This is a genomic window from Litchfieldia stipae (assembly GCF_014837155.1).
GTDB lineage: Bacteria > Bacillota > Bacilli > Bacillales > Bacillaceae_L > Litchfieldia.
On record NZ_JACYHA010000002.1, the window covers coordinates 288,358 to 346,028 of the forward strand.

Sequence of the window (57,671 nt, forward strand, 5' to 3'; positions counted from 1 at the left end):
TCTAAAAACGAAGTATATCCCCCACTATTTGTCGTATCTCCAATTCCCTCAGTTAAGGAATCTCCAATAGCAAGTATTTCTAAGTCTTTTGGAAAAAACGAAGGTGGTACACTATCCTTTTTTAACAAAAGTACGTTATGATAAACATTTCGTTCATAATTATTTGAAGTTTGTACAGAGCAAGCTGTTAATAAAACCATCAATGTAAAAAAAATCATCAAGCGTTTCAATTATTCTTCACCTACCATTCTAACAATCTTTTATTAAAATATGTCATTATTGCTTATAGTATTATAATATAACTAACTAGTAGAATCATATCTACTATTTACTCGTTACAAAAGAAAAAGACGCTTATTTAAGCGCCCTTCATGGTTAGATAGCATTTATATACACTGGGTTAGTCTGCTCAAGCCCATGAATTTGATGAATGGTAATCTCGGGATAACACCCAACTCTTATATTAACTCCTGTTTGACCCAAACCTTCACTAATATAAAACGGTTTTCCATCATGATAATGTAATCCTTTGATCATATTTAATCTTGCAAGTTTTCCCATTTTAACAAGATGGTAAGGCTTTGGCCAATGAATTTGTCCACCGTGAAAATGTCCTGATAACAAATAATCAAAGTGGTAGTTCTTCATATCTAAAACGACATTAGGATCATGTGATAATACAAGGTTATAGCCTTGTTCTAACCCTTTATAGGAAAATTCAGGATTACTCCTTTTTGTACTTGCATCATCAATCCCTATAATATTTAAAATAGAGCTCCCAATTGTAAGTTTTACATGTTCATTTTTCAAAGTAACACATGAATGATCTTCTAATGTTTTTTTCAAAGCTTCAAAATTTTCTCCCTTTAATACATAATCATGATTACCAAATACCGCAAAAATCCCATGAGTCGGTTTTAATTTGTTTAATACCTCTAGATAAGGAACAAGCTTAGGGATGCTTCTTTTTCGATCCAAAAAATCACCAGTTAAAGCAATTAAGTCAATTTTTTCATTTTGTAACAGATGGTAGAGCTTATTTGGAGAGATCGATATATTTTCAAGATGTAAATCTGATAGATGGAGAATATTTAAGGTCAATAGATTTGAATCAACCGATTTATTACCTATATTAACTCTATTTATTTTAACATTTTTCGTATTTTTATTAGCTAAATAAATAAAATATGAAATCATAAATACAACCAAAAGAATAACAGAAGTATACAATGTATCTCCTCCTCTACTACAATTATAATGAGTTAGAGGAGGAAAGACAGTGGTAATGGATGGATAATCTCATCCTTATTCCTTCGTATACCTTGTTATTAAGGCTTCCTTCGTCATGATAAGATATTTGGGAGGTCTGTTTAATGTATTCTTGGTCAATTGATTGACTGATAGTAAATACATTGGAATAAATACAAGACGTTTCATCAAAGCATACCATTTATTTCTCAGAGAGAACGTTTCAAACCCTAGTCTTTCACAACCTTTGTTGAGCGTGGTTATGCCAACAATTCCTTTAATTTCCTTCTCACGAGGATGCTTAGATAAATAATCTGCTAAATATGGTAATCCTTCAAGTACTTTCTTATAAATAACTCTTGCCTTCCTCGTTTCACCATCTATCTTTACTATATCTTTTAATAACCTCACATTATGTAAATGAATTTTTATCATTAAATCATTTTTATGAATGATGGTACCATCAGATAATTCTAGTGGGAAACCTCTATATCTTGTAAGTCTTATTCGAAAGATTGGCTGATGATCATCATCAGTATGAATATATGTTAACCTTGTAAAGAAATAATATAAGGGATCAAGCACTGTCCAAATTGAAAAGAAATAAAGCCTCATTTTAACCAGCATCATTTGTTACCCCTTTACAAAAGAATCATTGTTATTTGAAGTATCTATAATTTGGGGAAAGATTATGAAAGGGAATTAAAGGTAGTTGCATAAAAATAGTTGGTTTGATGACAATATTGTTATTACCTCTTAAAGGAGACTATTCAAATGAAAAAGGTACTATTTATGCCTTTTTTACAAATCCCATCAGGTCATCACCAGGTTGCAGATGCTATTGCTGAAATTGTTTCAGGTATTGATTCATCTATCGATTGTGACAAGGTGGATATTTTATCATACAGTTACGGAAATATAGAGCAGCTTATCTCTACTATTTATTTAAAATGGATTCATACGCTCCCAAAAACATACCATTGGCTTTATCAGACATTAGTTTGTAAGGATATGTACAAAGACAAGAATTATAAACTTTATGAACTATTGTTTTTACCATTTGTGAAAAAGCTTATTAGAGAAAAGCAACCAGATATCATAGTTAGTTCTCATGCCTTGCCATCCTACATGCTTAATAAGTTAAAACAACTAGAAATAATAAATACACCTGTGATAAATGTCTACACAGACTTTTTTATTCACAGCTTTTGGGGTACAAAACATATCGATTATCATTTTGTAGGACACCCTTCACTCAAAAAGCAGTTAGTTGAAAAGGGAATTTCAGAAGAAAAAATATATGTAACTGGAATTCCTACTCACCCTTTTATAAAAAAAGAAGTAAAAAAACAATCAACCTTAAAAAACTGTTTGATTATGGGTGGGAGTTTAGGCGTTGGGATGATTGAACAGCTATTGCCAAAATTGAGGAATAGTAAGCATATTTCCTTTTATATTTTATGTGGCAAAAATAAAAAACTATACGATAAGGTACAAAAGCTCGCAGATCCAAATATTCACCCATATGGCTATATTTCTGACCGAAAAAAAATGAATGATATTTATGAAAAGGCAGATCTCGTTATTACAAAACCTGGAGGTATCACGATAAGCGAATGCTTAACAAAAGAAATCCCTACTTTAATCTATCATTCCCTACCTGGTCAGGAGAAAATTAATTTAAACGAGTTAAGTTCTAATCAATTAGTATTTCAATTTGAAGATTGGCAAGAGATGGAAAGCATTGAGGATGAGATTTTATCTTATTTGCAGGAAAAGGAGGTTACTAAAGTATTCGCAAAGAGCTTGAAGGAATATCAGTTGAGTTTAGACAATCGACCCTTAAAAAGTATTCTACATCAAATTATCTATTCATAAAGGACGGTGTATACTATGAACAAAGATAAAGACGATCTTACAAATAAACAAACTGAGATTGACCAAATGCTTGAGTGTGAAACGTATTTTGGCAAAGACTTCTTCTGGAATGAACTTGAAGCAATTGTTGTTGATGGTGTTGTCAATAGTGACGACTAAATTTAACAGCCTGAATAAACATGTATTCAGGCTGTTAAACATTCCTAATTATAAATCCTTTATTTTTTTGACCATTTCTTCATATGGGGTCTCTGATACACCACTATAGTCACCAGCTATATTCCCATTTTTATCAACAATATAGAATGCTGTACGATGTAGTACCTGATCTTGATTAGTTGGTTTTTGAACTAACGTCGCAAAATTATCTTTTGCGAATTCTTCAATTTCAGCCTGACTATAGCCAGTTAAGAAATGCCAATTGCTGAAATCTGCGTCAAATTTGTTGGCAAACTCCTTTAACACTTCTGGTGAATCTTCTTCAGGATCCACAGAAAACGAAACGATCTCTGCCTCAATTCCCTCATCAGCTAGCATTTGCTGTAATTTAGCCATATGAGCTGTCATTGGTGGACATACGGTCTCACAATTAGTGAAGATAAAATTAGCAACCCATACCTTACCATCTAATTGCTCAGTTCCGAATGCATTTCCATCTTGGTCAGTGAAGGTGAAATTCATCTTATTTTCTTGATTACAAGCTGTTAACAATACTATGCATAAAATTAAAATGTAAAAAAAACCTTTTTTCATTTCTACAACTCCTACTATGTACCTTTGTCTAAATAGTATCAGAAAATGTCTTTAATTAAAAGTATTTGACTAATATGTTTCTCTTATCTGAACATATCTTGTCTTTCCCCTTCATATAATGGACAAGAAGTGCATTGGAGGGATCATCATTGATTTCATATTATTTACGAGGTAGGCACAAAAAAAGAGGTCACCAAAAATGATGACCAAATCTTTACAAAATCTTACATTTATACTTATTGGAGCTGTCCTACAAGGAGTAGCTATGTCGATTTTTTTATTCCCTCATAATATTCCTTCTGGTGGAGCTGCTGGATTAGCTATTATATTAAATCATTGGTTTCATTTACCTTTAGGATTCTCTCTTTGGGTTGTTAATTTTGCCTTTTTAGTACTAGCTTTAAAATACTTTGGCTATACATGGACAATTAGAACGATGTTATCTGTAACCGTTACTTCAGTTACGGTTAGTATGATTACTTCAGGCTTGCATATCTATGACCGTATTTTTCTTGTTGATATGTTGGTAGGTAGTGCTTTATTTGGCATAGGTGTTGGATTACTTATTCGGAACGGGGCATCAAGTGGTGGAATGGTCATACCTGCGTTGATGATCGCAAATAAATACCAATGGCCACCGGGTAGAGTGATGCTGTGGATGAATTTCCTTATTTTCTTATTTACTGCGACAGTGATAGATTTGAAGATTGTTATTTATGCAATTATTTGTCAATCAATTTCAACAAACATCATCGACTTTATTTATCATCTTAAGATACCGACATTCACTGCTAATAACTATGGCTGGCGAAAAAAATAAGACCAGCTCGGGTTATTGTCATTTAATACAAAGTAACCCTTGATCTATTAAATAGTAAATAACCTTATCCACTGAATCTTGTAATGAAAGTTTATTTGTTTCAATCGTTAGTTCAGGTGCATCTGGTGCTTCATATGGGGATCCAATTCCTGTGAAATTAGGTATATCCCCTGTTCTTGCTTTTTTATAAAGACCTTTTGGATCTCTTGTTTCACATATTTCAAGTGGACATTTCACATAGATTTCAATAAATTCGCCTTCATCGAACATTTCTCTCACCGTTTTGCGATCTTCCCGAAACGGAGAGATAAATGCGGTAGTAACAATTTGGCCACTATCAACAAATAGTTTAGAAACCTCGCCGATTCGGCGTATATTTTCTTTTCGATCCGTATCATTGAACCCAAGACCTTTATTCAATCCATGTCTGATATTATCTCCATCAAGAATATAGCTTCTAACTCCTAGTTCGAATAACTTCATATCAATTGCATTTGCTAACGTAGATTTACCAGATCCAGACAACCCTGTGAACCAAAGGACACAGCTTCTATGATTATTTAATTGATGTCGATCTGCTTTTGTAATAGAAGATTTATGCCATATGATGTTGTTATCAGTTTTCATAAATTTCACCCTTTAAATCTTTGTATAAGTTTTTTGCAGACCTCTAATTAATACTTCAATAACCTCTGCTCGACTAAATTCTTTTGGAGGGATCTGACCATACTTTAGCATTTCTCTCACCTTTGTACCTGATAATATCACATGATCTTCTTTTTCATGCGGGCATGTTTTTGCCGATGCCATACTCTCACATTTCAAACAATAGAAGCTATGCTCGAAGAATAATGGTGTAATCCCAAGTTCTGATACTGAAAATAAATGAAAGATTTTTTGCGCATCATAGGTCCCGTAATAATTACCAACACCAGCATGGTCGCGCCCTACAATAAAATGAGTACACCCATAATTTTTGCGAACAATGGAGTGGAAAATGGCTTCACGAGGTCCAGCATATCTCATGGCAGCTGGAAAAACAGATAAAAACACACGATTTTTCGGATAATATTTGTTCAATAATACTTGATAACTTTCCATTCGAATGTCACTAGGAATATCATCTTTCTTTGTTTCACCAACAAGCGGGTTTAAAAATAACCCATCTACAGTTTCTAATGCTGTTTTCTGAATATATTCATGGGCACGATGAACCGGGTTTCTTGTTTGAAAGCCAACAATTGTTTTCCAGCCTAAACGTTGAAAGACTTCCCGCGTTTGCTTTGGATCTAAATAGAAATTCTCAAACTTCTCTTTCACTGGTCTCTTGATTAATGTGATGGGTCCAGCAAGATATACATTAGGTCTATCATATAATTTTTGAACCCCTGGATGTGCTTTGTCGGTCGTTTGGTAAACCTTGAAAGCTTCAATGTCTTTATTAGGGATATATTTCTCAGTTACTGTCATTGCGCCATAAATGATCTCATCCTTTACAAGATGAACTTCCTCACCAATCTCAATGTGTTTAGCTGCATCTTCATTGACTGGTAAAGTAATAGGAATGGACCAAATCTCACCTGTTGATAGTCTCATCTTGCTAACAACCGATTCATAATCTTTCTTCCCTAAGAAACCTGTTAATGGACTGTAAGCTCCTATAGCGATTAGTTCAAGGTCACTTAGTGCGATTTCATCTAATTGAATCTGTTGTATTCCTGCTTTCATTTTGTAGTTTTCATTGACTCTATTTATTAATAGTCCGCCATGCGGCTTACTTAGCGTCACTTCTATAACCTCCTACTATTCTATGCATTTATTTATCTAAGTGTAGTCCACATTCTGTCTTATCATGATTTGCCCATCTTCCCCCACGCAAATTATCGCCTATAACTGGTTGTGTACATGGAAGACAACCAATACTAGGATAATTATTGTCATGTAGCTCATTATATGGTAATTGATTTAACTGGATATATGTCCATACATCATCCCATGTCCAATCAATAAGAGGACAAATTTTAACCAATTTAAACTTCTCATCTTTATTAATAAATTTCAGATGCTTTCTTGCTGGAGATTGGTCACGACGCAATCCAGAAATCCATGCAATAGATTCTGTTAGCACCTCTTTTAAGGGCTCAACCTTCCTTAATTGGCAACATAAATTTGGATTTCTTTTCCACAAGTCATCACCATATTCATCTTTTTGTTCTAATAATGTAAGGTTTGGTTTTTTTAATTCAATATTTAATGTAGGATATTTTTCTTTTACTTTATCAATGAGTTTGTACGTTTCCTGAAAATGAAGTCCAGTATCAAGAAAGACGATTCTCGCATCTTTTTTAACCTTAGAGATTAAATCAATCAAGACTATACCTTCAGCTCCAAAGCTACATGCATAGACTAGCTCCCCATCATCATAGGTTGAATATGCCCACTTTAAGACTTGGAAATAATCTTTTACCTCGCAGTTTAATTGATCAATTTTTTCTTGTTCCCATGTATCAAATGAAATGGATTCATTTAACATTTAGCACACCCTCCTTTTTCGGATAAATGATTATTAAAAATTAACGATAAGAAGTTCATTATTTTTCACGACAACCTTATTCATTTCATTAATTGTTCCAAATTGATTGATTGAAATAAGTCCTCTCATCCAAGAACCATGACCGAACACGATTATCTTTGAATAATGTTTATATTCCTTAATGAAGGATAAGATTCTTTTTTCAAAATCAAGCAGAGATTCGCCCAATGTTAATTCTCTAGGTGAATTCATCCATACATCAGAATAATCATTAATCAGCCTTGATTTTGGAACACCTTCGTAATCGCCAAAATTCAACTCATCTAATAATGGCTCAACCTGAAATGACTCATACCCATAGCTTTTTGCTGTTTGTTGTGTTCGAATAAGTGAACTAGTTAAAACAATGTCAACAGGTAGTATATTTATCAATTTCTGCTTATTTACCTCAATGTCATGTTTAAATCCGTTTGTTATCGGAGAAATTGGGATATTTCTACTTCCTTGAAGTACACCCTTCTTATTCCATTCAGTTGGTAAATGCCTTATAGCGGCGATTTCCATTGTACATCCTCCAAATAAAAAGTTTCACTTCGGAGTCCACGTCTTTGTGCTTCCAAAACTAGTGTATCCACCAGCTTTACATTTCCTAAATTCACATTCGTTCCAAAAGAATTGATAAAGAACATTTGACTCTTCGGTGTCGGTGCTTCAAAAATCACTCTGTTGATATCTACATTTTTGATCATTTCTTTCACTAACTTATCCTTAATTTGCCCATTACTATCATAGATTCCAGATGTACCAGAATCTCTACCTTCAGTGATGACGTATTTACACCCAGCATCTAATAATAAGTTGATTTCTTCTTTCCATTCCGAAATAGAAAGATCCTTATCTGCATCCTTCGACCCTACTTCACCAAGGATATAGAAGTCATTTTTTAATTGCTTAACCAATGATACTCTGTCTTTAAGTGAAATATCTAATGTTCCATTCGATACCTCAATCCATTCAATACCAAGAGACTTTAAATAAGCTACATATTCCTTCATCTTTTTCTGATAAAAGCATTTCTCAAACAATGTTCCTCCAAAATATGGCTTAATATGATAGGCTTTGTACAAAGCAATTTTCTCTTCAATATTTGGAGTGACATAAGCACACCCTATACCTATCTTAGCAATATCAATATATTGATGATAATCATCTAATACGTGTTTTAATTGTCCTATTGGAGTTCCAAAATCTGCAACTGAAGTGATTCCATATAGGCGGTTCTTTAATGTTCTATTAGGTAAATCCAAAAAGTCCATCGTGATATACGCCTCCTCTTCTCTACAGTTGATATGTTATTCATCTATAGGAAAATGGTGTATATATTAAGCACTTACATTAAAATTAGACCAAATAACTCTGGATTGATTTGACAAATGGAGAAGATTTATAAGAGGTATAGACTGAACTGAAATACGGAATGATACAATTGTATTAAATATATGTATAAGGAGTTGCAAGTTACTTGTCCAGTAAAAAAAATACAGGAATGACAGTAGTAGCAATTGGCTCAATTCCTCTAATCCTTGTACTAGGTAACTCAATGCTAATCCCTGTATTACCAGAAATGCAAAAAGAACTTGGAATCAGTCAATTTCAAGTTAGCTTAGTAATTACTGTATTTTCCGTAGCAGCCGCCGTTTCAATTCCGATTCTTGGGTATTTATCTGACCGCTTTACCAGAAAGGCAATTATCATTCCTGCTCTTGTTCTATATGGAACTGGTGGATTATTAGCTGGACTTGCGGCATCATGGTTTACCAGTCCATTTCTTTGGATCATGATCGGAAGGGTAATGCAAGGTGTGGGTGCAGCAGGTACTGCCCCGATTGCAATGGCATTAACAGGTGATTTATATAAAGGTGGTCAACAAAGTAAAGTATTAGGACTTGTTGAAGCATCCAATGGATTTGGTAAAGTAATCTCACCTATTATAGGTTCATTACTGGCGTTATTATTTTGGTATGCTGCATTCTATGCATTTCCCCTCTTTTGCCTAGTTTCTATCCTCCTTACTCTGTTTTTTGTTAAGGAGAAGAAACAAAAAAAGGAACCACCTCCTTTTGGAAAATACTTCAAAGGATTGTTAACAGTATTTAAAAATGAAGGCCGCTGGCTTTTTACTGCATATTTGGCTGGAGCAACGTGCCTTTTTACATTGTTCGGAATTTTATTTTACCTCTCAGATGTTTTGGAACTACAATATAAAATTGATGGGATCCCTAAAGGCGCCATTCTAGCAATACCTCTATTGGTGATGACAACAACATCCTATATTACTGGTAGTAAAATCGGAAAAAATATGGCATTGATGAAGAAATTAATCATTATTGGTCTTGGTTTAATGACTATATCTTTCTCAACTTTAATGTTTTTTGAATCCCTTGTTCCTTTCATCTCAATTTTAGTAATCAGTAGTGTTGGAACAGGTTTGGTGCTACCTTGTATAAATAGTTTGATTACTGGTTCTGTCAGTTCATCTAAAAGAGGGTTTGTTACTTCTTTATATGGATCAGTTCGCTTTTTAGGTGTTGCAATTGGACCACCTATTTTTGGGTGGCTCATGGCATGGTCACGATCCGGTATGTTTTTGATTACAGCCTCACTCACTTTAGTTGTCGGATTATTATGTATTGCATTAATTCATGTGAAGAAGAAAAAACCGAATGAAACGGCAGACGATTCTTTATTTAATAAATTACAACTTACTTAATTATTCAAAGGAGGAACTTTCCGTTGCAAATCTTTTTATCACCAGAATTAATGACACAGGAGTATCAAATATTGAATGTTGTCAATCAAAATGAAAAAGCCATTGGCTATGTTACATTCTTAATCGATGAGAAAAAAATGTATGTGTATGGATTGTGTGAAGAAGAAGGAGTAAGTGAAGACTTTAAAGACCTTGTTAAACCGTATATTCAAGGGATGTCTAAAGCAAAGCCTGAATTAGATGTATATTCTTATATTTCAATTGGTGGAAAAAAGCTTGAACTTGGGGATTCAAATAAAGAAAACTAATCGAAATAAGAGCGATCCAATTGTGGAAAGCTCTTATTGCTTTTCAAACTCATTATTAATTTTGATCCCTAGTAGCATCTTCTGCATAATACATAAAACCAATTGCACCTGGTCCAGTATGAGTACTGATAACTGGAGTTGTGTATTCAATCGTTACGTCTTGAAAACCAGTGGTTTCAACAATCGATTCTTTAATCTTGACTGCTAACTCATGAGCTTCTGCATGAACTACACTAATCCTTTTCACAATTTTATCTTTTGTATCCTCTGAAAATTGTTTTGTTAAATAATTGATTATTTGTGATTGGCTTCTCACTTTCGCAGTAGGCGTATATACTCCATCAGCTAAGGAAGCAATTGGTTTAATATTTAAGAGTGAACCAATCATTGCTTTACCTTTTCCAATTCGTCCACCTTTTACTAAGTTTTCTAACGTATCCACAACTACGTATAGATAAGTATTTTTCCTAATATGTTCTATTTTCTCAACAATTTCTTCGCTTGAATAACCCTCTTCAGCCATTTTTGCAGCTTCAATTACTTGATAGCTTAAAGCTTTTGAGATGAATTTCGAATCAATAACAGTTACTTTTGTTGATGTAATCTGAGCTGCATTTTCGGCAGAGCTTACAGTACCGCTCATACCACTTGTCATATGAATCGAAATCACTTCGCTACCATCTTCTCCGAGTCGATCATATAATTCAACAAATTGACCTACAGCTGGTTGCGAGCTTTTTGGAAGTTCTTTTGAAGTCTTCATTTTTTCAATAAATTCTTTTGGTGAAATATCAACTCGGTCTAAATATGTCTTATCGTCAATTACTATTGAAAGAGGTACAATTTCTATATTATACGCTTTCGCAATCTCAATCGTTAAATCTGAAGTTGAATCGGTTACTATTTTCACTTTTTTCATTAAATCCACTTCCCTACAATAAGCCTTTTAATTTTTATTATACTATAAATAATCATTTATTAAACAACATGCCCCTGATTAAAGAAAAGACTTATCCAAACAATTGTTATTATATTTTCATTTCTAAATTGATCAATACATCTGTACCAATTTTAGATAAGAAAAAAGGTAACAATTTAGTCTGAATAAGTCTTAAATCAGTTATGCATTCTGCTTAAATAATATTATAACCCAAAAATAAATCAAAGTCGTCTAATTATATAGACATTCTAAGACATTTCCTCAAATTAAACTTAAATAAGTAAATTAAATAAATTACTTTCTTTATTTACTTCTGTATATGGAAATCCTTTTTTCAGCATACGTTGAATGAGTAAATCATAATCCTCACGCTTCTGAAGTTCAATACCCACTAAAGCAGGACCATTATCTTTGTTATTCTTCTTCGTATACTCGAACCTTGTTATATCATCTGTTGGCCCTAATACCTCATCGAGAAATTCTCTCAATGCACCTGCTCTTTGAGGAAAATTGACAATAAAATAATATTGAAGCCCTTCATACATCATGGAACGTTCTTTGATTTCCTGCATTCTACCTATATCATTATTACCACCACTCACAATGCATACGACAGTTTTCCCTCGAATCTGGTCTTTATAGAAATCTAATGCAGCAATGGATAAAGCACCTGCTGGTTCTGCAACAATCGCATTTTCATTATACAATTCTAAAATGGTCGTACATACTTTTCCCTCAGGGACTAACACGATATCGTCTAGGATGGTTTTACATATATCAAAGGTTCTTTCCCCAACAGTTTTAACAGCTGCACCATCAACAAATTTGTCAATATAGTCGAGACTAGTTAATTGACCGTTTGTAATTGAAGATTTCATACTTGCTGCACCAGCTGGTTCTACCCCAATAACATTCGTCCCAGGTGAAATGCTTTTCATATACGTGCTAACTCCTGAAATGAGTCCACCGCCCCCGATACTTGCAAAGACGAAATCAATCGGCTCCTCACAATCATTTAGTATTTCTACTGCAACAGTACCTTGGCCAGCTATCACATCATGATCATCAAATGGATGAATGAAGGAGCTTTGCTCTTGCTCACAACATCTTTGAGCTTCAATATATGAATCATCAAATGTATCCCCTACTAAGATAATCTCTACGTATTCCCGACCAAATAACGCTACTTGTGAGACTTTTTGTCTAGGGGTTGTAGATGGCATGAAAATTTTCCCTTTAATCTTCAGAGCTCTACATGAATATGCTACTCCTTGAGCATGGTTGCCAGCACTTGCACAAACAACCCCATTTACTAATTCTTCTTGAGGAATATTCTTAATCCGATTATATGCACCTCTAATTTTGAACGATCGAACAACTTGTAAGTCCTCCCGTTTTAATAATAAATTACATTCATATCTCTCTGACAATAATTCATTTCTTTGTAAAGGTGTGTGATATACAACGTCTTTTACGGTTTGGTTCGCTTTAATAATATCTTCAACTCTAACATTCAAAGACGTTTGTTTCACTTGTTGAGTCATAGGTCCACCCAAATCCTTTCAATATGTTTTTATGTATTACTGCATTACAGTTATATTTAATTTGTAAATTATAACATGAATTCCACTCTAATAAAGCAAATTTTCAAATATTTTTGATTTTCAAATACATTCACAAAAATGTAGATAAACAACAATTGATTTTAATTCACAGGAATATGTTATAATTAAAGCTTAATAACAAAAACTAGTTATAGATTTTTGATGATTTCTAAAGAAAGTATGTGATTTGATTGGCAAATACTCATGTTTTTACAAAAGGTGAAGAAATTGCAAATGCCATAACTCATGGAATTGGTGTTCTTCTTAGTGTTGCAGCGCTTGTTATCCTAATTGTTCATTCTTCGATCCATGGAACTGCATGGCATGTCGTCAGCTTTACATTATTTGGAGCAACCATGCTACTTCTTTACTTAAGTTCGACTCTTGTTCATGCTTTCCCTCCAGGAAAGGTTAAAGATTTATTCGAAATTTTTGATCACTCAGCTATCTATTTCTTTATTGCAGGAACATATACTCCGTTTTTGTTCATCGCAGTGAAAGGATGGTTAGGTTGGACACTCTTTGGTATCGTATGGGGCCTTGCAGTAGGAGGAACCGTATTTAAAACCTTTTTTGTCAAACGATTTCTACATGTGTCTACATTACTATATATCGTTTTGGGCTGGTTAATTGTCTTTGCATGGAGTACCTTAGTTGAAAATGTACATCCAACTGCAATGACCTTACTAGTGGTAGGTGGAGTATTATATACACTCGGTGCCGTATTTTATGTTTGGAGAGGTTTCAAATATCATCACGCCATTTGGCATCTGTTTGTCCTAGCCGCTTCAATTACACATTTCTTCTCAGTTTTATATCTCGTATAAAAAGAAGAACAGGGCAAAATAAAATGTACCCTATAGAGTAGACACTTTGAAAAAAGCCTACCTATAGGGTATTTTTTGTTTAGTGAATACCGATAATTGATGAACGAATTTACGTAGGAGCTCGGGCTCTCTTCGGGCGTTCATAATCAATATGCATAACCTAAAAATAGTCGTATCCTTATTTATTGCCTCTTTTTATACACACAGAAGTAGTAATCATAAGGATTCTTCTCATCCTTGACCCCTTTTTCCTTTGAATCAAGTTCCCAATCCTCGAAATGAATTTCTGGAAAATATGTATCTCCCTCAAATTCTTCATCAATTTCAGTCAAATACAACTTGTCGGCAAATGGTAGTATTCCTTTAAAAATTTCTGATCCACCTATGACAAATAACTCTTGATCAGCTGAATTTAATTGCAAAATTTCATCAATTGAATGAATGACTTTACATCCCTCAATTGAATAGGATTCGTCGCGTGTAATAACAATATTTTCACGTCCAGGCAATGGACGTCCAATCGATTCATAGGTCTTCCTCCCCATAACAATTGAATGACCCATCGTAACTTGTTTAAAATAAGCCAAATCAGCTGGCAAATGCCATGGTAGATCATTATCTTTTCCAATAAGTCGATTTTTATCGATTGCAACAAGTAATGAAATCATTGTTTATCATCTCCATTCTTTTTTGATAAAAGTAAATAAACTTTTACACAGAATCAACTGTTTATAATGATACCATAATACTTTGTATTGTTCTTTTTAAATGAAAGCAAAAACTTGTATTGAATTCATGTACATTCCTCTAATTATAATATAGCAACATAGTCATTGAAATTAACTGAATTCACTAAGCATTGCATTTGTAATATTCAATATCTTAAGTCTATCATAGGCCGCTTTTATTGAGTAGGTTAACGATATTTTCTTTAATGAAAAATGGAAAATTTATGATAGAATTGATTGAGATCTGATGCTTTTATACTAAGCAGATAAATTAACAGATTGGGAGGTAATATATTATTTTAATCAATATAATCGGTTTCTTTATGTTTATAATTACTAGCCTGTTAATTTTAGTTTTTATATTCAAATTAATCATTTTCTTTTTTAAAAAGAAACATTTCCCTAAGAAACTACTACTTGTTTCTTTGTTAAGCGTAATTATTTTACTCGGACTATCTGTATATAAAAATTACTTTTTTACATTTAACTCTATTGATAGATCATCGATCCAAATAGGCCCAGGGCCTGTATTGTCACCAACTGAAGCATATACAGCTAATGCATATTATGAGCCATATGGTGGTGCGGCTGGAGGAGTTAATGTTTGGGTTGAAATCACATATAATCATGAGGATAAGCCAGTTAAAACGGTTTATTATAGTGATGCAAAGACTAATTTTTCTATGAAATGGTTGGATGAAGAAACCATTTATATAGTAAATGACGAACCTAAGTATCCAACTTCAAATAGAAGTATTAAATTAGTCATTGGGAAAGAGATTTATCACGAAAATGGTTTGGCTTGTAAAAGTTTGTTAATGAAAGACGAATATGAGAATTGCTATCAAACTAAACTCTCTGATTGCACAATTCTTGTTAGTAATAATAGGTTAATATTATTATAAAAAACTGCACCTCCAATTGTTTGATATTAAAAACAATTAGGGTGCAGTTGATAACTTAGCGTTTTTGCTATTGTTAGAGTCTCAATTCATCTCATTAATTAAATTCTTACACTGCAACTGGTGCTTTGATGGTTGGATGTGGATCATACCCCTCAATCAAAATGTCTTCCATTTCAAAATCAAAAACGGAAGTTACTTCTTGATTTAATACCAAAGTAGGTAATGCCTTAGGTTCACGTGTTAATTGTTCCTTTACTTGATCAATGTGATTAGTATAAATATGAGCATCCCCAATAGTATGAATAAATTCACCTACTTTTAATCCACACTCATGCGCTATTAAATGAGTTAATAGTGAATAAGATGCTATATTGAAAGGAATTCCAAGAAAGATATCTCCGCTTCTTTGATATAACTGGCAGCTTAATTTTCCGTCTGCAACGTAAAATTGAAATAATGTATGACAAGGCGGAAGAGCCATCGAAGGAACGTCTTCTGGATTCCATGCCGAAACAAGTAATCTTCTCGAATCAGGATTGGTTTTGATGGTTTGAATTACATCCTTAAATTGGTCAATTGTTTCTCCTGTTGTCGTTCTCCAAGCTCTCCATTGTTTTCCGTACACATCGCCAAGTTCTCCATACTTAGCTGCAAATTCATCATTTTCCAAAATTCGCTGTTTAAATTTCTTCATTTCTTCTTGATAGATTTTGTTAAACTCGCCATCTTGTTGACTGCGTATTCCAAAATTGGTCATATCAGGTCCGTTATACTCATCACTTTCTACCCACTTCTTGAATGGCCACTCGTTCCATATATTATTATTATTTTGCAAAAGGTATCGGATATTTGAATCACCCTTCATTATCCATAGCAATTCACTTACAATCAGCCTGAAATTTACTTTTTTTGTTGTGAGTAACGGAAACTTCTCTAAGTCAAATCTCATTTGATGCCCGAATATTGAGAGTGTCCCAGTTCCAGTTCTATCCTTTTTCTTTACACCCTCATCTAACACCTTTCGGCATAAATCTAAATATTGATATTCTCCATGTTTCATATTTTTAACACTCCTCTTCCCACAATTGTACGATTGAATATGCATTTAGTGAAGAAAGTTAGTAATTCATTTTCATTAAAAAGGTAATATAATGACTCTTTGCTATTAACTCTTGACTAAGGTCACCTTAATAATTTCTTTTGTATAGATTTTAAATCCTCACATAATATCTATCTTAGCAGAGATTATTAGTTTTGTTCTACTCTAATAGTTTAATTAGCAATTTTTCTTCCTTAGGTCTTCCTTATTATTATTGTGTACTTTTATATATTTATATAATAAAAAAGCATTTTATTATTTAGGATTTTATGTGGATCCCTAAATTTAAGGAACATACACTTCCGTTCGGAGATGCTTCACATTCATTTCTTCTAATCTTAGGCTCTGTTAATTTCTATTGTTGATTTTTCATAAAGGCTGTTTTCGTATATATTGTTGCTTTTGATACCGCAGCCTGAATACACTCCGCGTCCTGTGGGAGCCTACTACTCTCAAGGGAGTCCCCCCCGTGTATTCAGTCTGCTAGAAATCGATTCTCAATTAATTCACCTCAAAAAACAACAAACTTTGAGAAAACAGCCTCCATAAAAATATATGAGGTGGTACCATTACCTTTTTTCAGCTATTCTTTTTAACTCTTTTGCACGATTCACAATGAAATTCCTCATATATTTTTCTAAAAATAAGCTATCAGCAAATAATCCAAGAATGCCAAAAGGAGATTTATAACAAAAGGTATCTTGCATAATCGTCCCTGAACCACTTTCTGTAAATTCGTGTGTATGATTAAATGAGTCGAAAGCTCCCTTTACCATAACATCTGTAAACTTATATGGTTTTTCCATATCTACAATCTTAGCAGTTAATTTTTGTTTAATTCCAAGATGTGTAGCTTCCCAAGTGACTGTATCACCCTTTTCCATCAGTCCAAATGTAATCCCATCAATCGCTCTTTCCTTTGTTTTACTTGTAGTTTCTATGTGTACATCTACATTCCTCGCAAGGTCAAAACAAACATTGATAGGTGCATTGATAAAAATATCGTGTTTAATTATAGGCATATGAATTTACCTTTCTTTTTTTAGGATTGAAATTAGATAAGCGTAAACTATCATTACTCTCCAAGCAACTTTTACAATCTTGTTTTCCTTAGCCAGGTTGAACCAATCACGCTTGGCCTATTTCATCCATGAATGTTTTTTGATTGTATGGACTTTCCACTACATTTCGCGATGTTTATATTCTGTGTTATGTCGTTGTCCTATTTGAGAGTACAGGAAATATGTCTGGTCAAGTTCAACAATTCCTTCAAAATGTTCAACTTTTATTTGATTAATGATTGATACCAACTAACGCCAGTTTGTTAAGTCTACCTAATCACAAATTTAATAAATATTTCACCTTGGTTCTTATAAAATTTTCATTAACCCATCATTCGTTACTTAACAATTGGGTTCAATTGTACATTTTATTCGAACTGTGACAATGAATAATTTCACCCATAATAGACAATCTAAAAAATGTTTAGGAGGTGAATTATATGACTAGTCAAGCTAATACTAATAAAAATCAGAAAAAGCAATCAATCATAAACCGCAATGACTCTGGATCAGATTATCATAAAGAACATGCGGGTAATGTTGAGGGATACGGTGAACCACATCCAATTACTAATGATAGGACTAAAGAGAATAATCAATAATTTTTTAAAGAGTGAATTACTGTTTAGTTCACTCTTTTATTACGCAATTTAGTTCAATTGCGCATTTTCCCTCGTTAAAATGAAGTGGTACCTGTAGTTAAGACACTTGAAAAAGAATGTTTTATATATAGGTATTTTTTTATATACTTGAATTTCATGATAAGGGGTTTGGGAACAAATATGAGTAAGATATCAACTGTAATTTTCTGTGCCTGAAAATTTGAAGGACCAGAATTTGTACAACCATTACAGTACGGTTAAACAAATAGTAAAGGCAATTTCCGCTAATGGTTACGATTGTCCCTATAGATAGTGATATAACGAAAGCATTTTCATAATTAAATCACTTTTCCTAATTTTAATTTTACCATAATATCTGAATTTTCGACCTTCTATCACCATAATTGCTTTCTAAAAGCAACAATCTTTCAGAAAACAGTCTTAGAAAATATTCAACTATCGTAACGGAGAAGAAGTAGAAAAGGAACACTATCGATGTATAGCCTTGATAGAGGATTATACTGTACGCAAATCTTCAGAATTAGTTAGTAATATTATTAACGTCATTTTTAAAATGGCGTTGTGAATGATTACTCTTTTTCAATTTCTACATGCTCAATTTGCTCTAAAACCCAAGGTTTATCACCTTCTTTTGTGTACGAAGAAAAATACTCTTTATCCTTCTCAATTAAGTGCCAAACCATCTCTTCTTGGACCACAACCTTAAACGCTTCTTCCTTACCTTGGTTGTTCGGGTCATATGCTTTAATCCAATATTCTTTATAATCGCTTGAATGACCTTTTTCCATAACAATCAACTGCGAAGTTGTCGATGTGAAAGGACCTCTATCACAAGATGCAAGCATTATTAAAACTATAATAATAAAACAATAAACCTTTTTCATCGAAATCAACCCCTTCTATTTAAATATATTATGAATATTCAATAATCCCATTAGCAAATAATACCATATCTATTTTTATAGTGGTACAATAAAAGCCAAGTAAAATTCACTTGGCTTATTGCATATAAATATCATCCGTTATATCGTATTGGATGTTAGCGATTCCTATCTTTGTGTTGCTGTTCTAACCCAATAGTTATATCTAAATTCACTTATTAATTCTCTATTCTATCAGAACAATTGTTAGTTTTGCTCGTCCATATTCATTAATCTAATAGACTCTATTAACTCGGAAAAAAACTGTTCTGTTAGAGGTGCTTTTTGTTTTAACTGTTCCCTACTGTCATTTGAATAATAGTAATATACAAATGCCTCTGCAAAATATTCCTCAGGATAATCAATAAAGTAAGCGAGGTTCGGAAACATTTTTGGTGCTTCTTCTCTCCATATTTTATGAAAATCTTCATCATGTCGAATCATATTAAATATATGTTGGTCAATTGTATGTGCAGTTTCATGAAGTTCTAAATTCAAGGAACCATGCCCCAACCCACTATGACTATGTCCAATTTTCACTAATACAGTTTTAGAGCCTCCGATACCAGGTACATCATCCCACGATGGACCTTTTGCACTATATCCTCTAGGCTTCAATCCCTTTAAGTGCGAGGCAGATGGCTGATCCGTTAGCTTTCCATTAAAAAATGTAATTTTAACATGATTTGATACCAACGCTTCTAAAATCGATGAATCAACTCGTCCCATTCTTCTAATCATTTCAATGGCATCATTTTCATTAAATGATGTTTCTGGTAATACGATTAATTCTTCAAGTAAATGATAATTTGGAATGAATGCCTTAGAGGTATAGAAAGTTAACGATACGAAGTCCTTCAGTAGAATTCCGTTAATGGATGCATCACTATGATTTTGTTTTACCATTGGGATAAGAAAAACGAGGATTAATGTAAAAACAATGAATTTCTTCTTCATAAAAGATCACCTTATTCTGAGTTGATAAACATAGATGTTAGTTTAAGATATCATTAGATACTAAATGTTATAAATATTATAACATCTTTAAAGGGATTTGAGAGAGAAAATTCAGAAAAAAACACTAAATACATTCACCATTTTTTTCTATTTACATAAAATAACGTAACTTTTTAAATTGATTAGGTGAGAAAAAATGAGTAACTTTAGAAGATATGATAAGGAAACAGAGCGTGCGTTAATGGAGGTTCGAGAAGTAGCTTGTAACCATTCCGTTATGTATGTTGATTTAATCATGATATCCTTCATTTTAACAATGATCATTCATTCTTACGTTCAAAAACACCATTTAATTATAGCAATCGCTGTAACCACCTACGTCATCTTTATTCTTCTTTATAAAATGATGACTGCACTATTTGATTACTGGTTCAAAATAGATTAAAGGCTTTTTCAAACGATTCTTTCTACAACGTTTGAAAAAGCCTTTTCTAATTAATATTCAGGTATAAACGCTTCAACTCTACCTTCTTTGACATCCTTATATCTATGAGCAATACGGCTTGCAGCTGCGGCAGCAAGTGCACATACAATATCATCTAAGAAAGTATGAACATGGAGCCCTTCATGCTCATCTAATTCCTTTATAATACCGAATTTTTCTTTATCAAGGTAACCAAAATTAGTTAAGCCGATTGATCCATAGACGTTTACAATCGATAACGGAATGATTTCATCGATTCCATACAAAGGTTCATCTGTTTCAACTAAGTGTTGCAATGGTTCTGGTAATAGACCCTGCTCAGCCAAAATGTCCATTGATACCCCTGTTAATACAGCATGTATTATTTCTCTTTTTTCCAATACTCTTTCAACATTATGAATGCATTCTTCTAGAGTAATGTTTGGAATATACTTTTCTTGAAGCTGTAATACAATTTTTGCAATATCAATTACCTGAACACCACGACTGCTAAGCATATTCTTTGCTTCAACAACCATTTCGTCTAATGTGTAATTTCGACTCATTGTTTCACTCTCCTGTTTATATTTTAACTGAGCCATTTTGGAGGCGTGTTTTTATCCCAATAAATTGCACCTAATTCGTGATGGTCTTGGAATTGATCATGGTACATATGGTAATGAAAATTAAACCAATAACCTTCACCTGGTGGCTGGTCTCTTCTTTCATGAAATCTTATTAAATCTTTTCTCGTTGTTTTATCATAGATATGAAAGATTTTCTCACTTATTCCTCCACTTGGTTTTTCAGAAATATCTAAATTATGTAGCGTTTCTTCAGGATAGGTTTCAGCTAATTGCTGAATCGCTTCTTGAATTTTAGGTAATATTTGACTGTTAAATTCAAATTCGATAACTGGTGAAATTTTCGCACCGAACTTCTGGAAGGATTGTTGTTCAGCTTGCAAAATGGCAAAATTAATAAATTCTTCCCTTTTGTCGATCTCAGCTTTAAAAGTTTCTATTGAAAAATAAGCATTATTTTCTGTAGATGGAGCAATCGCATTACGTTTTGACGTTTCATCCGATTTCATTTCCTGCATGGTTAAAGCAGGAGGTGGTGTAATCATCCCGAGTGTAAGGATTGAGAATGAAACGAGCATTGCTTTCCTAAACCATTTATGCATCGTACTCTTCCTTTCAGGTACATTTAAGAATCTAATTTAATATTATTCTACCATAAATTTTAAAAGTTTTGACAATTAAAATCATATTAAAAATAGATTACAAATATTTAACTGACTCTTTTAAGATTTCATTCATAAAATGTCCACAATTTGTTAAAATAGATATAATGATTAAATACATAGCAAGGGTGGGTTTATAATGGATGCAATTTTTATTTCAATTAGTTTTATTACATTAGCGTATATGGTCTACTTAAATGTTGCTGATTAATAAGATCGTTGAGTTTTTTAAATACTCGAACCATATGAAAGAAGCCGAATCAAATTGATTCAGCTTCTTTTCTTTGTCTCTGATTCAAGATCTATAGTACCAAAATGGAATTTAGCTGACTTTCTTTGTACCACATTAAATCCATATTTTTGAAAGTTAGCACTTTTCCAATGGTCTTTTAGTACAATTCGTTTCTTTGCTACTCTTCTTGCTTCATTAATGACTCTCTTTGTAATAGATGTTTTTTCCCCGAGATTCTTCAACCCATTAATTCCATTTGATTCATCAATGCTTTCTTCAAACATTGGATCAAAGTAAACCACATCAAAGCTGTCGTTCTCACATTCTAATAAATATGAATAGTGATCCTTTGAGACAACATGTACCCTTCTCATCGCCTCATCTAACTTTTCATGACCACTTTCCCATGTTTGCAACCCTTTAGAAACAACATAAGCAATATATGGATTGACTTCAAGTCCAATAATCGTTCCTTCACTTCCAACCGAGAAGCTTGCGATAATGCTATCTGACCCAAGACCCAATGTGCAATCCAATACTTTCATCCCTTTTTCCAGTCCAGCACTCTCAAGAAAAGGATCATGTTCTCCTTTAGCAATTCGCTTTGCTCTAAACATGGCTGAATTCGGATGAAAAAACATCGGTTCTGAGGCATTCCTCATATGAATCTCTAGTCTGTTCTTCCCAACAACGATTACATCATCATCAAATAATTGTTGTAACTCAATGACAGAGCGTTTCTTTCTAACTATATATTCAATCCTAAGTTCGTCTGCAATTTGACTTGCAAAGTCAGCCCATTCTTGATTTGTTCGACCTGCTGTCGTCACAATCATAACCGTTTGACTTCCTTTCAATTGTAAAAAAAGGATGCCTCATGACACCCTTTCATCCCTTAACAATATTTATCAAATGCCTCTAATAAATTATTCATAATATGTTCCATTGGGAAAGATTCAATGTCGTGTCGTGGAATAAAATGAACAACTTCCTTCCCATTTAACAAGGCCATAGATGGAGAAGATGATTCAAATCCAGTAAAATATTCTCTCATTCTTGCCGTTGCTTCCTTATCTTGGCCAGCAAATACAGTCACTAATTGTGAAGGCTTCTTCTCTGAATTTAATACTGCTTGAGTAGCTGCAGGTCTTGCTAAACCAGCAGCACAACCACATACCGAATTCACTACCACTAAAGTTGTACCTTCTACATTATTCATGAATTCATCTACTTGATCTGCTGTTGTTAGTTCATTAAATCCTGCATTCACCAGTTCTTTCCTCATTGGTAGTACGACTTGTTTCATATATTCTTCATATGCCATTGACATCATTTATTCCTCCTACAAGTTTTATTATGATTTTCTACTCTCTGTCATTTGTTTCCAAACAGAACCCTTTGCTTCTTCTCCACCTTCAATTCGTTCGATCGCCAATTTAATTTGCATGCTTACTTCAAATTCCGGATCATTTTCTGCTGCCTTTAATGCTGGAAGAGCGGTTTCGTCCCCCACCTCAAATAAAAACATCGCTGCTCTCCATCTTACAAGCTTATTGGAATCCTTTAATGCTTCAATCATAGGCTCGATCGCATCCTTATTTCCTATATCAGATAAGCAATCTCCAGCTGTTCTTCTGACTGTAACAGATTTATCCCTTAATGCCTTATATAATAACGGAAGTACCTTATCTGACTCAATCATTCCTAAGAATACCGTTGCCTGTCTACGAATAGATGCTTTTTCATCCTGAAGCGCCTTTGACAAGACGTCGATATCATCTTCAGTTGGATCCATTTGCTCAAGAGCAGCATATCTTTTAGTCCAATCAGGATCATCAAGCATTTCTTCAGTAACCTTAAATCGTTTTCTTTGCTGCATTGAAACCGATTCTTGATTTTTTGCCATTTCTACTAATCGGTTCAACCTTTCAATTGGATAAGCTGCTGCTAGTTCTTCGGCAATGTCGTGAGCGATATCCTCTAAAGAACCATAGCGTACACCTTGTTCATTCCATGCACGTTCCATAACAACATTTTCAGAAAACGACTGAGCTTCAAGAGATGCTTTGCCAAATCGTTCCGGCAATCCAACCCTCTTTTCCTCATTTCCATCATTTAATTTCACTTGCATTGGAATCCCTTTAAACATCTGTACAAAGACTTTTACTTCCCCAAAATGCTCATTTATTTTTTTGTTTGTCTCAGACTCATTAACTTCCTCACCGAATGACTTTCGTACTTGAGCTAATAGGTCTGCCCAGTCATACTTAGCATTTCTTTCAACTGCTAAAAAGTCTGCCACATGATAGACACCTTTTATGCCATCAATATTTAAAATTTCTTTTATAACAGATGGAGCGCCTTCTTCTTGCCCCTTTTTATAATTATTACTTTTCCCAAATGGCAATTCATTACTTAAATTAATTTTCATTGTATTCGGGCTTGGAGTTGGTTCAATTGAAACTATTCTCATATAGTCCTCCTTCATATACAAAGCAATCCTAGAAAGATTGATATTAATAAATTTTACCATAGGACTATGTACGTTTTCCATCTAAGTGCTTTATGGGTTCAATCGATCATTGACAAATGCAGCAAATCAAAAATAGGAATATTATTTTTTTAACTCAATATGATTTAATGATTCAGCTTTTATACACACATCAAGGAGGATACATCATATGAAAAAGCCGAACCGTACTAAAGAGGCTTTGTTAGTTACGTCTGTAGCCGCTGCTGGCCTCTTTTTTGCGTCACCTGAGAATGCAGAAGCATCAAATCCTGACGAATTATCACCAGAAACGTATTATGATGATTTCTTTAATACACATAATACACTTAGATATGGTCATACAGGTAATAGTGTTCGAATTTTGCAATTAGAACTTATGAAGTTTAATTTTTATTTTGAAAAAATTGATGGATACTATGGTCCGAATACACAAGAAGCCGTTCGACAATTTCAACAAAAACACAATCTTAAAATAGATGGAATTGCTGGAGAAGATACACTTAATAAGCTAAATGAACTCTTGATGAAACCAAAACCAGAAGATCTTTCAAAGGGAGATGAAGGCCCTGAAGTTCAACAGCTACAAGTAAGATTACATAGATTAGGTTACTATCAGGGGAGAATTGACGGCGTTTTTGGAAATATGACTGAAGATAGTTTAGTAAGTTATCAGAAAAAACATAAATTAGATCAATCTGGAGAGGCAACAGAAGAAACCACCCTACATCTATTAAAAAATAAAAATGTGAAAGGCATTACGATTAACACAATAACAACAAATCATCAATCAAATGTAGCTTCAACTACCACTAAGTCTGTAACGACTTCAAATAATAAAAATGTATCTAAAGAAAAACAAGTTCCTAAAGAACAAAAGTATTCAGTAGATACATCGGTGATTTCTGTGGCCATGCAGCATATTGGCACACCGTATGTTTGGGGTGGTTCGAGTCCTGGTGGATTTGATTGTAGTGGTTTCTTAAAATATGTATTTGCTCAAAAAGGAGTCAATATTCCTCGAACAGTGAATGAAATTTGGAATGTTGGAAGTTCGGTAAATAAATTAAGCGTAGGTGATATTGTCTTTTTCCAAACCTACAAAAAAGGACCATCACACGCTGGAATTTATATCGGAGACGGTAAATTTATCCATTCAGAATCTTCAAGAGGTGTCACGATAACAAAAATGAGCATGTCCTATTGGAAGGAAAGATATATCGGAGCAAAAAGGATTGTACAATATAAATAATAAACAACATTGTAAAAAGAGCGTAAATAGATTCTACGCTCTTTTATTATTATTAGGCTGTTTAGGTATATATTGTTACTTGTGATACCGCAGCCTGAATACACTCCGCGTCCTGGGGGAGCCAACTAGTCCCACGGGAGTCCCCCGTGTATTCAGACTGCTAGAAATCTATTCTCAATTAATTCACCTCAAAAACAACAAACTTTGAGAAAACAGCCTATTATTAACTATTCTCAACAATATCAGATAATTCTGTCCAACGTTCTATTAATTCTTCAAGTACTTTATTTTCTTGCTCGTGTTCTGTGGTTAATTGCTGTGCTTTTTGATAATCACTACCCGCTTGATCAATCTCTTCTAGCAACTGACTACATTTTTCTTCTTGTAGTGCAATTTTCTCTTCAATTTCATCCCACTCACGTTGCTCATTATATGATAACTTCTTCTTTTTTGGTTTCTCTTCCGTTTTTTGCACTTGATTTACAACTTTTTGTTCGCGATCGTTCTGTTTTAAAATCGAATTCTCAAGGTAATCAGAGTATAATCCAATATAACTACTTATTTTCCCTTGATCACCAAATACTAATAGTTGGTCAGCGACTTTATCAAGGAAGTAGCGATCATGAGATACCGTGATTACGACACCAGGAAAGTCATCTAAATAATCTTCAAGTACAGTTAATGTTTCTGTATCTAAATCATTTGTTGGTTCATCCATTAATAATACATTCGGTTCTGTCATCAGAATTTTTAACAAGTAAAGTCTTCTTCTTTCCCCTCCCGAAAGCTTATGAATTGGAGTTCCATGACTATTCATCGGAAACAGAAATCGTTCAAGCATCTGTGCAGCAGATATCAGCTTTCCATCACTAGTATGGATGGCTTCTGCACTTTCCTTTATATATTCAATCATTCGTTTATTCAGGTCCATATCTTTATTTTCTTGAGTATAGTACCCAATTTTAACGGTTTGACCTACTTCGATTTCACCTTCATCGATTTTTATACTACCATAAAGAATATTTAATAAAGTTGATTTCCCACTACCGTTCTTACCAACAATCCCAATTCGATCATGCGGTTTAATAATAAAGGTGAAATCATTAATTAACTGTTTCTCTTCAAAGCTTTTTGAAATATTTCTTAACTCGAAAACCTTCTTACCTAGTCTACTTCCACTTAGTGAGAGATCTAGCTTTTCTGTCTGAGTACTCTGTGTCTTTCCTTCAAGTTCATCAAATCTTTGGATTCTTGCTTTTTGTTTCGTTGTTCTTGCTTTTGCACCTCGTCTGATCCACGCTAATTCCTTGCGATAGAGATTTTGTAGTTTTTGTTCGGAAGCTAATTCTTGTTCCATTCTTAACGCTTTCGCTTCTAAGAATGCCCCATAATTTCCTTGATAACTATAAATCTTGCCATTATCTATTTCTAAAATCCGATTAGTCACTCGATCAAGAAAGTAACGATCATGTGTAACTAGAAGCAATGCTCCGTTATATTTTGAGAGATACTCTTCAAGCCAGTTTATGGTTTCATAATCTAGATGATTGGTTGGTTCATCCAATATCAATAAATCTGGTGTTTGTATTAAGCTTTGTGCTAGGGCAATTCGCTTCTTCTGGCCCCCTGATAAATCACCTACACGAGCAGTGAAATCATGAATACCTAGTTTTGTTAGAACAGCTTTTGCATTTGAATTCGCTTCCCATGCATTTTGGATATCCATTCTTTGCTGAACTGCATATAGTTCATGCTGGATTTTTTCATTCATAGGATTCTTCTCAAGACAAAGCATCATTTCTTCATACTCTCTGAGAATTCGTATGAGTGGAGTGTCTCCATGGAATACCTGTTCAAGAACACTGTTATTTTCTATAAATTCAGGTTGCTGTGGTAAGTAACTAATCGTGTATCCCTTAGAATGTGTGATTTGTCCGGAATCCAATTCCTCTATTCCTGCAATCACCTTTAATAAGGTTGATTTTCCCGTACCATTAATTCCAATAATTCCAATACGTTCATTATTTGTAATACTAAATGAAATTTGGTCAAAAAGTTTTTTATCAGTATAACTCTTTGATATATTTTCTACATTTAGAAGTTTCATAGCTGTCCATTCCATTCTTTAAAAAATTGTTCTAAATATTGTTCCATAAATTCATGTCTTGTCCTAGCCATTTCCCTAGCAGCATTTGTGTTCAATGTTGCAGTTAGCTTCAACAGTTTCTCATAGAAATGATTGATGGCTGTAGATTTCCCATTTCGGTATTCTTCTTTTGTTAAATTTTCTCTATATGGTAATTCTGGATCATAAATAAGATCACCCTTTGCCCCTGCATAAGCAAACGTTCGTGCTATTCCAATTGCTCCAATGGCATCCAATCGATCTGCATCCTGAACGATTTTTGCTTCAATTGTTTTTACGGATGGTTGTTTACCACCCTTATAAGAAATCGTACTAATTACTTCTATTATATCGTCACATAGTGCTTGTTCAATTTCTAGATGTTGTAACCAATTACGAACTTTAAGAAGTCCAATTTCTTCAGAATCGTTAAGTTTTTCATCGGCAATATCATGAAGAAGTGCGGCCATTTCAATGACAAAAAGATTGCCTGCCTCAAGCTTACCAATTACTTTCGCAGTATTCCAAACTCGCTTGATATGCCACCAATCATGTCCGCTATTTTCGTTCTTTAGTTGTTCATATACGAACTGTTCTGTTAATTGTATCTGATGATTACGATTACTCATTATTAGACACCTACCTAATATCACTTATATTACACTATTTTACGTGATGGGGAAAATTTTAAAAAAAGATGCTATGCAACAAATTGTTTGCACAATCCTGCATAGCATTTCGATCTCGTATAGACTTATTTATATTTCGGAATCTCTAAAGTAACACTATATGAATCTAAGAGACTATATAAATTATAAATTTGTTTAACTTGTTTGGACGCCCAGCCAATATCAGTTGCATATTGATGAGTCGCAGACCCTTTTGCTACAGCTCCACCAGGATTCCATCTCATTTTGTAAAGAGTATCTTGTCCTGCCTTGATATAGCCTTGTGAAATAAATTCAGCACCACCAATAATGGCTGCTTCTGGTGTAAACCACCCTGCCTTATATGCATACTCAGCCCCACTTTCGAGCGCTGTACCATCATATGCACCTATTCCGTACATATTATAGACAGTTTTGCCCTTGTATTGAACACCTGTTGCTAATTGAGATTGACCATTACCAGTTTCAAGCAAAGCATGGGAAATTAAGTAGATTTCATTAACGCCACTTATCTCTCCGGCTGCTAGAAACGTAGCTGCTTGATTTGTCAATATCCCTTTACCAGCTAGTATTCTACTATTAACCTCATCAACATCTAACTTGGTCGTTTCTGACAATTTCAGAAATTGAAGTGATTCAACAGCATGATCACTGAAGTTAGAAGGGTTAAGATAATGCTTAACATCTTCAGGATTTGCATTTACCCATGACTTATTGTATTGAACTTCATACCAAATGTACCCATCTTTATCCTTTGAGTTAGAAATAATCTGTAGCTTTTGACCATTTGTTACTTGACCAACAACCCAGAAATCTGTTCCAGCCCCACCTCTAACATTCCACACATTCCCAGAAACTGTTCCAACTGAAGGAAGTTCACTATTATCAAATACTAACGCATCTTCTCTTATGTATGTAGCATATTTTTTATCTGTTTGTGGTTTAACCGCCATCTGTAACTTTGTAAACTCATCAATTGTTAGGTCATACAAAACATCTGTTTTAGTAATCGTACCATTAAATGATGTAGAGTTATTGACCTCAGTAGTTGATAAATATTGTGTACTAACATAGCCAACTTGTCCATTTACACTAACCTTTGACCAACCATTTTCTTCAGATTGAACTGTCACCACTGTACCACGAGAAAGCTTAGAAATAACAGTACCTGTAGTTGATGCTGAAGATCTAAGATTTAAACTCGATCCATTTGATACATTTACGTATTTTGAGATTACCTCTGATTCAATCGGATTCGTCTCTTTTTCTTCGTCCTTGATTATTTCTGGTTTTGTTAACGAAAGAAATTCAGAGCTTACGAATCCTTCGTGTCCGTATACGTTAATCTTTGACCAGCCATTTGATTCTGATAGTACTTCGACTTCTACACTTCTAGCTAGTTTCACAATAACAGAAGCATCTGTTGATGGTTTGTTTCGCATTTTCAGGCTAGAGCCACTTGTTACATTAACATATTTAATAGTCGTAATTAATTCTTCAGAATCTTGATTATCAGGAGTTTTTACTGATGAATCTTCTTCCTTTATATTTTCTTTTTTATCGGAAAGAAATTCACTACTAACATACCCTTCTTTGCCATTTGCTTGTACCTTTGACCAACCGTTGGATTCTGATAGAACTTTTACTTCAGTTCCTTTTGCTAATTTTGCTGTAATCGTCGCATTCGTAGAAGCACTTGAACGTAGATTTAATGTTGAATTTGAACTAACATCTACATACTTAATAATCACTTCTTCTTTTACTGGTGGTTTCACATCAGGTGTTGCTGACTTCACCGTTAAATATTGTGTACTTACATAGCCTTCTTTGCCGTTTGCTTGGACCTTTGACCAACCGTTGGATTCTGATAGGACTTTTACTTCAGTGCCGTTTGCTAATTTTGCTGTAATCGTCGCATTTGTTGTCGCACTTGAACGTAGATTTAGTGTTGAGTTTGAACTAACATTTACATACTTAATAATTACTTCTTCTTTTACTGGTGGTTTCACATCAGGTGTTGCTGACTTCACCGTTAAATATTGTGTACTTACATAGCCTTCTTTGCCGTTTGCTTGGACCTTTGACCAACCGTTGGATTCTGATAGGACTTTTACTTCAGTGCCGTTTGCTAATTTTGCTGTAATCGTCGCATTTGTTGTCGCACTTGAACGTAGATTTAGTGTTGAGTTTGAACTAACATTTACATACTTAATAATTACTTCTTCTTTTACTGGTGGTTTTACATCAGGTGTTGCTGACTTCACCGTTAAATATTGTGTACTAACATATCCTTCTTTGCCATAAGCCTTAATTTTTGACCAACCATTTGACTCAGATAAGACAGTTACTTTCACACCACTAGCTAATTTTAATATGATAGATCCATTCGTAGATCCTGAACTTCTCATATTAAGATTCGAACCCTTCGAAACATTTACATATTTTGTGATTGGATCTTCTTTTTTATCAGGCGTACTTATGGTCTCTTTCTGACTAGAATTATTAGTTGAAGATGATAAATATTGAGAGCTTACATATCCTTCTTTTCCTTCAACTTTTATCTTCGACCAACCATTTGAGTTTGAATATACAGTTACTTGTTTACCCTTATTTAGCTTTAGAATAATCGTACTATTTGTATTTGGTTGATTTCTCACGTTTAAGCTTGAATTAGCTGATACATTGACAATTTTAGTTGAAATAGTAGATGGTTTATTATCAGTTGTACCCGTAGAAGTAGAGCTTGAATTAGATTTAGGTGTTTGGAGATATTGCGAACTAACATACCCCTCTTTACCGTTCACTTTAATCTTCGCCCAGCCATTTGTTTCTGATAAGACAGTTACAACAGTACCTTTAGTTAATTTAGCAAGAACCTCTGAACTGATTGTTGGGCTTTTACGTAAGTTTAAATTTGATCCAGCATTAACATTGATCGTTTTTGTAGAAACTGAATTGATTAAATTCGTCGTTGTTGGATTACTTAGATAATCAACACTAACAAAACCCTTTACTCCATTTGCAGTAATTTCAGCCCACCCATTTGACTCTGAATGCATGGTAACTGTTGCACCTTTTTTTAATTTAGTAAGTATTTGAGCATGGATAGACGGTTCTTTTCTCACATTTAAATTTGATCCAGCATTTATATTAACAATTTTTTCATATGTATGATTAATCGTATTTTTTTCGGAATTTGTAGTTTTAATGGTGGAAGCTTGAATGGTTTGTTCAAACGCAGCCGTAGATAATACTGCAAAGCAGAGTGTTGGTAAAATAACCTTCTTCATTTTGTCATCCCCTTATCTGTTTAAGAGTTTTTATATTCAAAAACATACAATATTTATTCAATTAAAATACTAACATAAATTACTAGTTTACAAGAGTAAATTTTGAAAAAAACATAAAAAAAAGCAGTATTAAGTCATATATTAGGGTATTTAGTAGCATTTTTTAAAAGATATGCTCGATACTTAGAAGAAAGAGGCTGCCCCATAAGCGCATAGCATTTATGGGACAACCTCTTTAATCATTATTCAGAAATGATATTACTTAGTTCTTTTGTAGTACTTAAGATATAAGGAATCATACCTAACAAATCATCCATTTGATCTTCTCCAATTAGTCGTTCAAACTCTAACTTAATTGTATTTAAATACTCTCTTTGTGTCTCTTGTTGAAATATGAAGGTAACTTCTTGTGTCACTTTACGACCTTTACCCCAAATATCATACATTGTTTGTTGTATTTGTTCACATGTTGTTTCATGTTCTTTCATTTTCATGTTAAAAACAACATTTACTTGGCAGCCAGGAAAATGTCCCTTTGTGTTTAATAATTCTGCAGATAAATTTGTTAAGTCCATTACCAATGTGATAGTTGCTGTAATGTCTTGTTTGATATCTCTATTTTTTATAGTAATAACGTAGCTACGCGCTAAAGACGCTAAATCAATCATATCCTTACGATCAATGACTGCTAATTCCCCATCTAAATCTCTATCGTAGATTGCTCCCTCAATTACTACCTTTAAATTATCAAAAATAGTTGGATCGAACATTAGAATAATCCTAGTGCTTTACCATTTTCATCGACATCCATTATTAATGCTGCTGGTTCTTTAGGTAATCCTGGCATAGTCATTACATCACCAGTAAGTGCAACGATAAAGCCAGCACCAATTTTCGGACGAAGTTCCCTGATGGAAATAGTAAAGTCATTTGGTCGACCAAGAAGTGATGGGTTATCTGAAAGCGAGTATTGAGTCTTTGCCATACAAATCGGCAGGTTTCCCCAACCATTTGCTTCAATTTCAATGATTTGCCTTTTTGCTTTTGAAGAAAACTCAACATCAGTTGCACCATATACTTTCGTGGAAATGGTTCGTATTTTTTCTTCAATTAGTTGATCGTTTTGATAAAGGCGAGAAAAATTATTATTTTCGGTTTCTATCACTTTCAATAATTGTTTCGCTAAGTCTAGTCCACCTTCTCCACCTTTTTCCCATACTTCAGTTAATGCTACCGGATAGTTACGATCTTCACACCATTTAGTAAAGGTCTCAACTTCATCTGTTGTATCAGTAATGAATCGATTAATCGCAACTACATATGGCAACCCAAATTCTTCGATGGTTTCAATATGCTTTTGTAAATTTTCTAACCCTAATGAAAGAGCTGACAAATCCTCTTTTTGGAGTTCCTGCTTGGAAACACCACCATGCATTTTTAATGCTCTTATAGTTGCTACAATTACAACGGCTGAAGGATCGATTCCAGTTGCCTGAGTCTTAATATTTAAAAACTTCTCCGCACCAAGATCTGCACCAAATCCGGCTTCTGTTACAACATAGTCACCTAGTTTTGCAGCCATCTTTGTTGCAATAACACTATTGCACCCATGAGCAATGTTTGCAAATGGACCACCATGGATAATAGCTGGTGTATGTTCTAATGTTTGAACAAGATTAGGCTTTATTGCGTCTTTTAGAAGTAATGCTAATGAACCTTCTACTCCAAGATGACCAACAGTAACTGGCTCTTTTTTATAATTATATCCAATGACAATCCTTGAAAGCCTTTGTTTTAAATCCTGTAAATCAGAAGCTAGGCAGAAAATAGCCATGATTTCAGATGCTACTGTAATATCAAATCCATCCTCACGTGGTACACCTTGAATTGGACCACCTAAACCAATGATGACGTTTCTTAATGCACGGTCATTTAAATCGACTACCCTTTTCCATATGACTCTTCTCGCATCAATTTGAAGCTCATTTCCTTGATATATATGGTTATCTATCATAGCTGATAATGCATTATTTGCAGTTGTTATCGCATGAATATCTCCAGTGAAGTGAAGGTTAATATCCTCCATTGGGATTACTTGCGAGTAACCACCACCTGTAGCTCCACCTTTTACACCCATAGTCGGACCAAGAGAAGGCTCACGCATCGCAATAATTGCTTTTTTATCTAATAATGATAAAGCTTGTCCAAGCCCAACAGTAACTGTTGATTTACCTTCACCAGCTGGTGTTGGGTTAACTGCTGTAACAAGAATGACCTTACCATCTTGTGTATTTGCATTCTTTTTTAGAATATCTAGGCTAAGCTTTGCTTTATAATGACCATATGGTTCAACATCTTCTGGATCAATGCCAATTGAATTCGTTATCTCCATAATAGGTACCATGTTAGCTTCTTGAGCAATTTCAATATCTGACTTCACTTTCACTTTTACATTCATTTCAAAACCTCCTCAGACTGATCTGTATGTATACTGACAAATTATATTGTACAACAAATAAAAAAATAATTTATAAAAAAAATAAAACAGTTAATATTTCGTATTTTGAAATTTCTTAATCTCATTAATTGCTAAATAGTCAAAACCTTTCTATAATATAAATGACACTTTTACATGAATGAAAAGGGGGATGACAAAGTGCCAATTAATATTCCTCATAATCTACCGGCTAAAAATATTTTAGAGCAAGAGAATATCTTTGTTATGGATGAGGACAGAGCATATCGACAAGACATTAGACCTTTAAATATACTGATCTTCAATATTATGCCTGAGAAGGAAAAGACTGAAACACAATTATTACGATTATTAGGGAATTCACCACTACAAGTGAATGTAAGCTTTATTTGTCCAGCAACGCATGAAGCTAAAACGACAAGTAAGAATCATTTAACTAATTTCTATACGACTTTTTCCTCAGTAGAACATCGAAAATTCGATGGTATGATTATCACTGGTGCGCCAATTGAGCATCTTTCATTCTCAGAAGTAACTTATTGGGAAGAATTAAAAAAAGTCATGGAATGGAGTAAAACTAATGTAACTTCAACATTACATATTTGTTGGGGAGCACAAGCTGGCTTGTTTTATCATTATGGAATTAATAAATATGACCTACCTACGAAGTGCTCTGGAATCTTTCATCATCAACTACTTGAAACGAATATTAACTTAGTTCGTGGGTTTGATGATTATTACTTAGCACCCCATTCTAGAAATACAACAGTCTCACAAGAAGAGATTCAAGCTATTGAGGAATTGCAAATTTTATCAGTTTCCAAAGAAGCTGGTGTTTGCCTTGTAGCCTCTTGTGATGGAAAGCGTATCTTCTTAACTGGACATCCAGAGTATGATTGTAATACGTTAAGAGAAGAATACGTTAGAGATACTCAAAAAGGAATAAACATTAGCCTTCCTGTGAATTATTTTCCAAATGATGATCCAAACGAAGAGCCTCGTCACACATGGAGATCACATGCAAACCTTTTATTTTCAAATTGGTTAAATTATTATGTATATCAAGAAACACCATATATATGGGAATAACCTACTGCTTATTGCAGTAGGTTTTTATTGTTTTCTCTATGATTTTACAGGATTACTAAAAAGGAACGTAACCTTTTGATCGGTATGGTTCCATTGCAATGCAGCAGCAAAAGGTTTATCTCCCTTTTTAAACCCTTTAATCAAATCTGTTTTCCCCGTCGAAATTAGTTTTTTTAGTTGAGCTTGGCTGATCGTTTTACCAAGTATTCGTTTAGAGATGATGAAATTACAGCTTGTTTTTTGATAATTTGAACAGCCATATACTTTTCCTTTATCAACCACATTTCCACCACATAACAGACACTTCCCAATTTCAAAACCCTTTGTGCTTTTTGGGGGACCTGTTGATTCAAATGCTATATGTTGAAAGTCCCATGACTCTGCTTGACCGATCGCATCTTCAACAATCTTATGTGATAATTTTCTCGTCTGTTCCATAAAAACTTCATAGGATGCTTTCCCCTTCCCTATTTCACCAAGTCTTTGTTCCCATTTGGCTGTCATTTCTGGTGAAGAAAGAATCTTCTCTCCTATGGCATCTATAAGTAAGATTGCTTTTTCAGTCGCAAACACTTTGTTCTTTTGGACATCAATATAATTTCGCTGTTTCAATAAAGTAATGATTCCAGCCCTTGTTGCTTCAGTACCAAGTCCTTCTGTTTTAGAAAGTACTTTTTCTAGTTCTTCATTATCCAAGTGTTTTCCTGCTTTATAGGTACGATTTTGGGTTATTATCCATTTATATGATAAGAATACAGTAAAATAAAGGGGGTTCACACTTAATTTTGCCCATTTAAAATAATTATGGCTTAATATAGATAGACAATCAGATGTAGGGATTTTGGGTGTTTGTGTGTCTTGCCCCGGGGAGGGGCAAGACACACAAACACCCTGCGCCCGACTAGTCTCCCTTTGGGTTATGCTTTTAAAACCAGAAAAGAACATCTTATATATAATACCAAATCAAAAAGGATGTATATTACATGGAAAATCTGATTAAATTTAAATTTGTCGTCAAAGAAAATGAGATAGAAGAATTTATCGATAATAAAGTTGTGAAAAAAAGGGTTGTTAATATTGGGTTATATAACAAGATTAACAACGTAACTATTCCTCACCCCATTACAGACTTTATTCGTAGTAGATATGAGTATCAAGGCGTAAGTATAAACACAGTAAAAGCTCCTGCTCATGTTTTATGCCGTTTCTTAAATTATATAATAGACCGCATTAGTGCAGAGGATGAAGACTTTATTCAGTTAGTTCACGAAGGAATAGGTGGATTAAAATTAATACATGGTAGCCGATATATAACCTATTTAACTAATACAGGCTTAAAGAGAAGTACCGTTTTTTATTATGAAAACTACATAAAGGAATTTTATTTATTTTTAAAAGAACAATCATTGTTAAACGAAGATATTGATTTTAACTATTATCAAGACCAGAAAGGAAATTGGCTGAAATACTCCCCCTTTCAATCATCATCTTTAGGGACAAAATATCCATCTAGAACTCATAATAACAATAAATTTATGAAACTCAAAGACTTCGGGCCTAATAGAAATAAACTGGTTATCGAATTTTTAGAAGAAGCCAAAGATGTGGCTCCGGAAATAGCTTTTGCGCTGTGCTTACAATTCTTTGGAGGACTTAGACGTGGAGAAGTGGTAAATATCACACGTGCTGACTTAGATGTTAAATTCAGAAAATCACTTTCAGTACAAATTAGAGATAATCGTTCCATTCTCTTTTCTCATCTAAAAGATACCAGCGCTGAGAACCCTAAACGGTTGAATTACTTAGAAACACATTTAGCTAAACAAATGATATTAGATAGCGATTTACTATGGGATTACTATGAAGCCCACATGAAAGATTTAGATATAAAATTAAAAACTGGCTTTTTAAAGAATCCAATGGTCGTATTTTACGACAAAAATGGTATGGCTATGTCTGGAAGGGTCTATGAAAAAAGATTTAAGAAAGTAAAAAGGTCCTTTTTATCCAAATTAGCTAAATCTGCCGGCAGAGAGGATGACTATATGTTTTTAAAAGATTCTTACTGGTCCACGCATATTGGTAGAGGTATTTTTACGAGTTTCCTATTGGATATGGATTTAAGCATTTTACAGATTGCTATTGCAAGAGGTGATACTAACATTGAATCTGCTTTAGATTACGTTGATGGAAAAACAACAATACATTATATCGATGGGCTTCAAAATGAATTGCATAATGCTCCAATAGAGGATTTTGGATCCATCGATCAAACGATCTACAAAAATAAATGGTTAAATGGGGTGGCTACAGGTGTCCGAAAAACTCGTTAGTTTTACTCGAATATATAATAACCCTACGTATGCACACGTCAAAACCTCACCTAATAAGTTGAAGAGGTTAAAAAGAGAAGGTCTTATAGAAGTCATTACCGATTCAGACGGAAAGGACAAAGTTGTTTTGAGCTCACTTGAAAAATATGTACAAGAAGAAAAAAGGGTCTTTGAGCAAAGTTTCACCATTGGACAAGCAGCCCGAAAACTAATCAGTCATAAATATCGATTCAAAGGTGAATTTAAATTGGAAACGTATAAAAATAATATATTTAACTTAATGAATCTTGGGATTTTAAAATCCATAACATTTGCAAATGAATCATACATCACAAAAGAGTCGGTTAATCAATTCCTGATAGATTATATTAGTCGTGAAGAAGCACTTGAAAAGCTAAATTCCGGAAATGTGGTTCTTTGGAAAATACTTAAAAACAACAATGTAAAAAACATTTACATATCTCAACATCATATTTTCCACCCAAGACAAATAGTAGAATCTTTGATTGAAGAATATAATCTAAACGTTTTGCCTGATAGTACCATGGATACAGGAACACTCATTAGAGGAAAAGTTTACAACACTGAACGATATTATTCATGTGGTGAAGCAAGGAAACTTTTGAATTTAACTAAAGGACAGTGGAATATTCTAAGAAAGGAAGAAAACATAACCGACACTATTTTAGGAGGTATTCGTCATTGCCTAAAAGAACCCATAGATCAGTTAAGGGCTCAGCAGCAGAAACTTAAAGCTGAATACTATATTTCAGATGAGGTACAAGAACTATTGGGACTTCAATATCATAGTTCACATTCAAAAATAATCGATGCTAGGAAGAAGGTTCCGACTGTTTTTCGAGGTATTTATCCACAAAAAAGAATAGAATACATCTACCCAAAATCAATTGTTAATGAAATTGTTCAAGAAAATGAACTCAAAGAAGCTGTCACAACAATATCAGACAATATAGATGCGTACGAATACGTGCTTAGAAGTTTGGAGATTAATTTTCATAATAGTGATTTATTTACCTGTTTAGAATGGAAGAAATTTGTACATCGTGTTTTACGAAATAATAGTGAAAGCATCGAGACTAAACATTACACAATATTTAGATATGCCAAGTGTACAGGAATAATAATTGACTTTCTTGCGGAAAAAGAGATATACGAAATGACCTCAAATCATATAAATCTTACATTGTTTAATGAAAATATTCCGTTTTTGTATCAGAAAATATTTTATAGTTTCATTAATTCAATTTATAACAAACTTATTGAAAAAAATAAAAAGAAACTGTTTAAATTGGAACGTATCATAAATCCGTATGAAAAGGAAGTTATCCCCAAAGATAAATCCATTTATGATTACGAAGATTATAAATCATTATTTAGTTTTGCCACTAATTTACCTTTACACAAAAGGAAGGCTATTGAAGATGTTAAAAAACAAATGAACCAAACAGTTCTTACTAAAAATGGTTCTGGCAAAATAAAAAGACAAAGGACTTTCAACTATGACTCTTCTTGGCTCTATGTGCTTATACATCTTAACAACGCTTGGCGACATAAGGATGTTATAAGGTTTCCCAAAATTGACCTAAACGATCTTTCTGTTTCAAATATTAATTTGGATTGGTTAGAACAAAACGATTTAAGCTACGAAGATGCCCGCCGTATCATTCATCAAGTAATGCGAAAAGATTTAAGAACAACTAAAACGAATGCTACTAACCATTTTTTTTGTTCAAAAGATGTAACCCTATCTTTAGCAACTGCAGCAGTTATTTGTGAATTACGCAGGGCTGCCACTACACCGAATTATGAGTACCTGATAAATTTTTATACAATAAGAAACGAGTTTACATCAAGGTGTAAGTCTACTTTTTTCAAAGGCTTTAATGCCGAAATCGTATTTGAAAACAGGAAAATGAATCGTTCTTTATTATCCTTTACATATTACTTGCTTGTAAAAAAGGGACATTCACAGGCTGCATTAGAAGTAGCCCAGCGTCTACGTGCACACTTTGACTTTGAAACTACTAATATTTATATTTTTATCCCTGAAGAAGAGTTAAATAATTTAACACACCAATTGTTTATCAGAGAACACTTCGGATACATCCCTGATCTGTTTGCTGAGATACTATTTGGAAATAAAGATGATCGTGAAAAAAGAACCGAAGAGATCGTAACGGTTAAACAAATGTTTGGGGATATCTACAATATTGAAAGCACTGCTGGCTTTTTAAATACTTTACAGGCTGAAAAGAACAAGGTTTCAAATATGATTTTAAGTATGGGATTTGAGGAAGCAACTGATTATATGTTTAAGCTGGATGCACAATTGTTACCTAGTAAAGAAGACCATGTGCAGTGCCTTATAGGTATAGAAAATTGCATTAAACATAATATTGCATGCAGAAATTGCCCAATGTCGGTCTCTAACTTTTACTCTCTTTCTTCCCTTGCTGAAAGTTTGACTAATAGGGTCCAACAACTTACAAGTCTAGAAAAAGAAGAATGCAAAACCGAAAAGACAAAAATAGCTAATATCTTTTCCATCGAAATGGATCAGTGGATAAGAGCTACTGAAAAATTCGGTAAAGAGGTCATTTATCAATTTGTAGAAGGTGGGAGTCAAGCTCTCAAGGAAAAAATGAAGCAAATTTCCGTTGCAGAATTAAATAAATACAAGACATATAACATGAATAAAAGTGAGGTATAGACGGATGAATATAGAACAAACTAGCCTTCATTCAACAATAGTTGAGGAAATTGAATCACTTTCTGATACGTCATTTTTAACCACTGAGAGTATTAATGAGGCAGTAAATATACTAAAAAATGAACCCTTGCATTATAGTGGCGATTTTGATGATGATGAATGGATATTTCACATAAACAATTTAAATACTGGCTTAAAGAGAAAATTGAAATTTAAAGAACTAAAAGCATATGAATCAGTTAATCACATTCCAAATAACTTTCAAGTAATTGTAAAATGCTGGGTAGCTGACTTGATTCCGAAATACCATATTACTACAGTTGCCGGATATTATTTAAAATTGCTAAAATTTTTAGAGTATACCGATGGATTTGACCAAGAGAAAGATGATGAATTTGTATTGTGGTTTACATCAACACAAACTATTTCAAATAAGGATAAACAGTATACAATTTATGTCATCTTAAATTTCTTAGATTACGCTGATATTGAAGCCGGAGAAGTCTACATAAAACCACTCCTTAATTTAAAGAAAAAAGTCATAAGAAAAAAGGCTAATCGTACTTTACCTCCTTCTAAGGATATATTAGCCTTTTCACAAAGTATTGATTTTTATTATCAAGAAATTAAATCTAGTAACTGCAAGGACATGAAGTGGATAAATGAAAAATTATTGTACTATCCAATCATAATTTGGTGGAAACTCACAACCATAATTCCTTTACGACCTTCTGAATTTTGTTCTATAAAAAGGAATTGCCTTTCCGAAGGAGAAGGAAATTACTATTTACATTTACCTAGACATAAATATCAAAAAAAACATCCAAATGTAGTCGATAAAGTCCGAATTGATCAAATTACCTTCGAGTTAATTTCAGCTTATATTGATGAAACCGATAAATATGGGAATAGTGACACTCTTATTTCCTATAATTCAGTCTTAAAAACAAGTTCATATTTTATTCGTAGCATAAGAGAAACACAGAAAATAAATATTAATGTCTTTAACATAGAACAATTATACCTTTGGATTCAAATCTTTTACGAAAAAATTGTACGTCCAAAGTACGGGTTTAATATACCCCAGAAAAACCAACTTCGGCCGAATGACACTAGACATCTAGCCATATTTTCGTTAATGATGCAAGGAGTATCACCAATTGAAATTGCCAGGTTAGCAAACCATAATACCATTTCAATGCAATTAAATTATGCTCATCATACTGAATACTGGATAGATTCTGAAGTCTTTTCGTTGTTACAAAAATTTAAGTTTGCGCAATCCTATCAATCGAATCCAGAAATAAGTTCTTCAAATAAGAAGAAAAGGAAAGAAACCATGAGAGCTTCATTAGATTTAGCTCCTCATATTCCGAATGATATATTGCTTAAAGCATTTAGACCTCCTACTACGCCGGATTGTAAAAAACCTTTAAAAGACATAGGATATTGTTCAGACGAACAGCAACGATGTGAAACTGAGGATTGTATTTTTTGTAATCATTGGAGAATTACCCCTGAAGAATTAGCTGAAAAATCTCATATTATTAAAGAGAAGTTGGCTAGCAGCAAAAGAAACATTAATGAATTGATTACTTTCATGAAAAATTTACATTCCATTATGCTCTCTGATGAATTTTCTAGAGTTAATCCAACAAATCTTAACAAACTGAAGTCTATTTCCTATCAGATTAAAGATAGCGTCAAAGAAATTGCAGATCTAAAAGTACTGGAGGTTCATAATAATGGCTAATAAAGCCGGACGAAAAACAAAATTGACTGAAAAAGAGGTTAACCATCTTATTTATTTATATAAAACAGAGAGACAGATTAATGGGGAAATTAAGTATGGTGATATGTATCAATTCAACAAGGAATTGGTCCAGCAAGGTCGCTTCCCTACCTCAGCCGGAGAAGACTTTTGGAGAAAGAAAGACAGGCTTGGAAGAATGATGATAGATAAAGCCAATAATGTCTTTACTTCTAGACCGTCCACTTTAGATTTTCCGAACGACAATATACCAAACCTTGCTGATATCGTTAATAAACATTACGATGATAAAGAAACATTAATTAGGGAATTAATTGTGATTGAACGTAAATTCTATAAGAATATTGAACGGAGAAAAAACTTGGAACTAAAACTCACAGAAAGTGAGGGAAAAGTTCAAGAATACAAAAGCAAACTTTCCGATTTAGAAAGTCGGTTTGAATACCTTCAAGATCTTTTATTTAAATTATTGAGATATAGTTCAGTCAAAGGTGTTCCCTTAGTTAATCATCTAGGAACAGGTCATAAACAGACAACCATTGTTAAAAAATCATTGGAAAATATCTTTAGTAATCCCTCAGATTTTTACAATTGGCACGAAACAAAGCTTGAAACATCTGAAAAAATAAAGGATAACGTAATTCCATTAAAAAAAGAAAAAACTTTAGCAGATGAATTTTCGGATATCTTTTAATTTAAGGGAGGGGCTGTATGATAAGCCCCTTTTTGATACGTCTTATCATGGAGATCTGTGGACATAACTTGAGGATTATGTTGTTACTATTTAGAGATATCTCTGGTGTTGTTAGAAGCTCTAAACCAACGTTGGGTAACACTATTGCGCTCCTTAAAGACATTTCATTACCTACTCTATTTTTTCATAATATGGATCGATTGAGGCATACCCTTTGACCGTTTCATCTTTGAAACGGTTGATTGTATATTCTTTTTTTAATTTTTAAAATAGTGACTATTATCGAAATAACAGGAAAACAAATCAAGAACATCAAAATTAGAAAGAGATATCTGTTTCATTAACCAAACCTTTTTAAAAGTTCCTTTCTCATCTTTTCTTTATCTTTAGCATCTTCTTCAGTCAAATATTTTTTTGACCTTTTAGCTAATCTTTGGTAGTTTTTCAGTAATTCTTCATTTGTTAATTTTTCTAAATTCACAAAACAACCTCCAATTCATAGTTTAGATAACGTAAAGAAGTAATTTTCTCTAATACAATAAAATGAATCGCTATTTTAAAAAACAGTATTAATTATATGATCCGACACCAAAAAAAGCACAATTCTTATTGAATTGCGCCCAAATTTTAAGATTTGATTTAAATGGAGTATTAAAAAGATAAGTATATTATCCCCTTAAAATAGGGGTCACTTTCTCAATGGCTTCTTGTAATTTTTCACTATTTATTCTATACATTTGTTTGGCCTCCTTTGATTCAGTTCCAAGAGTAAACAGTTCTAAATCGGCTTGACATTTTTTTAAAGTTGAAAGAATTAAAGGTCTTTCTTGAGGGGATGCAACTTGCAACTTATCATCAAAAAGATCAACCGTTAATTCCCCAAAAGAATTAATTTGTCCAAGAAATACATTTTCAACCGTAACTCCTAATTTTTCTAACTCCGTATGTAACCATGCACGACTTCGTCCGATTGTAGCTAGTGGTTCATCCATTATGACACCATCCATAATAACAGTCTGAGGCTCTTTAATTGAAGCAACCGTCAAGTTTAGATCCTTTGCTGTTAATGGTTGGTTTTCTTTCTTTAACATGACGGATAAATCCCCTGTTGCCTCTAATACAGCGAATTCTACATCAGACACCTGATAAACATCCTTCTTACGAAGTAGTTGTAATAATTCATCTGACGTGTATCTTTCCTTTTTCAAGTTATCTTCCATGATTTTCCCATCCTTTATAAAGACAGTTCCTGTTCCTTCTACAAAATCACGGAACTTTTTACTTTTTAAGGAAAACAAACCAGATAAAAAGGGTATTGCTGCAAAGATGACAATTCCAATAATACCGTGAACAATGTTCCGTTCAAGTCCAATAGCAACTTCAGCACCTATATTTCCAATGGAAATACCGGTGGCATATTCAAAGAAAGATAACTCAGATATTTGTTTCTTTCCTAATAATTTTGTAATTAAAAATAAAACAATAACAAAGAAGAATGAACGTACTGCAACATCTAACCATTCAGGCACTGCTTAACACCTCCTACAAAAATTACATCTATTAAAAACCTTTGTACTGAAATTCTTCTCGTTCCAATTCTCCAACTCTTTTTTTTAAATCTGTCACTAGTTCGTTTACTACCATCATCGTTTCATGTAAGGTTTTCTTGGATTGGTTGTCTTGTGTCCGTATGGCTAAACTGGATAGACTAGCTTCTACACCTTTTAAACTAGCAAGACATTGTTTTACATCCGATCCTACGGTCATGTTACATCCTCCTTATCCCTTTGGTTTAAAAATTAATGCTCCCAGCATTCCAAAAATAATGGCAGCTGAAATACCGGAACTTGTTACTTCGAACATCCCTGTGAGTACACCAACTAACCCGTGTTTTTCGGCTTCTTGCATAGCCCCATGTACAAGGGAATTTCCAAAACTTGTAATAGGTACGGTAGCCCCTGCACCAGCAAAGTCAATCAAGGGTTCATATAGACCAAATCCATCTAAGATGGCCCCCACTACTACAAGAGTACTTAACGTATGTCCTGGTGTTAGCTTAAACACATCAAACATAATTTGCCCAATGACACAAATTAAACCTCCTACGGTAAAAGCCCAAAAATAGGTCATAATGATTGTTCACCTCCGTATTCAATCGATACCGCATGGGCGATACAAGGAATGGTTTCATTTTGCTGGAAAGAAAGAGGTGATAGTAAAGCTCCAGTAGCCACTACTAACATTTTTTTAAATTCGCCTTTTTTCATGCGATTTAATAAATGACCATAGACTACTGTTGCTGAACACCCCGCCCCACTTGCCCCTGCGAGGACTGGTTGTCCTTTCCGATAAATCATAAGTCCACAATCTTGGAATTGTCCTTCACTGATGGAAGTTCCATGCTTTTTAAATAAATCAAGGGAAACTTCACGCCCTATCTGGCCAAGATCCCCAGTGACGATTAAATCATAATAAGAGGGATCAATGTTTCTTTCCGTTAAATGGGCTTCAATCGTATCAACCGCAGCCGGCGCCATAGCCCCTCCCATATTAAATGGATCGGTCAGTCCCATATCGATGACACGGCCTATTGTAGCAGAAGTAACACATGGTCCCTCCCCAGAATCACTTAAAAGCGCCACACCAGCACCAGTAACCGTCCATTGTGCAGTAGGCGGTTTTTGTCCTCCATATTCTGTCGGATAACGAAACTGTTTTTCAACAGCTGTGTTATGACTTGAAGCCCCTGTTAATATATATTTAGCTCCCTTTGTATTAATAATATAAGCACCTAGAGCCAATCCTTCCATAGAGGTAGAACAAGCGCCAAATAAACCAAAATAAGGAGCTCCAATGGTTCGACTTGCGAAACTTGTGGGAGTAATCTGATTGATTAAGTCCCCTGCGAGAAGAAACTGAACCTGTTCCTTTTGGATTTCCCCTTTTTCCATTGCCTTTTGACAGGCTTCTTCAAAAAAAACTTTATGTGCTTTTTCATAGGAATCCTGTCCGAGCCATAAATCGGCATGAAGAAGATCAAAATCTTCCGATATAGCTCCATCTGCTTCAAATGGTCCACCTACGGTTCCAGTAGAAATAATCACAGGCTTTTGTTCGAAAACCCATGTACGATGACCTGCAAGCATTATAAACCACCCCATCTGATTAAAATTGTTTTAATTAAGGCAATAACAAAAGCAGAAAATACACCGAATAAAATAACCGATCCCGCCAATTTAAATATATTACCGCCTACGCCCAGCACAAATCCTTCGGTTCGATGTTCAATGGCAGGCGATATAACCGCATTACCAAAACCAGTTACGGGTACTGCTGTCCCAGCCCCACCAAATTGAGCAATGCGATCATATACACCAAAACCAGTAAGAAGCATTGTAATAAAAATTAAGGTACCCACCGTTGGATTTCCGGCTGTTTGCTCTGTAAAATCAAAATAATAGATGTAGAAGTCTTGAATAAGCTGACCAAAAAGACAGATGAGACCACCTATTAGGAAAGCCTTTATACAATTTTTTACAACGGGTCTTTTTATTTCACGTTGTTTTTGTAATGCTTGGTATTCCTGTTGGACTGGGGTTAGCTGTTTCTTTTGATTATTTGACATAGCTCGATCCTTCCTCTTTACGATTGTTCCTTTATAAGACTTTCAAGTTTTTTCAAATCCTTTTTTAAGCTTTTCTTATTCGTATTGTTTTTTTGCAGTCTTTGTTCTATTTTTTCGAGTTCCCAGAACATTTTTTTATCCGACGAAACGACGACTTTATGATTCGGATATATTTTTTCTAGGTCAGACTTTACTGTCTTCTCGATAGTTTTTAATCGAAAACGATTAAAATTTTCTACCTTTATCGCTACTAAAAGCTCCTTATCTGTATTCACAGCCCTTCCATCCGTAATTTCATCCTTAGTAATCATCTTTTCTTTAGCATGGTTGGCTACGGATTGATCAATTGGCTTGCTAGTATGTACTTGTGAAATACTCAAATCTTTATTGTTATAACCCATTTGATTCTGATTTTCGTTACATCCTGAACCTAATCCGATGATGGTTAGTAATAAAATGAAAATTTTTATTTTAGTTATGTTGTCTTTCATAAAATCACCTCATGTTTTATCTCTTCAAAATCGAGAAAAAGGTTGGTCAATATCGAACCAACCTTTTGTATCGCATTAAGATTATTGTTTGTATTGAGGTTCTTCTTGTTCAATTTGTTGAACTCGTGGTGAAATGCTATCAACTACAGATTGAGTTTGTTTAGCCGCATCTTGATACAGTTGCTTTGCTTGTTCATTATCTGTACTAAGAGCAAATGTTTCAAAGCTAGCTTGAGCGCTTTTTAACCCTGCTAAAGCTGTTTTAACGTCACTGATGACTGTCATGAATAACGCCTCCTATATTTTATTTTGACCTTTATAAGATTGCTGTATAAAAAGATTTTTATTCATTGAATTTTATCAGACTTTAAATATTTTAAAATTTAGATATGTAATTTTCCACTGCTTTTGGAAAAGATACACATGTAAGAAAAAGCGATGAGAGGAGGATAGTGAAAATGGACAATTAAGTTATTAATAAACGGATTAAAATACAGAAAATTTATTCGTAGTTACTAGGTGTCTTGGAAATTGTTACATTGCATTTTATCCGAATAAAGGGGAATTCCTTTTCAAACACAGGGAAGGACTTGTCAATGGAGTATTTTACAATTTGTTTGTCTCATTAATATTTTTTCAATAAACAAGAAAATGGTGAAAAAAAGCGAGGTATACATTAGTAATGTACAAGGACTATACTGAAAATATTTTAGGAACAAAACCACGAGCTAGACATAAGAAAATAATTGAAAATTATTTAGATCAAAGTTTTACCAATCCTATCATACATAAGGAAATTCATGGTGATAAAGTCTATGTCCCCTTAGATTTAAACAGGGTCTGGAATAGAATAAATTAGATAAGTAAATTTATTTTATTAGGCAATCTTATTCGTAATGTGGGTAAATGAGGGACAACAAGGTGAGAAAACACTTGTTTCGTAGTAATACATTATCCTATATATAAGGAAATAGAGATAAGATCTGTGTCCCACCCACTATAATTAACCAGGCCCCTAAAATGTGGATTTAGAAATAAAATAGATAAACACTACTCCTAAAAGAAAAAAATCTTCCTAATATAACTTTTTTCAAGAAAGAACTACCCTTGTTTGAAATTGATTTATATCGTTACCTTGTCATTTTATAGCATGTATTAAAACCAAAATCCTTCATTAAGGTAATGAATGGCATTCGGAACCATGGCAGCCGACTAATAAAAAGGTGCTTCCTGCCGTTATGCTGTTAACAGATACCTGGTACAATATTGAAAGCCCTTATGTAAAATTTCATCAAGTACGTTACATCGATCAATTGGTAAATATATTCGGACCGAAAAAAGAAAAAGTGATTACTGGAAATACTCCTTTGAAATTGAATATGTAGGAAATGAATAAAACCATTAGCCATCAAGGCAACCAAAACCATGTTTGTAAGGGACTATTATTAACATAATCATGCTCATAGGCACTGAAAAAAGGATCTTCCAGTAAGAAGATCCTTTTTTGCTGCTTACTCAATTAACGTACCTTTTAGTTTAAGTTAGTATTTTACAATCTTTCTTAGGTAAATACGGTTACTAAAAAGTTTATTTTAGTTTTTATAAATATTCGAATCTTTTCCTCAACGAGGACTATAAACGCTTTCACATGTTCCAGGCGCTGGTTCATAAAAACAATGTTGTTTAAATTGACCAGTAAAAGGTTGGTCATACCATGTTGGAGGACACGGACCATATGGATTAAAGTACCAAAGAGCATATTTCGCTGGGTGATCTCTCCAATATTCCAAATTCTTTCTTGCTAATCTTCTTTCAGATTCTCTTGCTCTTTGGTAAAATACATTACCTTTTTGAACAGCTTCAAAAGAGTAATTTCCTCCTTGTACGTGAAATATGACATCTCTAATTGTTCTTAATTCATTAAAGTCAGTACAATCTGCTACAACACGGTTAACAATGACATTTCCAACATATAGCATTCCTTGTGGTCCTTCGCCTTCAGCTTCTGCTCTCATCATCCTTGCCATTAAATCGACGTCTGCATTTTGGTAAGCTACTCTTGTCATTTTTCCACCTCCAAAATACAGTATGAAAAAAAGCATACATTCATGCCCTTTTTTACAAATATCAAATGAATACTCTATACAAAACTAGTTAACATAATTAGTAGTAGTGCCTCGCCCCCCTGTTGGAGTCTTTTTAACATCGAATATACTTAGTCAGCCGCAGCAGAATTACGGAATATATTGGGATTAATATAGAAGAAATGTAAAACGGACCTCCATTTTTGTTTTTCGATCCATTTCCAACGTTTAAATTCCTGTGACAAAATAAACTAATTACAAAATTATTTTGGGTGTCTCATAATAAAAGGTATCTAAACAATTCCTTCGTATTCCAAACGTATACTCGCTACATAGTTTGGACATGTTAAGAGAAAAACTAGGGGGAATTTTAGTTGGAGTGGATTTTTTATCTATACCTGTTAAATACGTTCTTTATCTTATTCATAGCCATTTGGGAAGTTCGTAGGCCAGCCAAAGCTTTAAATTGGATAGTTATCGTCCTTGTCTTGCCTGTCATTGGTTTCTTACTATATCTTAGCATATCAAATCCCAAGCTTATTCATCGGAAAAGATTGACCTCTTCTCATAATGAGCCTGATAAGTTACCCGATACATATAGTGATTCAGCGTTGATAATCGCCGATGCTTTAAGGTATTTTACTGTAGGCGGGCTTCGAGTCGGCAAAGTCCAAGTACTAAACAATGGAATAGCAAAATATGAACAACTTATCGAATCCCTACAAAAAGCCCAAAAAACCATTGATCTGGAATATTTCATCTATCGGAACGACCAAATTGGTAATCGCATCACAGAACTGCTGATCGAAAAAGCAGTAAATGGAGTGCGGGTTCGTTTTAATAGAGATGGTTGGGGAAGTAAAAAGTTTCCGCGTCAACAAATCCTTCAGATGGTGGAAGCAGGGATAGAATGCCGGACAATATTTCCTTTACGCTTTCCCTGGATTTTATCAAATTGGAATTATCGGGATCATTGTAAGATTGTCACGGTCGACGGAAATAAGGCTTTTACCGGTGGCATGAACGTAGGATATGAATATACAGGATTGAATCCTGACGTTGGCTTCTGGCGGGATACTCATTTACAAATAACAGGAGAAGCATCAGTCGATTTGCAGACTGTCTTTGACGTTCATTGGAATATTGCTGTGCCGGAACGGATAAAATCGAAAACAAAATCTGAGGTAACGAAAATCAATCCAATCAGAAGAGTAGATCTTTCCAGATCGTCAGCCGAATTGGGGTCAGAGGTGAGTACCATAGATGGTAAAGAGTTGGACTTATACCCAAAGTCAGGGACATTTCAAAAAGCGTACATCCATACGTTGGAAGGAAACCCTGGAATTCCTACCCCAGTTATTCGTCAAGCTTACTTTATATGTATAACACAGGCGACCAAAACCATTGATATAACAACGCCCTACTTTGTACCAGAAACAGATATTATCATGGCATTAAAGACAGCTGTGGCTCGTGGTGTACGCGTAAGATTACTTGTTCCTCGCCATATTGATAAAAAAATCGTGGGCTTTGCAAGTCGTACCTATTACGGGGAACTTATAGAAGCTGGAGTCCAAATCTACCAGTACGATAAAGGAATGTTACATGCGAAACTGATGATCATTGATGAGGAAATTGCAGAAGTAGGCGCAGCAAACTATGATATGAGAAGTTTTCGCCTTAATTATGAAGTGTGTCAAGTCGTGTACAGTGCTAATGTGGCAAGGGAACTCACAGAGCAGTTCGAGAAGGATCTTACTGATTCTGTACCATTAAAAATTGAAGACTTGTTGCAACGATCCCTGACCGAGCGCATTGTTGAACAGGGTTCTCGCGTGCTTTCTCCATTATTATAAGTGGATGTATCCTGTTTTTATTGTTCTATCTTAAATCTAGATTTTACAAATTTCTTCATTTAAAATCTTTCTGTTCATTTGAAAAAAATTGAAAACCCATGTTAGAAGATCTTTCAACATGGGTTTTTTCTTATTTATGATGAAAATTCATTACTAAAAACGGTAATACTAAAAAGGCAGCTCAAATAGTTTGAATTTAAAAGTATCTGAGCTGTTACCTTTTAATTTAAATATAGAGGTGATTCCAATAGATAATATATTTGAAAATCTTAAGGAAATACGTTTATTAGAAGATAAGCTGTATCATTTAGAATTAAATGGTTGGCTAACAAATGAGTTTTTAACTTGGGAATGGTGGATACTAGTCGTTTTTTTAGTTGTGCCTTGGGCTATATGGGCTAAACTTGTTAAACGAGACATTATTTTAGAAATTTTGCTATTTGGTACCATAATTATCTTGACAACAACCTTATTAGATATAGTTGGTGCACAATATCGTTTTTGGGATTACCCCATTGCATTCCTACCTATTATTCCTCGGGCCTTTCCTTTTGATTTTTCAATGGTACCTGTAGCTTATATGTTGTTATATCAATATTTTAGAACATGGAAATCTTTTGTTTTAGCCCAGATCATTATGGCACTAACATATGCCTTTATAGGTGAACCCTTTTGCGAGTGGATCAAACTTGTTAATTATTTAGAGTGGAGATACAGATATTCATTCATATATTACATCATTGTTGGAATTGTAACTCGAGCTTTAATACTAAGACTAGCCTCTTTATCTAAACCTCAAGATCTTCCAACTAAGTAAAATTGAAATTGGAGGAAAAAACTTTGGAAGAAGTTAATATTGGTTTACTGACGATCAAAGTCATCGTTGGTTTTGTCACTTTATTTTTTATCATTATCATAACAGGCAGAACATCCATCTATCAGTTAACCCCGTTTCACTTAGTTTTTGTGTTAGTACTTGGAGACTTTTTAGGAAATACCATTTATGAAGATAAGGTAGGGATTTTTCATTTTTTATATGCCATCGGATTGTGGACACTTCTTATGTTGGGAATAGAGTTTATGACTCTAAAAAATAAATCGACACGTTCCTTCTTATTAGGCAACCCTAACATTATCATTCGAGAAGGCGTTATGGACAGAAAGTTACTTAAAAAGAATAAATTGGATATAAATCAAGTATTGAGTTTACTTCGACAAAATAATGTTTTTTCGGTTCGCGAAGTCAAATACGGTATATTGGAAGCTAATGGGCAAATAAGTATATTATTAAAATCCAAGTATCAAAAACCAGAAAAGCAAGATCTCAATCTTCCAGAAAGTCCAGTAGATCTCCCAACAACGTTAATTATAGATGGGGAAATTTTATGGGATAATTTACATGAACTCGGATTTGATCAACAGTGGTTAGATAACCAATTAACTACCAATGAATATGATAATGTAAAGCGTATACTTTACGCAGATTGGCGAGAAAGTGAAGGCATACATATAAGTCCTAAATAAAATTTGTTAGGATAAGAGCATATCAATTTTCTTGGTGCGCTAAAGAAATTGAAGAATATCAGATCATCCAGTCTATCCCTGGTATTGGAGAAAAGATTGCGCATCTATTTCTACTGCTAATTTCGATAGATGCTCTTGATATTGAAGAACAATGTTGATAAACATTTTTAGGTTAAAGATATGGCTTTGGTAACAAGTAGGGGGTGAACAGTTTTGCGGACGGGATCAAGTCCCACGGGCGCTACGTTCTACCCCGACTACCGTTATAATAAGACCTTATAAGAAAAGGTCAACCAGAAATATCTGGCTAACCTTATATTACGATCGGGCGCTTTAATGAAGTAACTAAAGCCTAAATTTTCACTTATAACACCGAAAAATTAGACTTTTTATATTTTGATTTCCTTAACGTTGTAAATCCGCATTTTCCTAACGCTCCCCCTTCTTTGAAAAGCTGATTATGATACACTACAGAACTATACGCATCATATATACCAAAAGAGTATATAAATGGAAATAGCCTTAAACAGGTGAATTGTATTTGGTTTTTTTACCTCTATCAATAAAACCTTTCTAACATGAGTTGAAAAAACTATTCTTGTATAAAAATACCCTACGATGCTTAGAATAACTCTATTGGTTATGATTCCCTTTCCTTAATTATTAATTAATGGATAGTTATATTGTGAATAATAACTAAAAAAGGAGCATTAAGAAATGCATGGTGGAGTGGAAGAAGTTGAACAGTTATATAAGAAAACCCATGAAGTAAACAATGAACTATTTACCTTGTGGATAGATCATGTACTTTTCATGTGGCAATGGTGGATTGGTGTAAGTTTAACCATTATTCCTTGGATGTTATGGGGGTTATTTCGAATATGAGAGAGTACAATGCGTCTCTTAACATCTGGATTTTTTATTATTTTTATTTCAGCTTGGTTGGATTCACTCGGAGTTCAACTAGGGTTTTGGTACTATCAATATGCAGTTGTCCCATTTATTCCTTCTTCAATCCCTTGGAATACTTCTCTTTTACCTGTATTTGTTATGTTTTTAATTCAAATTAAAAGCGAACCTAACCCATGTATAAAAGCCCTCATTTTGCAACAATAAGTGCTTTTATTGGCGAACCAGTTGCGATCTGGATAAAATTATATGACCCAGTAAATTGGAAATACCTTTATTCTTTTCCTATATGAATCAATTTCATAATTGCTATTTTTACAAATGAATTTAGTATCCCTATGTGAATTGGTTGGTTTTTAAAAAATTAAGCTGCTTTTTGTTGCTCGTTTTCCAATTGTTTATTGATACGATCTACTGCAAGTTTTGAAGCGTTGTATACCAAAGTAACTAAATTGAAATGCAATTTTGCCTTTTTTCCAGTGCGATGTCGAATATTATTAAGCTGAAAAAACTCCTTCAGATAGGCATTTACTCTTTCAACAGCAGTTCTTTCAGCAAATAAGTGTTTCCATTTTTCAGAGCCCCGTGCAGGTGCTGTATACTTTCGAAGATCTAATTCAATCTTTACTTTGTATATTTTTTGGCATAGGGAATCAGCAGCCAAAGGACAATCAATACACTCTTTAGGTCGAGTATATTTTAGTGCCTTATACTTCTTATCGAAACTATCATAGCGATAAGAGTGTTCTCTAACGCAAGTAGGAGCGAAGTATTGATCAAATCCTTCTATCTCACCTTCTCTGCGTCGGTTATATGCAATAATTGATTGGGCATCCATTCGAAAAAGTTGCTGATAAATAGGTGTGTAATCATACCCAGCATCCATAGTTCCATACTTAATGGTTAGGGGCAATGTTTCTATTCCCTTTAATAATGGAATAGCAGCTTTGCCGTCATTAAGATTACCAGAACTCATAATAGATTGAAGAATATATTGGCTCTTGGTGCCAACAGCTAAATGAGCTTTGTAACCAAACCAAAACACATTTTTACCCTCACTATTTTTCTTGATTCCCCAAGCTGGATCAGTCGGAATTTCATTCCGAAGTTCTTCTAAGGAGCTGTCTAGTTGATCGGCGATGGGCTTTTCGTAAAGGGATTTGGTTTGTTCTTCTTCAAGTTTTTGTTGGTCATATTGTTCTTTTTCTTCTTTCTTTTTCCGACCACGTTTTTTGGGTTCGCGTTTTGGCTTTTTCTCTTGAGTAGTAGCTTGATCTCTAGCTTCAAAATGACTAGCATCTATCGCAACATTTTCGTCAGAAACAAAGCCTTCATTAATGGCTTGTAGAAGAATTGTTTCATTCATGTTTTTTATAACATCAGACCCCGATAATCTAGAAACCAGTCGAGAATAAGATGCTTCAGACGGGATATCATCTGATACCAAAAAACCGCACTCAAGTCGAAAAATGATGTCATGTTTCAAGCGTTTTACAAGGTCTTTAACAGTCGGTATACGCTCAATAAGTCTAGCGACCAAAGAATAGATCATTGCAGCGTAGTTCAACTCAGTTGGTGCACCTAGCCAAGCCTTTTTAGATACAACATAAATAGCAGAATCCATGTCAAGTGTAGAAAAAATAGCATCAAATCGTTGGGTAGGTCTTAAATCATATAAATCTTGGATGCTAAAAAGGCTTTCTTGTCTTATAATAGGCATAGGGAGTCTTCCTCCAGTCTTAGAGTTAGTTTGGTCACTTACTCATTTCGACATTTTGGGGAGGTACTCCTTTTTCTATTGTCTGGAGGCCTTGAGCCCGTAGGGCTCAGATTTATGAAATTGATTCATATACATTGTTTTATTTTTATTTTAATTTCTCACCATATATATTACAGAAAATCGTTTAAATAAGCTTAACATAGATCTATTTAGGAAAAAGTTGATTATCCAGGCATCGTATACCCCTTAAAACCCGACTAAGCCATGCTTTATTCGGGATGCTTCCCCATTCTGCTCTCGGCATAAGATTGGCGTAGTATGAAAGTACATTCTACATTTTTTGTCCTAACCCTGTTTATATTTTCTTAGTTATTGGATGGCTTAACTATCAAAGATGTAATGATTCCAATAATACAAATAGTAAAGCAAGAAAAAATAAATGCCTTTAACTCTAACATATTAAACGCCACAGTTACAATTAGACCATCTATCAAGAAAATAACAACCCCTATATTTAAGGAAAACGTTTCCGATATAAATTGGGCTAGCAGGTCTGTCCCTCCAGTGCTTGTCTTATAAAGAAGCATAATACCTACTCCTACTCCAATAAATACTCCACCTAATAACACGCTAGTAAAGGCAGAAAGCAAAAACTGTGTTTTTAAAGGTGCTAACCTATCTATGAAGATAGAAGTAACAACCAAACCTAGAAAGCTATTATAAAAGTAAGTACGTTCATAAATCCACGCATATATACATAAAGGGATACTTAAAAGAAACAACGTTAAACCTGTTGGAAAACCAAAGTAATAATGTAGGATAAGAGCAATTCCTGTAATCCCTCCATCTAACAAATGATGAGGAACTAAAAATCCATTTATACCTATACTAATTAGTAGACTACCTATAAAAATTACCATTGCTTTCTGAAAAATATAAATCACCTTATATCATTTATTTATCATTAATATATGAATTAGCAGGCGATTTAAGCTGTATTTATTTTATTTTTATTCGACGAAGGACAACCCGCAACGAAAGGATCTTTTGGAAAAAAACATTCTAGGCGTTCTGAAGCCCATTCTTTTACGGTATTTATTCGGTAGACCTCTTTATAAAACATTTAGGTTGACTATTATTTGATACACTATTGAGGCTATATCCTATATAGATATCCTTCAAACTGTTGAAATTAATGTAGCAGTTAGAAACCCGTTAGTCAGTTATAATTTTCAAAAAAAAATTGAAGATAAAATATTTTTTCTGAAGCATACTATATTTTGTACTAAACACAAAAGGGAGGAAATAAACATGGCTAATCAAATTGATACTAATAAATTGAAACAAGCAGAGGCAGTTACTTCTATTGTAAAAGATATGATCACTTCTGCAATTGAACAATCTGCTGCGAACACCACACTTGCTTCAGAAGCATTAAAACAAGCATCAAATGAAGTTGCACAAGTACAAACATTAATTAGTCAAGTACAATCGCAGATACAAACTCAATCTTCCATATCAGAAGAATAAAGTCTGTGAATCTTTTCTAGAAACCCTGTCCCCCTCTGACAATATTTAATACAAAACATAATTAAATTCGGAATCCCTTCGAAGGGGTTTGAAACTTATCTCAACCTTTTGAATTAGGTTCCGAACTCTTGATAGATAAGCGTTCGAAACCTCTAGCATACATTTCACAGAGGTTAAGTTATATTCTATTTGTAAACATATATCTGATAGCATACCTATGTTATCAGATATATTTAATTTAAAACGAAAAACATAAATTGGCATTTCACTTACATATATGTACATTTTTAAGCTTAGATTATTTAACTAGGAAGGAACTTATTAAAAACTTTCTGAAGTTATATCAAACATTGCCAAGCATATTCAAATACTTGAAGGTAAATATTAAATTTGGATGGAGAATCCTTATTCACTTTCCAAATACAATCGAGGAAGTGTTTGATAATGAATAACCCGGTGAACAATCTTTTTAATATGGGAAGAAGACAAAACCTTTTCAATAACAGAAAAAGAAACAATCGTGGAGTTTTATGGACCTCTTTGATAGGATTAGGAGTCAGTGTAGCTGCTTGGGGTTTAAGAAGAAATGGAAACAAGAATATGTTGGCACCTATCCAAAATGTCATGAAAAACGGTCGAATTCCGAAAATGGCTACTGTTATAACAGAGTTTTCAAAAGAATTAGTACCGAATAAAAATAAAATCACAAATAAATAAGGTTGATTATGAAACGGGGGTTTTGGAACTACTTTTTTACACTAAAATGAACAAACGACTGTCACTTTAGGAGTTATTTTTCATTTAATTTAAGTGCTAATTTACACTAAAATACTCTTATATTGAAGCATCTTATTTTACTAACGCCCCCGATCGTATTATAAGGTCAGCCAGAAAATATTTCTGGTTGACCTTTTTTTATATCGATATATGATAATCGTAGCCAGGGTAGAACGTCCGCCCCCGTGGGACTAGATCCCGTCAACTAAACCGTTCACCCCCTACTTGTAGAAACATGTTTGAGGCTGGTTGAGACTTGATCTCGTATAACAAGCGAAGCTGTGATACTGCATTAGGGATAT

The 57,671-nt window shown here is 33.9% G+C and carries 59 protein-coding genes and 2 pseudogenes (1 of these 61 running past the window's edge); 22 read left to right on the plus strand and 39 right to left on the minus strand.

Features of this window, described 5'->3' with window-relative positions; translation table 11 throughout:
• The 3 genes from F7888_RS03595 to F7888_RS03605 form a co-directional block, all read right to left on the minus strand.
• Positions 1-230, minus strand: the 5' end (the start) of a protein-coding gene (locus tag F7888_RS03595; protein WP_191777263.1) for a GDSL-type esterase/lipase family protein. 541 nt of this gene lie to the left of the window's left edge; the window shows 230 of its 771 coding nt (coding positions 1-230); its start codon is at positions 228-230; its stop codon lies off the left edge, out of view.
• 145 nt (positions 231-375) lie between these two features.
• Positions 376-1,230 (minus strand): metallophosphoesterase, encoded by an 855-nt coding sequence (locus F7888_RS03600; RefSeq protein WP_225228578.1) that lies wholly within the window; start codon positions 1,228-1,230, stop codon positions 376-378.
• A gap of 75 nt (positions 1,231-1,305) precedes the next feature.
• Positions 1,306-1,878 carry a YkoP family protein gene (locus F7888_RS03605; protein WP_225228579.1) on the minus strand — a complete coding sequence of 191 codons (573 nt, stop codon included), beginning with the start codon at positions 1,876-1,878 and terminating at the stop codon, positions 1,306-1,308.
• A gap of 144 nt (positions 1,879-2,022) precedes the next feature.
• Here F7888_RS03605 and F7888_RS03610 point away from each other — a divergent pair, with 144 nt between their 5' ends.
• Together F7888_RS03610 and F7888_RS03615 are read left to right on the plus strand one after the other, a co-directional pair.
• Positions 2,023-3,126, plus strand: coding sequence for an MGDG synthase family glycosyltransferase (locus tag F7888_RS03610; RefSeq protein WP_191777264.1), 1,104 nt, complete (start codon positions 2,023-2,025; stop codon positions 3,124-3,126).
• Positions 3,127-3,141: 15 nt separating this feature from the next.
• On the plus strand, positions 3,142-3,285 hold the full coding sequence (locus tag F7888_RS03615) for a hypothetical protein (RefSeq protein WP_191777265.1): 144 nt from the start codon (positions 3,142-3,144) through the stop codon (positions 3,283-3,285).
• Positions 3,286-3,333: 48 nt separating this feature from the next.
• On the opposite strand, the gene F7888_RS03620 is transcribed toward F7888_RS03615, so the two are convergent.
• Positions 3,334-3,879, minus strand: coding sequence for an SCO family protein (locus F7888_RS03620; protein ID WP_191777266.1), 546 nt, complete (start codon positions 3,877-3,879; stop codon positions 3,334-3,336).
• Positions 3,880-4,078: 199 nt separating this feature from the next.
• On the opposite strand from F7888_RS03620, the gene F7888_RS03625 reads away from it, so the two are divergent.
• Positions 4,079-4,699: a YitT family protein gene (locus tag F7888_RS03625; protein ID WP_318246223.1), complete on the plus strand. Its 621-nt coding sequence runs from the start codon at positions 4,079-4,081 to the stop codon at positions 4,697-4,699.
• 18 nt (positions 4,700-4,717) lie between these two features.
• On the opposite strand, the gene cysC is transcribed toward F7888_RS03625, so the two are convergent.
• Genes cysC through F7888_RS03650 form a run of 5 tightly spaced genes read right to left on the minus strand, consistent with a single transcriptional unit; the run spans position 4,718 to position 8,548 of the window.
• Complete coding sequence (cysC, locus tag F7888_RS03630; protein ID WP_191777267.1) at positions 4,718-5,326, minus strand: adenylyl-sulfate kinase; 609 nt, start codon at positions 5,324-5,326, stop codon at positions 4,718-4,720.
• A 12-nt stretch (positions 5,327-5,338) separates the two neighbouring features.
• Positions 5,339-6,487, minus strand: a complete 1,149-nt coding sequence (sat, locus tag F7888_RS03635; RefSeq protein WP_191777268.1) for a sulfate adenylyltransferase — start codon at positions 6,485-6,487, stop codon at positions 5,339-5,341.
• Positions 6,488-6,515: 28 nt separating this feature from the next.
• Complete coding sequence (locus F7888_RS03640; protein ID WP_191777270.1) at positions 6,516-7,232, minus strand: phosphoadenylyl-sulfate reductase; 717 nt, start codon at positions 7,230-7,232, stop codon at positions 6,516-6,518.
• A 33-nt stretch (positions 7,233-7,265) separates the two neighbouring features.
• Entirely contained in the window at positions 7,266-7,796 is a 531-nt protein-coding gene (locus F7888_RS03645; protein WP_191777272.1) for a histidine phosphatase family protein, read from the minus strand.
• Positions 7,778-8,548 (minus strand): phosphosulfolactate synthase, encoded by a 771-nt coding sequence (locus F7888_RS03650; protein WP_191777274.1) that lies wholly within the window; start codon positions 8,546-8,548, stop codon positions 7,778-7,780. The genes F7888_RS03645 and F7888_RS03650 overlap by 19 nt, the downstream gene beginning before the upstream one ends.
• A gap of 230 nt (positions 8,549-8,778) precedes the next feature.
• On the opposite strand from F7888_RS03650, the gene F7888_RS03655 reads away from it, so the two are divergent.
• Positions 8,779-10,002, plus strand: a complete 1,224-nt coding sequence (locus F7888_RS03655) for an MFS transporter (protein WP_225228598.1) — start codon at positions 8,779-8,781, stop codon at positions 10,000-10,002.
• Positions 10,003-10,025: 23 nt separating this feature from the next.
• The gene (locus F7888_RS03660; protein WP_191777278.1) at positions 10,026-10,310 is read left to right on the plus strand and encodes a hypothetical protein; all 285 of its coding nucleotides are present in this window, start codon (positions 10,026-10,028) and stop codon (positions 10,308-10,310) included.
• Positions 10,311-10,365: 55 nt separating this feature from the next.
• On the opposite strand, the gene F7888_RS03665 is transcribed toward F7888_RS03660, so the two are convergent.
• Both F7888_RS03665 and ilvA read right to left on the minus strand, forming a co-directional pair.
• The gene (locus F7888_RS03665) at positions 10,366-11,229 is read right to left on the minus strand and encodes a DegV family protein (RefSeq protein ID WP_191777280.1); all 864 of its coding nucleotides are present in this window, start codon (positions 11,227-11,229) and stop codon (positions 10,366-10,368) included.
• A gap of 293 nt (positions 11,230-11,522) precedes the next feature.
• Positions 11,523-12,794 carry a threonine ammonia-lyase IlvA gene (ilvA, locus tag F7888_RS03670; RefSeq protein ID WP_191777282.1) on the minus strand — a complete coding sequence of 424 codons (1,272 nt, stop codon included), beginning with the start codon at positions 12,792-12,794 and terminating at the stop codon, positions 11,523-11,525.
• Positions 12,795-13,045: 251 nt separating this feature from the next.
• Here ilvA and trhA point away from each other — a divergent pair, with 251 nt between their 5' ends.
• Entirely contained in the window at positions 13,046-13,681 is a 636-nt protein-coding gene (gene trhA, locus F7888_RS03675) for a PAQR family membrane homeostasis protein TrhA (RefSeq protein ID WP_191777284.1), read from the plus strand.
• Between the two features lie 182 nt (positions 13,682-13,863).
• Here the strand turns inward: trhA and F7888_RS03680 are convergent, their stop codons facing one another.
• Positions 13,864-14,349 (minus strand): dihydrofolate reductase, encoded by a 486-nt coding sequence (locus tag F7888_RS03680; protein WP_191777286.1) that lies wholly within the window; start codon positions 14,347-14,349, stop codon positions 13,864-13,866.
• Positions 14,350-14,732: 383 nt separating this feature from the next.
• Between F7888_RS03680 and F7888_RS03685 the strand changes: the two genes are divergently transcribed.
• A complete protein-coding gene (locus F7888_RS03685; RefSeq protein ID WP_191777288.1) occupies positions 14,733-15,314 on the plus strand; it encodes a DUF5412 family protein in 582 nt (193 codons plus the stop codon).
• A gap of 106 nt (positions 15,315-15,420) precedes the next feature.
• Here the strand turns inward: F7888_RS03685 and F7888_RS03690 are convergent, their stop codons facing one another.
• The 3 genes and pseudogenes from F7888_RS03690 to F7888_RS22450 form a co-directional block, all read right to left on the minus strand.
• Positions 15,421-16,374 (minus strand): thymidylate synthase, encoded by a 954-nt coding sequence (locus F7888_RS03690; RefSeq protein WP_191777290.1) that lies wholly within the window; start codon positions 16,372-16,374, stop codon positions 15,421-15,423.
• Positions 16,375-16,982: 608 nt separating this feature from the next.
• A complete protein-coding gene (locus F7888_RS03695) occupies positions 16,983-17,435 on the minus strand; it encodes an SRPBCC family protein (RefSeq protein ID WP_191777292.1) in 453 nt (150 codons plus the stop codon).
• A gap of 168 nt (positions 17,436-17,603) precedes the next feature.
• Positions 17,604-17,723: pseudogene (locus F7888_RS22450) on the minus strand (IS1595 family transposase); the annotation flags it as partial.
• A gap of 191 nt (positions 17,724-17,914) precedes the next feature.
• Between F7888_RS22450 and F7888_RS03700 the strand changes: the two are divergent.
• Positions 17,915-18,076 (plus strand): hypothetical protein, encoded by a 162-nt coding sequence (locus F7888_RS03700; RefSeq protein WP_191777293.1) that lies wholly within the window; start codon positions 17,915-17,917, stop codon positions 18,074-18,076.
• Between the two features lie 590 nt (positions 18,077-18,666).
• On the opposite strand, the gene F7888_RS03705 is transcribed toward F7888_RS03700, so the two are convergent.
• Positions 18,667-18,981, minus strand: a complete 315-nt coding sequence (locus tag F7888_RS03705) for a hypothetical protein (RefSeq protein ID WP_191777294.1) — start codon at positions 18,979-18,981, stop codon at positions 18,667-18,669.
• A 243-nt stretch (positions 18,982-19,224) separates the two neighbouring features.
• Positions 19,225-19,974 carry an anthrax toxin lethal factor-related metalloendopeptidase gene (locus tag F7888_RS03710; RefSeq protein ID WP_191777295.1) on the minus strand — a complete coding sequence of 250 codons (750 nt, stop codon included), beginning with the start codon at positions 19,972-19,974 and terminating at the stop codon, positions 19,225-19,227.
• 196 nt (positions 19,975-20,170) lie between these two features.
• On the opposite strand from F7888_RS03710, the gene F7888_RS03715 reads away from it, so the two are divergent.
• Entirely contained in the window at positions 20,171-20,419 is a 249-nt protein-coding gene (locus F7888_RS03715; RefSeq protein ID WP_191777296.1) for a hypothetical protein, read from the plus strand.
• A 50-nt stretch (positions 20,420-20,469) separates the two neighbouring features.
• Here F7888_RS03715 and F7888_RS03720 read toward each other — a convergent pair whose 3' ends face one another.
• The 5 genes from F7888_RS03720 to F7888_RS03740 all read right to left on the minus strand — a co-directional run bounded on the left by F7888_RS03720 (position 20,470) and on the right by F7888_RS03740 (position 24,388).
• Positions 20,470-21,003 carry a phosphatidylglycerophosphatase A family protein gene (locus tag F7888_RS03720; protein WP_191777297.1) on the minus strand — a complete coding sequence of 178 codons (534 nt, stop codon included), beginning with the start codon at positions 21,001-21,003 and terminating at the stop codon, positions 20,470-20,472.
• Between the two features lie 23 nt (positions 21,004-21,026).
• A complete protein-coding gene (locus F7888_RS03725) occupies positions 21,027-21,623 on the minus strand; it encodes a YpjP family protein (RefSeq protein WP_191777298.1) in 597 nt (198 codons plus the stop codon).
• Between the two features lie 330 nt (positions 21,624-21,953).
• The gene (locus F7888_RS03730) at positions 21,954-22,751 is read right to left on the minus strand and encodes a class I SAM-dependent methyltransferase (RefSeq protein ID WP_191777299.1); all 798 of its coding nucleotides are present in this window, start codon (positions 22,749-22,751) and stop codon (positions 21,954-21,956) included.
• 59 nt (positions 22,752-22,810) lie between these two features.
• Complete coding sequence (locus tag F7888_RS03735; protein ID WP_191777300.1) at positions 22,811-23,245, minus strand: BrxA/BrxB family bacilliredoxin; 435 nt, start codon at positions 23,243-23,245, stop codon at positions 22,811-22,813.
• A gap of 24 nt (positions 23,246-23,269) precedes the next feature.
• Entirely contained in the window at positions 23,270-24,388 is a 1,119-nt protein-coding gene (locus F7888_RS03740) for a conserved virulence factor C family protein (RefSeq protein WP_191777302.1), read from the minus strand.
• Positions 24,389-24,596: 208 nt separating this feature from the next.
• On the opposite strand from F7888_RS03740, the gene F7888_RS03745 reads away from it, so the two are divergent.
• Complete coding sequence (locus tag F7888_RS03745; RefSeq protein WP_191777304.1) at positions 24,597-25,676, plus strand: C40 family peptidase; 1,080 nt, start codon at positions 24,597-24,599, stop codon at positions 25,674-25,676.
• A gap of 223 nt (positions 25,677-25,899) precedes the next feature.
• On the opposite strand, the gene F7888_RS03750 is transcribed toward F7888_RS03745, so the two are convergent.
• The 5 genes from F7888_RS03750 to F7888_RS03770 form a co-directional block, all read right to left on the minus strand.
• Positions 25,900-27,783 carry an ABC-F family ATP-binding cassette domain-containing protein gene (locus tag F7888_RS03750; RefSeq protein WP_191777306.1) on the minus strand — a complete coding sequence of 628 codons (1,884 nt, stop codon included), beginning with the start codon at positions 27,781-27,783 and terminating at the stop codon, positions 25,900-25,902.
• Positions 27,780-28,430, minus strand: coding sequence for an HD domain-containing protein (locus F7888_RS03755; RefSeq protein ID WP_191777308.1), 651 nt, complete (start codon positions 28,428-28,430; stop codon positions 27,780-27,782). The genes F7888_RS03750 and F7888_RS03755 overlap by 4 nt, the downstream gene beginning before the upstream one ends.
• A gap of 125 nt (positions 28,431-28,555) precedes the next feature.
• Entirely contained in the window at positions 28,556-31,759 is a 3,204-nt protein-coding gene (locus F7888_RS03760) for an SH3 domain-containing protein (protein WP_191777310.1), read from the minus strand.
• A 242-nt stretch (positions 31,760-32,001) separates the two neighbouring features.
• Positions 32,002-32,529 carry a hypothetical protein gene (locus F7888_RS03765; RefSeq protein WP_191777312.1) on the minus strand — a complete coding sequence of 176 codons (528 nt, stop codon included), beginning with the start codon at positions 32,527-32,529 and terminating at the stop codon, positions 32,002-32,004.
• Positions 32,529-34,217, minus strand: a complete 1,689-nt coding sequence (locus F7888_RS03770) for a formate--tetrahydrofolate ligase (protein ID WP_191777314.1) — start codon at positions 34,215-34,217, stop codon at positions 32,529-32,531. The genes F7888_RS03765 and F7888_RS03770 overlap by 1 nt, the downstream gene beginning before the upstream one ends.
• Positions 34,218-34,415: 198 nt before the next feature.
• Between F7888_RS03770 and metA the strand changes: the two genes are divergently transcribed.
• Positions 34,416-35,324 (plus strand): homoserine O-acetyltransferase MetA, encoded by a 909-nt coding sequence (gene metA / locus F7888_RS03775; RefSeq protein WP_191777316.1) that lies wholly within the window; start codon positions 34,416-34,418, stop codon positions 35,322-35,324.
• A 36-nt stretch (positions 35,325-35,360) separates the two neighbouring features.
• On the opposite strand, the pseudogene F7888_RS03780 reads toward metA, so the two are convergent.
• Positions 35,361-36,059, minus strand: a pseudogene (locus F7888_RS03780) (topoisomerase C-terminal repeat-containing protein); the annotation flags it as partial.
• Positions 36,060-36,307: 248 nt separating this feature from the next.
• On the opposite strand from F7888_RS03780, the gene F7888_RS03785 reads away from it, so the two are divergent.
• The 4 genes from F7888_RS03785 to F7888_RS03800 are packed head-to-tail and all read left to right on the plus strand — an operon-like array spanning position 36,308 to position 42,853.
• A complete protein-coding gene (locus F7888_RS03785; protein WP_191777320.1) occupies positions 36,308-37,657 on the plus strand; it encodes a site-specific integrase in 1,350 nt (449 codons plus the stop codon).
• On the plus strand, positions 37,638-40,388 hold the full coding sequence (locus F7888_RS03790; protein ID WP_191777322.1) for a hypothetical protein: 2,751 nt from the start codon (positions 37,638-37,640) through the stop codon (positions 40,386-40,388). The genes F7888_RS03785 and F7888_RS03790 overlap by 20 nt, the downstream gene beginning before the upstream one ends.
• Before the next feature lie 4 nt (positions 40,389-40,392).
• Positions 40,393-42,141, plus strand: a complete 1,749-nt coding sequence (locus F7888_RS03795; RefSeq protein WP_191777324.1) for a site-specific integrase — start codon at positions 40,393-40,395, stop codon at positions 42,139-42,141.
• Positions 42,134-42,853, plus strand: coding sequence for a hypothetical protein (locus tag F7888_RS03800; protein WP_191777325.1), 720 nt, complete (start codon positions 42,134-42,136; stop codon positions 42,851-42,853). The genes F7888_RS03795 and F7888_RS03800 overlap by 8 nt, the downstream gene beginning before the upstream one ends.
• A gap of 340 nt (positions 42,854-43,193) precedes the next feature.
• On the opposite strand, the gene F7888_RS03805 is transcribed toward F7888_RS03800, so the two are convergent.
• From F7888_RS03805 to F7888_RS03845, 9 genes are all read right to left on the minus strand, one after another.
• The gene (locus F7888_RS03805) at positions 43,194-43,334 is read right to left on the minus strand and encodes a hypothetical protein (RefSeq protein ID WP_191777326.1); all 141 of its coding nucleotides are present in this window, start codon (positions 43,332-43,334) and stop codon (positions 43,194-43,196) included.
• 187 nt (positions 43,335-43,521) lie between these two features.
• Positions 43,522-44,382, minus strand: coding sequence for a DUF421 domain-containing protein (locus tag F7888_RS03810; RefSeq protein WP_191777327.1), 861 nt, complete (start codon positions 44,380-44,382; stop codon positions 43,522-43,524).
• A gap of 31 nt (positions 44,383-44,413) precedes the next feature.
• Positions 44,414-44,620: a DUF1657 domain-containing protein gene (locus F7888_RS03815; protein ID WP_191777328.1), complete on the minus strand. Its 207-nt coding sequence runs from the start codon at positions 44,618-44,620 to the stop codon at positions 44,414-44,416.
• A gap of 12 nt (positions 44,621-44,632) precedes the next feature.
• The gene (spoVAE, locus tag F7888_RS03820; protein WP_136832774.1) at positions 44,633-44,983 is read right to left on the minus strand and encodes a stage V sporulation protein AE; all 351 of its coding nucleotides are present in this window, start codon (positions 44,981-44,983) and stop codon (positions 44,633-44,635) included.
• A complete protein-coding gene (gene spoVAD / locus F7888_RS03825) occupies positions 44,980-45,999 on the minus strand; it encodes a stage V sporulation protein AD (protein ID WP_191777329.1) in 1,020 nt (339 codons plus the stop codon). The genes spoVAE and spoVAD overlap by 4 nt, the downstream gene beginning before the upstream one ends.
• The gene (spoVAC, locus tag F7888_RS03830) at positions 45,999-46,478 is read right to left on the minus strand and encodes a stage V sporulation protein AC (RefSeq protein WP_191777330.1); all 480 of its coding nucleotides are present in this window, start codon (positions 46,476-46,478) and stop codon (positions 45,999-46,001) included. Before spoVAC ends, spoVAD begins: the two co-directional genes overlap by 1 nt.
• 17 nt (positions 46,479-46,495) lie before the next feature.
• On the minus strand, positions 46,496-46,969 hold the full coding sequence (locus F7888_RS03835) for a YhcN/YlaJ family sporulation lipoprotein (protein ID WP_191777332.1): 474 nt from the start codon (positions 46,967-46,969) through the stop codon (positions 46,496-46,498).
• An 81-nt stretch (positions 46,970-47,050) separates the two neighbouring features.
• Positions 47,051-47,254, minus strand: coding sequence for a DUF1657 domain-containing protein (locus F7888_RS03840; protein ID WP_191777334.1), 204 nt, complete (start codon positions 47,252-47,254; stop codon positions 47,051-47,053).
• A 1,337-nt stretch (positions 47,255-48,591) separates the two neighbouring features.
• Complete coding sequence (locus F7888_RS03845) at positions 48,592-49,035, minus strand: cell wall hydrolase (protein ID WP_191777336.1); 444 nt, start codon at positions 49,033-49,035, stop codon at positions 48,592-48,594.
• Positions 49,036-49,427: 392 nt separating this feature from the next.
• On the opposite strand from F7888_RS03845, the gene F7888_RS03850 reads away from it, so the two are divergent.
• From F7888_RS03850 to F7888_RS03870, 5 genes are all read left to right on the plus strand, one after another.
• Complete coding sequence (locus F7888_RS03850; RefSeq protein WP_191777338.1) at positions 49,428-50,909, plus strand: phospholipase D-like domain-containing protein; 1,482 nt, start codon at positions 49,428-49,430, stop codon at positions 50,907-50,909.
• Positions 50,910-51,099: 190 nt separating this feature from the next.
• Positions 51,100-51,726: a CBO0543 family protein gene (locus tag F7888_RS03855; RefSeq protein WP_225228581.1), complete on the plus strand. Its 627-nt coding sequence runs from the start codon at positions 51,100-51,102 to the stop codon at positions 51,724-51,726.
• Between the two features lie 23 nt (positions 51,727-51,749).
• Positions 51,750-52,433: a DUF421 domain-containing protein gene (locus tag F7888_RS03860; protein ID WP_191777340.1), complete on the plus strand. Its 684-nt coding sequence runs from the start codon at positions 51,750-51,752 to the stop codon at positions 52,431-52,433.
• A gap of 717 nt (positions 52,434-53,150) precedes the next feature.
• Positions 53,151-53,318 carry a hypothetical protein gene (locus tag F7888_RS03865; RefSeq protein ID WP_191777342.1) on the plus strand — a complete coding sequence of 56 codons (168 nt, stop codon included), beginning with the start codon at positions 53,151-53,153 and terminating at the stop codon, positions 53,316-53,318.
• 9 nt (positions 53,319-53,327) lie between these two features.
• Complete coding sequence (locus F7888_RS03870; RefSeq protein ID WP_191777344.1) at positions 53,328-53,549, plus strand: CBO0543 family protein; 222 nt, start codon at positions 53,328-53,330, stop codon at positions 53,547-53,549.
• Positions 53,550-53,706: 157 nt separating this feature from the next.
• Here F7888_RS03870 and F7888_RS03875 read toward each other — a convergent pair whose 3' ends face one another.
• Together F7888_RS03875 and F7888_RS03880 are read right to left on the minus strand one after the other, a co-directional pair.
• Positions 53,707-55,062, minus strand: coding sequence for a transposase (locus F7888_RS03875; protein WP_191777346.1), 1,356 nt, complete (start codon positions 55,060-55,062; stop codon positions 53,707-53,709).
• Positions 55,063-55,427: 365 nt separating this feature from the next.
• Positions 55,428-55,982, minus strand: a complete 555-nt coding sequence (locus tag F7888_RS03880) for a YitT family protein (RefSeq protein ID WP_191777473.1) — start codon at positions 55,980-55,982, stop codon at positions 55,428-55,430.
• Positions 55,983-56,373: 391 nt separating this feature from the next.
• On the opposite strand from F7888_RS03880, the gene F7888_RS03885 reads away from it, so the two are divergent.
• Both F7888_RS03885 and F7888_RS03890 read left to right on the plus strand, forming a co-directional pair.
• Positions 56,374-56,592, plus strand: a complete 219-nt coding sequence (locus F7888_RS03885; RefSeq protein ID WP_191777348.1) for a hypothetical protein — start codon at positions 56,374-56,376, stop codon at positions 56,590-56,592.
• 444 nt (positions 56,593-57,036) lie between these two features.
• Positions 57,037-57,309, plus strand: coding sequence for a hypothetical protein (locus F7888_RS03890; RefSeq protein ID WP_191777350.1), 273 nt, complete (start codon positions 57,037-57,039; stop codon positions 57,307-57,309).
• The last annotated feature ends 362 nt before the right edge of the window (positions 57,310-57,671 follow it).

Coding starts and splice junctions, on each gene's coding strand:
- F7888_RS03605 (WP_225228579.1), bottom strand. CDS start 1,878: ATGATGCTGGTTAAAATGAGGCTTTATTTCTTTTCAATTTGGACAGTG.
- F7888_RS03610 (WP_191777264.1), top strand. CDS start 2,023: ATGAAAAAGGTACTATTTATGCCTTTTTTACAAATCCCATCAGGTCAT.
- F7888_RS03615 (WP_191777265.1), top strand. CDS start 3,142: ATGAACAAAGATAAAGACGATCTTACAAATAAACAAACTGAGATTGAC.
- F7888_RS03620 (WP_191777266.1), bottom strand. CDS start 3,879: ATGAAAAAAGGTTTTTTTTACATTTTAATTTTATGCATAGTATTGTTA.
- F7888_RS03625 (WP_318246223.1), top strand. CDS start 4,079: ATGATGACCAAATCTTTACAAAATCTTACATTTATACTTATTGGAGCT.
- cysC (WP_191777267.1), bottom strand. CDS start 5,326: ATGAAAACTGATAACAACATCATATGGCATAAATCTTCTATTACAAAA.
- F7888_RS03640 (WP_191777270.1), bottom strand. CDS start 7,232: ATGTTAAATGAATCCATTTCATTTGATACATGGGAACAAGAAAAAATT.
- F7888_RS03645 (WP_191777272.1), bottom strand. CDS start 7,796: ATGGAAATCGCCGCTATAAGGCATTTACCAACTGAATGGAATAAGAAG.
- F7888_RS03650 (WP_191777274.1), bottom strand. CDS start 8,548: ATGGACTTTTTGGATTTACCTAATAGAACATTAAAGAACCGCCTATAT.
- F7888_RS03655 (WP_225228598.1), top strand. CDS start 8,779: ATGACAGTAGTAGCAATTGGCTCAATTCCTCTAATCCTTGTACTAGGT.
- F7888_RS03665 (WP_191777280.1), bottom strand. CDS start 11,229: ATGAAAAAAGTGAAAATAGTAACCGATTCAACTTCAGATTTAACGATT.
- ilvA (WP_191777282.1), bottom strand. CDS start 12,794: ATGACTCAACAAGTGAAACAAACGTCTTTGAATGTTAGAGTTGAAGAT.
- F7888_RS03680 (WP_191777286.1), bottom strand. CDS start 14,349: ATGATTTCATTACTTGTTGCAATCGATAAAAATCGACTTATTGGAAAA.
- F7888_RS03685 (WP_191777288.1), top strand. CDS start 14,733: ATGTTTATAATTACTAGCCTGTTAATTTTAGTTTTTATATTCAAATTA.
- F7888_RS03690 (WP_191777290.1), bottom strand. CDS start 16,374: ATGAAACATGGAGAATATCAATATTTAGATTTATGCCGAAAGGTGTTA.
- F7888_RS03695 (WP_191777292.1), bottom strand. CDS start 17,435: ATGCCTATAATTAAACACGATATTTTTATCAATGCACCTATCAATGTT.
- F7888_RS03700 (WP_191777293.1), top strand. CDS start 17,915: ATGACTAGTCAAGCTAATACTAATAAAAATCAGAAAAAGCAATCAATC.
- F7888_RS03705 (WP_191777294.1), bottom strand. CDS start 18,981: ATGAAAAAGGTTTATTGTTTTATTATTATAGTTTTAATAATGCTTGCA.
- F7888_RS03710 (WP_191777295.1), bottom strand. CDS start 19,974: ATGAAGAAGAAATTCATTGTTTTTACATTAATCCTCGTTTTTCTTATC.
- F7888_RS03715 (WP_191777296.1), top strand. CDS start 20,171: ATGAGTAACTTTAGAAGATATGATAAGGAAACAGAGCGTGCGTTAATG.
- F7888_RS03720 (WP_191777297.1), bottom strand. CDS start 21,003: ATGAGTCGAAATTACACATTAGACGAAATGGTTGTTGAAGCAAAGAAT.
- F7888_RS03725 (WP_191777298.1), bottom strand. CDS start 21,623: ATGCATAAATGGTTTAGGAAAGCAATGCTCGTTTCATTCTCAATCCTT.
- F7888_RS03730 (WP_191777299.1), bottom strand. CDS start 22,751: ATGATTGTGACGACAGCAGGTCGAACAAATCAAGAATGGGCTGACTTT.
- F7888_RS03735 (WP_191777300.1), bottom strand. CDS start 23,245: ATGTCAATGGCATATGAAGAATATATGAAACAAGTCGTACTACCAATG.
- F7888_RS03740 (WP_191777302.1), bottom strand. CDS start 24,388: ATGAGAATAGTTTCAATTGAACCAACTCCAAGCCCGAATACAATGAAA.
- F7888_RS03745 (WP_191777304.1), top strand. CDS start 24,597: ATGAAAAAGCCGAACCGTACTAAAGAGGCTTTGTTAGTTACGTCTGTA.
- F7888_RS03750 (WP_191777306.1), bottom strand. CDS start 27,783: ATGAAACTTCTAAATGTAGAAAATATATCAAAGAGTTATACTGATAAA.
- F7888_RS03755 (WP_191777308.1), bottom strand. CDS start 28,430: ATGAGTAATCGTAATCATCAGATACAATTAACAGAACAGTTCGTATAT.
- F7888_RS03760 (WP_191777310.1), bottom strand. CDS start 31,759: ATGAAGAAGGTTATTTTACCAACACTCTGCTTTGCAGTATTATCTACG.
- F7888_RS03765 (WP_191777312.1), bottom strand. CDS start 32,529: ATGTTCGATCCAACTATTTTTGATAATTTAAAGGTAGTAATTGAGGGA.
- F7888_RS03770 (WP_191777314.1), bottom strand. CDS start 34,217: ATGAATGTAAAAGTGAAAGTGAAGTCAGATATTGAAATTGCTCAAGAA.
- F7888_RS03785 (WP_191777320.1), top strand. CDS start 36,308: ATGGAAAATCTGATTAAATTTAAATTTGTCGTCAAAGAAAATGAGATA.
- F7888_RS03795 (WP_191777324.1), top strand. CDS start 40,393: ATGAATATAGAACAAACTAGCCTTCATTCAACAATAGTTGAGGAAATT.
- F7888_RS03800 (WP_191777325.1), top strand. CDS start 42,134: ATGGCTAATAAAGCCGGACGAAAAACAAAATTGACTGAAAAAGAGGTT.
- F7888_RS03815 (WP_191777328.1), bottom strand. CDS start 44,620: ATGACCGTAGGATCGGATGTAAAACAATGTCTTGCTAGTTTAAAAGGT.
- spoVAE (WP_136832774.1), bottom strand. CDS start 44,983: ATGACCTATTTTTGGGCTTTTACCGTAGGAGGTTTAATTTGTGTCATT.
- spoVAD (WP_191777329.1), bottom strand. CDS start 45,999: ATGCTTGCAGGTCATCGTACATGGGTTTTCGAACAAAAGCCTGTGATT.
- spoVAC (WP_191777330.1), bottom strand. CDS start 46,478: ATGTCAAATAATCAAAAGAAACAGCTAACCCCAGTCCAACAGGAATAC.
- F7888_RS03835 (WP_191777332.1), bottom strand. CDS start 46,969: ATGAAAGACAACATAACTAAAATAAAAATTTTCATTTTATTACTAACC.
- F7888_RS03840 (WP_191777334.1), bottom strand. CDS start 47,254: ATGACAGTCATCAGTGACGTTAAAACAGCTTTAGCAGGGTTAAAAAGC.
- F7888_RS03845 (WP_191777336.1), bottom strand. CDS start 49,035: ATGACAAGAGTAGCTTACCAAAATGCAGACGTCGATTTAATGGCAAGG.
- F7888_RS03865 (WP_191777342.1), top strand. CDS start 53,151: ATGCATGGTGGAGTGGAAGAAGTTGAACAGTTATATAAGAAAACCCAT.
- F7888_RS03870 (WP_191777344.1), top strand. CDS start 53,328: ATGCGTCTCTTAACATCTGGATTTTTTATTATTTTTATTTCAGCTTGG.
- F7888_RS03875 (WP_191777346.1), bottom strand. CDS start 55,062: ATGCCTATTATAAGACAAGAAAGCCTTTTTAGCATCCAAGATTTATAT.
- F7888_RS03880 (WP_191777473.1), bottom strand. CDS start 55,982: ATGGTAATTTTTATAGGTAGTCTACTAATTAGTATAGGTATAAATGGA.
- F7888_RS03885 (WP_191777348.1), top strand. CDS start 56,374: ATGGCTAATCAAATTGATACTAATAAATTGAAACAAGCAGAGGCAGTT.
- F7888_RS03890 (WP_191777350.1), top strand. CDS start 57,037: ATGAATAACCCGGTGAACAATCTTTTTAATATGGGAAGAAGACAAAAC.